The organism is Streptomyces sp. NPDC029674 (assembly GCF_044903205.1).
Classification (GTDB): Bacteria; Actinomycetota; Actinomycetes; order Streptomycetales; family Streptomycetaceae; genus Streptomyces.
Genome location: NZ_JBJDPY010000003.1, coordinates 345,685 through 403,052, shown reverse-complemented (window position 1 = coordinate 403,052; position 57,368 = coordinate 345,685). Strand labels below are relative to the sequence as shown.

Sequence of the window (57,368 nt, the reverse complement as noted above, 5' to 3'; positions counted from 1 at the left end):
TGCGGTCGAGCAGCACCTCCAGAGCACCTTGCTGGTCCCTGCCGTGCAGCGCGCGCCGCACGCCGCGTACGGCCGCCAACTCCTCGCCGGACAGCAGCAGTTCCTCGCGGCGCGTGCCGGACGGGGTGACGTCGACGGCCGGGAAGACGCGGCGTTCGGCGATGCCGCGGTCGAGCCGCAGCTCCATGTTGCCGGTGCCCTTCAGCTCCTCGAAGTAGTAGTCGTCGGCGCGCGATCCGGTCTCCACGAGCGCGGTCGCGAGCATCGTCAGGGAGCCGCCCTCCTCGGCGAGCCGCGCCGCCCCGAAGAGCCGCTTCGGCCCCTGCACGGAGGCGGCGTCGACACCGCCGCTGAGGGTGCGGCCGCTGCCGGTGGCCGCGTTGTTGTACGCCCGGCACAGCCGCGTCAGCGAGTCGAAGAGCATGACGACGTCCCGTCCGTCCTCGACCATGCGCTTGGCGCGCTCGACGGCGAGTTCGGCGAGGGCGATGTGCTCCTTGGCGGGGCGGTCGAAGGTCGAGGCGAGCACCTCGCCGCGGACCGAACGCCGCATGTCGGTGACTTCCTCGGGCCGTTCGTCGACGAGTACGACCATGAGGTGGCACTCGGGATGGTTCCGGGCGACCGCGGCGGCGATCTGCTGGAGCAGCACGGTCTTGCCGGTCCGCGGCGGCGCGACGATCAGCCCGCGCTGCCCCTTCCCGACGGGTGCGACGAGGTCGACGAGCCGCCCGGCGAGGGGCCCGCCCTCGGTCTCCAGGCGGAGCCGTTCCCGGGGGTGCAGCGGTGTGAGATCGCCGAACCGCGGCCGGCCGCGCAGAGCGGTGACGGTGCGCCCGTTGACCCGCTCGGCACCGGCGAGCACGCGGGGCCGGCCGCAGACGCCCTCGACGAAGTCGCCCGCGCGCAGCCCGAGTTGGCGTACGACGGCGGCGGGCACCTGCACGTCGCCGGGCGACGGCAGCAACGAGGGCCCGCGGAGGAACCCGCGCCCGTCGCGTCCGATGTCGAGAACGCCCGTACAGGCGGCGGCAGTTGAGACGCGGCCGGCGTCCCGGGCAATGGTTGAGGTTTCGATGGCTGTGACAGTCACAGTGAGGTTCCTTTCGCGGACGAGCGCGGGAGAGGGCCCGGCGGGGCGGCGATGACCACACCCCGTACGTCGGGCGGAAAAGAGAACTGCCGCCGGGGCGAGCAGTGCGGAGAAGGCCGAACGGCCTGACAGAACCCGGAGAACCGGGGAGAAGGGAATGTCAGCACGGGCGCCCACGAGAGGGGGGCGTACACACGTACTGCTTTGCAAGGTAACACACGAGCGGCCGGGCGGCCCAGGGCGGCGACCAGCAGGTGATCGCATACGTTAGGTTAGGCTTACCTAACACCTTGGGGAGGTCACTCACGCCATGCCAGCCGCCACACCACCCGCCACGCCCGCTGTCACGCCAGAGGGCATACCGAACGAGTCGTACGCCGCAGGTGAGTTCGCCGGGCGCACGGCTCTGGTGACCGGTGCGGGCCAGGGCATCGGCGCCGCGGTGGCCACCGCGCTCGCCGCCCGTGGCGCGCACGTCGTCGCCACGGACCGCGACGCGCACGGCGTCGACGAGGTGGCCGCCGCGTCCCGCGGAGCCACCGGCACGGTCGTGCCCCGCGTCATGGACGTCACGGACGCCGACGCGGTCGGCTCCGTCATCGCGGGCATCGTCCGGGACCACGGCGGCCTCGACCTCCTCGTGAACGTCGCGGGCATCCTGCGCACCTCCGCCGTCACCGAACTGACCGACGCCGACTGGGCGGACACCTTCGCCGTCAACACGACCGGCGTCTTCCACACCTCCCGCGCCGCCGCCTCGCACATGACCGCGCGCGGCTCCGGCTGCATCGTCACCGTCGGCTCCAACGCCGCCGGCATCCCGAGGACCGGCATGGCCGCGTACGCCGCGTCCAAGGCGGCCGCCGCGGCGTTCACCAAGTGCCTCGGCCTGGAGGTCGCGCGCAGCGGCGTCCGCTGCAACGTCGTGGCCCCCGGCACCACGGACACGGCCATGCAGCGCTCCCTCTGGCCCGACGGCACGGCGGCGCAGGCCCCGGCCGGGGTGCTCGACGGCGACCTGGAGACGTACCGCACCGGTATCCCCCTCGGCCGCATCGCCACCCCCGAGGACATCGCGGACGCGGTCGTCTTCCTCGCCTCGGACCGCGCGCGCCACATCACCTTGCAGGAGCTGTACGTGGACGGCGGCGCGACGCTGCGGTGACGGGCGGGGCGCGGGGGTGTCGCGTACGCGCCCGTGCACACCCCGCCGCACCACGGCACCACGCCCTCACTCCGCTTCAGCCACATCAGCTCAGCCACATCAGCTACATCAGCCCGCAGCGCATCGCACCGCACCTCACTCCACCTCACCGCTCTCCACCCCGTAAGAGAATTGGAGCCACTGTGTCGACGGCACCCGAGGTCGCCACGCAAGCCACGCCCGCCCCGCCCACTCCGCCCGACCCGTGCGCCACCGCACAGGTCACGACGGCCGAGCGTGCCAACCCGGTGGTGGGCGCCGCCACTTCGCTCCTGGCCGCCTACACCCCGGCCGGACGGTTCCTGGCGACCCCGACCCGCACCCTGCTCGCCACCGGCGTCCACGCGGAAGTCCCGCACGACGAGAGACCGTTGCCGCACCGCGTCACCGCCACGCTCGACGAGGCGCGCCGCGCCGGGATCGCCGGGCCGTACGTCGTCGGCGCGGTCCCCTTCGACCACACCGCGCCCGCCGCGCTCGCGGTCCCCGAAACCCTGCGCACCGCGCCCCCGCTGGCCGCGGACCCGCTGATCGCGCTGCCCACCGAGACCGCGGACGCCACCGGCTGGCGGATACGCCCGGTGCCAAGCCCCGAGGAGTACGGCGCGGGCGTGGCCGCCGCCGTGGACCGCATGTGGCGCGGCGACTTCAGCAAGGTCGTCCTCGCCCGCACCCTCGAACTGACCGCGCCCGCCCCGCTGGACCTCCCCGCGATGCTCCAGCGCCTGGCCCGCCGCGACCCCTCCGGCTACACCTTCGCGCTGCCGACGGCCCCCGGCCGCACCCTCATCGGCGCGAGCCCGGAGCTCCTCGTCTCGCGCCACGGCGACCAGATCGTCGCGAACCCCCTCGCGGGCTCGACGCCCCGCAGCGACGACCTCGCCGAGGACGTGCGCCGCGCGGCCGCGCTCCTGGAATCGGCGAAGGACCTGCACGAACACTCCGTCGTGGTGGACGGCGTGCACCAGGCGCTCGCCTCCTTCTGCACGGACCTGACCGTCCCGCCCCGCCCCACCCTCGTCCGCACGGCGACCATGTGGCACCTGTCCACGACGGTGACCGGCACCCTCACCTCGCCCGACACGTCCGCCCTCGAACTGGCCTGCGCCCTGCACCCCACCCCCGCGGTCTGCGGCACGCCGACGGCGACCGCGCGCGACGTGATTCGCGAGACGGAACCGTTCGACCGCGGCTTCTTCACCGGCGTGGTCGGCTGGGGCGACGCGAACGGCGACGGCGAGTGGGTCGTCACCATCCGCTGCGCGGAGGCCGAGGAACGCAGCCTGCGGCTGTACGCGGGGGCGGGCGTGGTCGCCGCGTCGGACCCCGCGGCGGAGACGGCGGAGACGGGCGCGAAGTTCCGTACGTTCCTGAACGCGGTGGGGGCGGAGCTGTGAGCGCCGACCCGAACTGCCCCACCTGGCCGCAGGAGTTCGCGGACCGCTACCGCGCCGCGGGCTGGTGGCGCGGCGAGACCTTCGGCGGGATGCTGCGCGACCGCGCCACCGCGCACCCGGACCGCGTGGCGATCGTGGACCCCGGCCGTCAGCCGTCGCGCCGCTGGACGTACGGCGAACTGGACCGCCGCGCCGACCGCCTGGCCGCGGGCCTGCTCGCCCGGGGCATCGCCAAGGGCGACAAGGTGGTCGTCCAGCTCCCCAACATCGCCGAGTTCTTCGAAACGATTTTCGCGCTGTTCCGCATCGGCGCCCTCCCGGTCTTCGCGCTGCCCGCGCACCGCGAGACGGAGGTCCGCTACTTCTGCGAGTTCACCGAGGCGGTCGCGTACGTCATCCCGCAGGAGCTCGGCGGCTTCGACTACCGCGGCCTGGCGGCGAAACTCGTCGACGACATCCCGACGCTGCGGCACGTGTTCGTGGCGCAGGGCGACCCGGGCCCGTTCGAAGCACTGTCGGACGTACCCGAGGACCCGACCGGCCCTGTCCCTTCTCCACCCGCCCCGTCCGACCTGGCGTTCCTCCAACTCTCCGGCGGCAGCACAGGCGTCCCCAAGCTGATCCCGCGCACGCACGACGACTACATCTACTCGCTGCGCGGCTCGAACGAGATCTGCGCGGTGGACGAGGACAGCGTCTACCTGGTGGCGCTCCCCGCGGCCCACAACTTCCCGCTCTCCTCCCCCGGTTCGCTCGGCGCGCTCCACGCGGGCGCCCGCGTCGTACTCTGCCCGCAGCCCAGCCCCGAGACGGCCTTCCCTCTCATCGAGTCCGAGGGCGTCACCATCACGGGCCTGGTCCCGCCGCTCGCCCTGCTCTGGACGGAGGCGGCGCCGACCACGGCGTACGACTTGAGCAGCCTGGACGTACTCCTGGTCGGCGGCGCGAAGTTCAGCGAGGAGGCGGCGCGCCGGGTGAAGCCGGCCCTGAACTGCACGTTGCAGCAGGTCTTCGGCATGGCGGAGGGCCTGGTCAACTACACGCGCCTGGACGACGACCCGGGGACGATCGTCACCACGCAGGGCCGCCCGATCTCGCCGGACGACGAGATCCGGGTGGTCGACGACGAGGACAACGACCTGCCGACAGGCGAGACGGGCCACCTCCTCACCCGCGGCCCGTACACGATCCGCGGCTACTGGAAGGCTCCCGAGCACAACGCCCGTTCCTTCACGCCCGACGGCTTCTACCGCACGGGCGACGTCGTACGCCTCACCGAGACCGGCCACCTCGTCGTCGAGGGCCGCGCCAAGGACCAGATCAACCGGGGCGGCGAGAAGATCGCGGCCGAGGAGGTCGAGAACCACATCCTCGCCCACCCGTCCGTGCACGACGCGAACGTGGTCGCGGAGCCGGACGCGTACCTGGGCGAGCGGACGTGCGCGTACGTCATCCTGCGCGCGGGCGCCGAGCCGCTGCGGCCGGCGGCCATCAGGAAGTTCGTACGGGAGCGGGGCCTTGCGGCGTACAAGGTGCCGGACCGGGTGGAGTTCGTGGAGGCGTTCCCGCAGACGGGAGTAGGCAAGGTCTCCAAGAAAGCACTACGGGCAGCTTCGCTGAAGTAGAAGCCCCCTCCCCATCCTCCATCTCCCTTCTGAACGGAACTGCTGACCACCATGGCCCTCCCCGCCATCACCCCCTATCCGATGCCGTCGGCGGACGAGCTGCCGACGAACCGCGTCGACTGGAAGGTCGACCCGTCCCGCGCCGTCCTCCTCGTGCACGACCTGCAGAACTACTTCCTCTCGGCGTACGACCGCACGGCCTCCCCCGTACCGGAACTCCTCTCCAACGTGGCCGAGTTGAAGAAGACCGCGAACCGAGTCGACATCCCGGTCATCCACACCGCGCAGCCCGGCGGCCAGAGCCCAGCCGAACGCGGCCTCCAGCAGGACTTCTGGGGCCCCGGCCTGCCCGACGACGCACACGCGGCGGCGATCGCCCCCGAGATCGGCCCGGCCCCCGCCGACACGGTCCTCACCAAGTGGAAGTACAGCGGTTTCGTCCGCACGGACCTCCTGGAACGCCTCCGCGAACAGGGCCGCGACCAGCTGGTCATCACCGGCGTCTACGCCCACATCGGCGTCCTGATGACAGCGTGCGACGCGTGGATGCAGGACATCCAGGCGTTCGTGGTGGCCGACGCGGTCGCGGACTTCTCGGCGGACGACCACGCGATGGCGCTGCGCTGGGCGGCGGGGAAGTGCGCGGTGGTGACGACGACGGAAAAGGTGTTCAGCGAGCCGAACGGATCGTGACGTCCCCGTCGAGGGAGGCGGTGAGCCGATCGAGCCGGTCCCGAAGATCCCGCACCTCGCCGAGCGAGAGCCCGGTGGACTCGGCGATGGCGCGGGGCACGCCGAGGGCGCGCTCCCGCAGCGCGCGCCCCTCCTCGGTGAGCCGCACGGCGACGGACCGCTCGTCCTCGACACTGCGCCGCCGCTCCACGTGCCCGGCGGCCTCCAGCCGCTTGAGCAGCGGCGAAAGGGTGCCGGAGTCGAGCCGCAGCCGCTCGCCGATCTTCTTGACGGCCAGCTCGTCGTGCTCCCAGAGGACGAGCATCACGAGGTACTGGGGGTAGGTGAGCCCCAGATCCTTCAGGGCGGTCCGATAGACACCGTTGAAGGCGCGGGCGGCGGCGTGCAGCGAGAAGCAGATCTGGTGATCGAGCCGGAGAAAGTCCTCGTCCCGCACGCCGTCCAGACCCGTGTTCGTGCGTGTGCCTGTGTCTGTGCCCGTGCCGTCAACAGCTGCGCTCTCCATACCTCCAGCCTACAACAGCCCCCAATTAAGTTGCGCACAACTAAATAGCGTGCAATGCTCGTCGCCATACCAGGCAGAACAACGACGAGGACGGGACACTCATGGACGCGCTGTACACGGCAGTAGCCACCGCCAACGGCCGCGAAGGCCGCGCCGTCAGCTCCGACGGCCAGATCGACCTGCCGCTCGGCTTCCCCAAGGCGCTCGGAGGCAACGACAAGGGCACGAACCCGGAGCAGCTCTTCGCCGCGGGCTACGCGGCCTGCTTCGCGAGCGCGATGGGCAGCATCGCGCGCCAGGAGAAGATCGACGTCTCGGACGTCTCGGTGACCGCCGAGGTAAGCATCGGCAAGGACACGGACGGCGGCTTCGGCCTCTCCGTGGTCATGCGCGCCGAACTCCCGGACCACCTCCAGGGCCCCGCCGGCGAGGACCTCCTGAAGAAGACCCACGCGTACTGCCCCTACTCGAAGGCGACCCGGGGCAACATCCCGGTGGAACTGGTCATCGAGTAACCCGCGACGCCCCACCACTCGAGCACCCCTGCCCAACCCCCCACCATCGAATTGACCACCCGCTACACTGACGGCGGTGCCGCAGTACACGCGACTGCCACCACCCCGCCTTCGTAGCTCAGGGGATAGAGCACCGCTCTCCTAAAGCGGGTGTCGCAGGTTCGAATCCTGCCGGGGGCACAGAAAAACGCCAGGTCAGAGGCCCTTCCGCCCATTGGACGGGAGGGCCTTCGCACTCGGTGCGACTCGTCGAGCGTGTCCAGTTCCTCGGACACAGCAGCCCAGTAGGGGCTGCGGCCGTAGTACTGGCGGACGAGAAGCTGGACGCGAGACGGGCGCGGTGCTGGTAGTCGCGCCGGGCGAACTGCACGTCGTCCAGGACGATCCGCAGGTCGGCGGAGAACAGCTTCGCCAGCGTGGACAGCCGGGGAAACGGGTTCGATTGGTGGATCGCGCACAGCCCGTTCGACGCACCGGCGCTGGGCCGCTCAGTTGCTGATGAGGCGGCTGTCGAAGCCGGCGCCCAGGAGGCGCCCGTAAGCGTCATACACATCCCCCGGTACGTCCTGCTCGACGGCGAAGCCGAGCTTCGGGTACTCGATCACCCGTTGCAGGTCACCGACGAGCATGTCGACGACGAGCTTCTCGTCGCCGATGGACTTGATGTAGTCGTCCAACTCCAGTGGCTCGGAGGCACACACGACCTCAGCCTCGGGCCACAGCTTGCGGCAGGTCGCATACGAGCGGCGCTCCATGTACGGCTTGGAGATCAGCAGCAGCGACTGCACTTCCACCCCGGCCTCGGCCAGCAGCTCGCGGGAGAAGGTGATGTTCTGGCCGGTGTTTGCGGCCATCGCCTCCACGATGATCGCCTCGTCCGGCACCCCCAGGCTCAGCGCGTGCTCGCGGTAGTGGACGGCCTCGCCGCGCGGGAAGCGAGCGCGGGTGGTGGGGCTGTTGCCGCCGCTGAAGACCACGACTGGGAAAAGGCCAGCGCGATAAAGGTCGACCGCAGTAGTCGCGACCCCGAGGTCGTGGCTGCCCAGGCCGATGGCCGCCGAGCAGGGCCGCAGCTCGTGGCCCATCTGGTGGTAATTCCAGATCAGCGTTGCGTCGTGGAACTGCTCGTCGGTGATCTGGCGCTGCTGGTGCTCCGGCACTGGCACTCCCTGGCTCATCCTTGCTGGCCCTTTCGGATGCCCTCAATACTGCGCAGCTGGTGGCTCAGCCCGTACTGCCGTGCCACCTGTGCCGCCTGATCGAGGACGGACAGCCCATCATTCCGGGTCGCCGCATCCGACAGAAGGATGTGCCCGTACGCGGTGTCCAGCCTCACCCGCTGCATCGGGGAGTCGACCGTGCCGGTGGTGCGCGCGATGTCGATGTAGTGCAGTGCCTGCTTCAGGTCGCCGGCACCGCGACAGGCGAGGGCCAGCTTCTGGTGGGCGACCGACCAGTCCTCCGGCTCGCCCAGGTCCTCGAAGGCACGAGTGGCGGCCGTCATCGCGTTGGTGGCGTACTCGTTGTCGCCCTCCTTGCTCAGCGCCGTACCCACCCACAACCGCGCCCTGGCACGGTCACGCGGGCTCAGGCGCTGGTCGCCGGCGAGGAGTTCGTAGTGGCGAGCGGAGGATTCCAACTCGCCCGACATCTCCTGAACGACGGCCAGGGACAGCTCGATCTGAGCCACCCGGCGTGGGATGTCGAGCTCGGTGAACATGCCGCGTGCGGTCAGGTAGGAGTGGCGGGCAGAGAGTGGGCCGAGGATCGCTCCCTGATCGCGCTGGAGATCGCCCAGGAGCACGAGGGAACGGCCGTACAAATAGAGACCCTTGTCGTCTAGTTGCTGGGATGCACGGCTGCCCAACCAGCGGTTCAACAGGCTTGAGGCGAACGGGAAGTCCTGACGGCTGATGCAGACAACAGCGCGCTCGATGTCTTCGGTCCAGGTCTCGTAGTCCGCCGGCCGCGCGCTCTTCCGCTCAGGGAACAGCATTGCCTCGAAGCGGGCTTGGGCGGCGGAATCCGCCCGTGCGAGTGCGGTGTCGAGGATGGCCTGGGTGTCCGGACGGGGCTGTGTCTCCGCGCCGAGGCTCTCCCACTTCGCAACCGTGCGCAGCGCGACACCAAGGTGCTCGGCGAAAGCGCGCGTGCTCATACGCAACGCGGCGCGAAGGGCGCTCGCCTCCCGACCTGTCCATTGCTGCACGCTGACCACGGATGACCTCCTTCCGTCACGTATGGAAGCACTGTCGGTGATGACGTGAGGTGGGAAGTGCAACGGAAGTACAACAGCAGGTCATTTCGCGGCCGTTCACGACGGCCGACGCTATGGGCATGGACGACGACCCCATCACCGAACGCCGCCCCGTCGCCTTCCCCCAGGTCTTCGGCTACCTACGCCACGTCACCGGCGGGCTGCCCCGCCACGCGGCGCTCGTCGACTGCCTTACCGAGTACTGCGAACGGCACGAACTGACGCTGTGCGGTGTCTTCACCGAGCGCGACTCCACGGTGATCATCCGGTCCCCGGCCTTCGTCGGTCTGCTCGACGCGCTCGAACTCCCCGATGCCTACGGTGCCGTGGTTCCGGCTCTCAGCCACCTCGGCCCGAAGGGCCTCGGCGCCGAGCGCAAGCAGCAGATAACAAAAGCAGGCGCTCGTCTGATCGTGGTCCGCCACGTCAAGCCGACCGTGGAATCCACTTCCTCGCTCGGCGTGCGCCACAGCTTCTGGCCGCAGGGGGATGCGTGATGTCCGTGCGCGATGCGTTGCGAAGAGCTCCCATGGTGAACGACGTGCCGGGGCTGCGGCTCCTGAAGGTCGGCGACGGCTGGGACGTCGTGCGCACCTCCGCCGAGATCGGCCTCCTAGCCCTGGCCTACCTGCGCTGCATCGGTACTTCCGTCGGCCCCGTGCTCTACGACAGGCCCAACGGGCGTCTCTACTACGCCGTCCCGACCGGCACCGCAACCAACTGGGACGATCTGCCGGTACGGCACCTCTCCACCAACTCCTGGCTCGTCGCACCCGGCCTGGAGCTGCTCGACGACTGGTTCGGCGGGTGGTGCGAGCTGCCTGACGACGACACCCTCACCGACACGGAGGCCCTCCGCGCTGCTCTCCAGCACCCCTATGTCGCCAAAGCTCTGGAGGCGGCTCGATGACCAGCCGCACGATCATGCGCCACCAGGAGTGGACCCTCCAGCCAGACCGGGAACCCGACGCAGAGCCCACCACGTACGCGATGCAGTGCGCGGTCTGTGGCGAGACCTCGCCTCCCGGCACCGACTTCGCCGACCCGCAGAGCTGGGTGTTTACGCACGGTGGTCGCAATCCCTCGCACCATACGTACCGAGAGATCGTCACCCGCCCGTGGAGGGCCTGGTGGAAGCCGTAAACGGCCGTCTCGCCGCCCAGGTCACGCAGGCTGCCCGCTACGCCGGACCACTGCTGATCGTGCTCGTTGGCGGACCCGACATCCCCTACTCGCTGCTGCACGAGCTGGGACGCTACCCCAGTACCGAAGTGATGGTGACCTTCGAGCCCAGCTTCCTCACTCGGTTCGCCGAGAACCACGATGGCCACCGTCAGCTCGGCGACGAAGCCCTCGGCAGCCGGGAGTGGCAAGCCGTCTTGCAGCAGCCTTCCTCGCACAAGTTTGCGTTCCTACGCGAGCAATACCGCGACACGCTGCGCCAGGCCGGCTTCACGCACACGCTGTACTTCGAGATGGTCGACGGGGGCGGCAGGAAGCTCTACTTGATCTTCGGCACCCAGCACCAACGAGGACTGGAGAAGATGAAGGACGCAATGTGGAAGGTGGACCCTTCCTACGGCGTCCGCTACCGCGACCCCAGGGACACTCAACAGCAGATGCTGAATCTCGAATTCGAACCGGATACGGCTCCGCTGCGTCGGATCCTGCGCGGCTTCATCTCCGAAGCCCCCGACGGGCTCACCATCCCCGAGCTCAAGCAATACGCCCCCTTGGAGACCGTCTACCGGCCCGCCCAAGTGATCAGTACCGTCCGCCAACTACGTGAGGCCGGCGTCGTGACGACAGAACCTCGTGCCATCAACGTCAAGACACGAGTGACCCTGGCGGCGGCGCCTGCCACCACCAACCCGTCGGCCGAGCAGGGCGCCCTTTGGTGAGAGCCCGAGGGCACCTCCAGGGCACATGAGCCCGGGAAACGGCGTAGACCAGTGAGAACTACCGAGAGACGTTTCCCCTGGTCAGCGCACACATCGCCAAGAAAACCCAGGTCAGCGCACTCCCACCCTCAATCGCTGGACGAGTGACAGGACGTCTGGTATCTGCCGTGCAGAGTGGGCTGGGTGTCGCAGGTTCGAATCCTGCCGGGGGCACAACACTTCAAGCTGCCGACCTGGGGTTTCTTCTCCAGAGGGGCGCTCCATCCGGCCTCGGACTCCTCGTCCGGGGCCGTTTGCATGGCGTACGCGCGACGGACGGCAGTCAGTACGCTGAATCCAGCGGGATGGTGGGATCGGGCCCGCGGCTCAGTGTCCGGGAGGTGCTTCGTGACGGCCGAGATGGTGGCCCCGGCGTGGATGCATGAGCAGATCACGGCGGAGGAGTACGAGTCCTGGTCAGAGGAGCAGTGCGCCGGCATCGAGATCGTGGACGGCATGGTCGTCGTGGGTCCGAGTGCCTCAAAGCGGCACAACCGGCTGGCCCGGATTCTGGCGAATGCCCTGGATGCCGCCGCGGGTTCGGAGTGGAACGCCGACACTGACTTCGATGTCCGGCTGCAGGACGTCCCGCTCACCAATCGCCGCCCGGACGTCGTCGTGTATCGCGCGGACACGATCGACGTCACCCCCACCCGACCTGAACACGTGCTGCTGGTCGCGGAGGTGGTGTCGCCGGGCTCGGAGACCACCGACCGGATCGTGAAGGCCGACCAGTACGCCAAGGCGGGCATCGGCTTCTACTGGCGGATCGAGCAGGCAGCGACAGGCGTTCCTCTCGTGTACATCTACGTCCTCGACCCCGCGACCAGGACCTACCGGGACGGAGACGTGTTCACCGGCGTCCTCAAGGTGGCGGCCCCGTTCCCCGTGGAGATCGACCTCGGTCAGATCTGACCCACGCGCTGCTCAGCAGCACCCCCCTTCACTGTCGCCCCGTCACCACCTCCTCCGCACCACCCCCCTCTCCCCCGTCACCAACGCCGCCGCCGGTACGTCCTCCGTGACCACCGTGCCCGCGGCGATCACCGCGTCGCGGCCGATGGTGACGCCGGGGAGGATCGTCGCGCCGGCGCCGATCCAGGCGTTTTCGGCGATGTGGATGGGGCCGCCGGTGAGCCAGCCGCGGCGTTCTGCGGGGTCGACCGGGTGGCTGACGGTGATGAAGGTGGCTTTGGGGCCGATCATGACGCGTTCGGCGAGGTGGATGCCGGCGTAGTCGAGGAACGTGCAGTTCTGGTTGATGAAGACGCGTTCCGCGAGGTGCAGGTTGAGGCCGTGGTCCGTGTAGAAGGGCGGGTAGATCGTCGTTCTCGGGGGGAGCGGTCTGCCGAGGAGGCGGGTGAAGAGGGCCGCCTTGCCGGGCTCGTCGTCGAAAGGGAGGACGTTCAGGCGGGAGGTGAGTTCGGTGGCTCGCAGGACCCTCTCCGCCATGGCCTGGAATTCGGGGCTGTGGATGCGCATGAGGCGGTCATTGGGCATGCCGCGGTCGTTCCTTCTCGTGGGGGCGCGCCCACGTCGGGCGCCAGGTCGGTTCGGGATGTCCCGGCAGCGTTTCGAGGTGGGTGATGAGTCCTCGGAGCCCTGGGTGCGGGTTCGTTGCGGGGAGGAGGAGAGAGAGGGGGTACGCCAGGGTCGGGTTCGTGATGGGGATGCGGCGGAGGTCGTGGGTCGGCGGCCAGGTGTAGCGGTCGCGGGCGCCGACCAGCGTGGCGACGTCCGCGGAGGCCTCGAGTTCGTCCAGGAGTACGTCGTCTCCGAAGTGCGGGCCCGCCGCGTCGATGCGCAGGTCGAACTCGGTGGCGAGCTGGTCGTAGAAGTCGGACCATTCGCTGCCGGGCGCGATACCCGGCACCCATATCCGGTGTCCGCGCAGCTGCGGGGGCGTCAGGGTGCGGGCGGCGGCGAGCGGGTGGGCCGGGCCCACGAGGAGTTCCAGCGGGGAGTCGAACGCGTGGATCATCCGTACGCCGGGCGGCAGGCCGGCCGGGTCGGTGACCGTACGGAACGAGGCGTCGATGTCGCCCGCCGCGATGGCGGCCACCGCCGCGCGAGGGTCGCTGGTGCGCAGGGTCAGCACGTCGAGGTCGGTCTCGGGGTGCGTCCGCCAGTAGTCGTGCAGGACGACGGACTGGGCGCTCCGCAGGCCGAGGACATCGATCCGGAGGGAGCGTGAGCCCGGTCCGACCGAGGCGATGGCGCGCTCGACGGCCGTGATGACGCCTCGCGCGTGAGGGAGGAACGTCCGGCCGTCCGGCGTCGGTTCGACTCCTCGGGCGGTACGGGTGAACAGGCGCACGCCGCCCAGCTCGCGTTCGAGGGTGGCGATCCGTTTGGAGACGGCCTGCTGCGTCACGCCGAGCTCGTCGGCCGCGTGCTGCAGCCGTCCGAGCTCGGCGGCCCGTACGAAGGTTCTCAGTGCCTCGGTGTCCACGCGGTTCACGTGGACACAGTAGGTGCGTACAACCGAGCGTTGTGGCTCGGCGAGTGCCGGTTGTCCGCCCTCCGTCAGACGTCAGACGTCAGACGGCGGGGTCGGCCGCCGGCGGAGCCGTGCTCCGTCGGGCCAGGCACGTGTCGAGCACGGTGCGGATGTCCGCCGGCAGGTGTCCCGTCCGGCCCCAGGTGACGACGAGGTCGGCGACGTGGCGCAGCTTCACGTTCGTCTGCTGGGAGACCTCGCGCAGGACGTCCCACGCCTCGTCCGGCGTCAGCCGGCCCAGGGCGACGACTATGCCGATCGCCTGGTCGACCGTGGCGTGCGACTCCACGGCATGCCTGAGCTGCTCGACCCCTTCTTTGAGCCGGGCGACCGTGTCAGCCGGGCGCTCCGCCTCTTCTGGCGTATTCACTTGCGTCTCTCCGGTACGGGGTCTGGGTTCCGGTAGAAAACAACCCCCAATCTCGCTACCTCCCGGCACGGCCGTCAAGGCGCCATGGCGGGACAGTCAGAGCAGGGGAGTGGTGCTCACTTTTCCCGGTGCGAGCCCCGGGACCGTCGGCGTTCCGAGTGGCCGTCACCCGGGGGGTCGGTCGTGGTGGTTCCCGCCTTCAGCTGGGTCCGGAGTTCGTCTATCTCGCGCTGCATGGATTTCAGCTGGCCGTACGTCTCGAAGAGGTAGCGGACCTTGGTGCGCAGGGTCAGGGGGTCGATGGGTTTGAGGGCCACGTCCGCCACGCCCAGGTGGAACGCCGCGGCGGCCGTCTCGCGGCTGACGTCGAAGCCGGTCAGCAGGATGATGGGGATGGACCGCGTCTGTTCCAGACGGCGTACGTAGCGCGCGACGTCGAGGCCGCTCACACCCGGCATGCGCACGTCGAGCAGGATGAGTCCGACGTTGCCGCGCAGGATCACCCGGAGCGCGTCGTCGCCGTTGGAGACGCTCACCAGCGGATAGCCGAGCGGCCCCAGTGCGCTCTCCAACGCGAACAGGGTGTCCTTGTGGTCGTCGACGACCAGGATCACGGAGTTGGTCAGCATGGACTGAGGCCCCCCTCTGTCAGTAACCACGCTATGCCGACGCCGAGTTGTGTATCCCGTGTGTCTGCACACGGGCAATACCTAAGTTCATAGCCGCAGTATCAGCAGCAACGGAGAAAAAAGCGCCCCCTTCTGTCACACAGGTGCGGAGCGCTGTGCGGAGCGCTGTGCGGAGCTCCGTGCGGGAGCTTCCGGAGCGGCGGCCGTTCGGATGATTTAAGGCTCGGAACGATTGCTTCCCGCCGGAAAGCGGGGAAGCCCGTAATGTCCCCCTTCACACCTCTAAGAGAGGCCACACATGCGTATCCGCACTGCCTTCGCTGCCACTGCTCTCGCCGCCTGCACCATCCTGGGCGGCGCGGGAGCCGCCGTCGCCAACGACGACGACGGCCACTACGGCATCGGCAACGGCGAAGACGTCATCACCACCCACGTCGAGAGCTCCGAGATCGAGCAGGGCGACATGGTGATGGACTAGGGCTTGCCCCTCGTCCATCACCACGTCAGCTCGGTGACAGACGGCTGAGGTGACGTGACCCAAGGCCCCCTCCGGCGTGCAGGCCGGGAGGGGGCCTTGTCGCGTCGTCACGCCCCTGTGCGGACGCGTACGCCGTAGCGGGTCCGCATCCGGTGGAGCTCCCACAGCGCCACCGCCGTCACGGTCACCGGGCCGCCCAGGACCGCGCACCACTGCGCGGCGGGCGGACCGTGCGGCATTCCGCCCTCCAGCGCGAGGCTGCAGAGCGTCAGCTCCCATACGAGTACGACGGTGAGCGCGGCCGGCAGCGCGGCGTGCACGTTCGACGTGTTGAAGGCGTAGCGGGCGGCGTACGCGGAGGCGAAGAGCAGGAACGGGAGCAGCCAGACGAGGCCGATGAGCAGGGCCAGGGCCAGCAGGCCGTCCGGGAGTGTGCCGTAGTCCTGCCGCAACAGCACGGTGCTGCCCGCCAGTACGACGCCGACGCCGGCCAGGATTCCGACGTACCAGGCCACCGCCTTGAGCGGCGTCCGCAGCCGGGAACGGAGCAGGGGGCGCCGCGCGGCCGGCGCGTAACGGATGAAGCCGAGGACGACCAGCGGGCCCGTGAGGATGAGCAGCAGCGGGGCCAGGATCAGCTTCGTCACGCCGTCGTTGGCCACGCCGCTCCAGCCGTCGTCCGCCCCGTACGTGTAGATCAGCAGGAAGCTCGCGGCCGCGCCGAGGGCCGCGCGCCACAGCTGGACCCGCGACACGAGCCGGTCGTCGACGCGGCCCGCGCCCGGCTGGTTGAAGATCGCCTCGGCGCGACGGCGGGCGGAGCGGACCACCGGGATCAGCGGTGAGACGAAGAAGAGGCCACAGCCCAGGCTCCGCCGCCGGGCCCGCTGCGGAGGGTGGGGGTAGGGGGTCGCCGGTGGAGGTGGGCCGTACGGGTATGGGTTCGGGGCGTCGGGGCCCTGTGGCTGTCCGTTCGGCGGGCCCCAGCCCTGGTATCCCCCGTGCGTCACCGTTCCCCCTCGCTTGAGCATGACTTGCGGTGGCCTTCCGCGGCCGTCCGCGGAGCCTCCGAGCGCGGGAAGTTTAGAGCCTGTGTCATAACCCCGGCCGGATCAGTGGGCGTCGTCTGGTGCGTGCGATCGCAAGGCGCCGGGGCGTCCTCGATGGGGGTCCCCCCGGGCCGTTCAGGCCTGGGGGAGGAGCTACTAGGGCGTTTCGGCAACCCGGCATGGGGGTCCCCCCTGGCCATTCAGGCCTTGGGGGAGTGCGTGCCAGGCGGCGGCCACCCGGCCGGGGTTATGACACAGGCTCTTACTGGCCGAAAACGTGCGGGCTTCGTGCGTGGCCCGTTCGTTGGCCTGAGGGCATCCGTTGGGCTGAGGGCATCAGCGTCGAGGAGGTACTGCCATGCGCGTTCCTGGGCCGGAGTTGTGCGATGACGGTGGGGTCGGGGCCATCGCGGCCGCCGGAGGGCTTCACCTCTACCAGTTGCGGCTGCACGCCGAGTACGGGCCCGTGGTGCGGTTTCAGCTGCCGGGGGTGGGGGTGGCCGTGTCCGTCGCCGATCCGGTGCTGCTGGAGGCCACCGCCCGGATCGACGAACGGCCCGCCCCGCTGTTCGAGTTCCTGGCGCCCCTGTGCGAGGCCGGGAACCTACAGGTCCTCGGCGCCGAGGAGCACGGGCCCTGGCGGCGCCTGCTGTTGGAGGTGTTCGCCGGCCGGCCTTCGCACGAACGGCACTTCGGGGAGTTCGTGGCGCTGGTGGAGGCCCTCGCGGAGCGGTGGGGGGCGGATGCGGGGGCGGCGCCGGGTGGTGGGGTGGCCGTCGCGCTGCAGAAGGATCTGACCGCGCTGTCGCTGCGGATGATTTGTGCGTATGCGTTGGGGGTGGGGGTGGGGGGTGGTGGTCGGGGCAGCGGGGACAGTGGGGCTGGCGGGGCCGGTGGAGAGATCGTTGAGCCCGACAAGGTCGTAGAGGCGTTCGAGGACGTGCTCACCGAGTACCTCGGGCGCGTCTACCGCGTCGCCGGGTCCGAGGAGGAGCGGGAGGAGGAGAGCGCGGGGCAGGCGCGGGCCGAGCGGGCGCTGACGTATCTGCGGGACACCGTCGATCGCGTCGTCGCCGCGCACCGGGCCAGTGGCCGGCACGGCCCGGACGACCGTACCGACCGGAGTGACCGGGCCGACCGGAGCGACCGGAGCGACCGGAACGACCAGGCCGACCGGACCAACCAGGCCGACCAGGCCGACCAGGCCGACCAGGCCGACCGAGCCGACCGAGCCGACCGAGCCGACCAGGCCGACCGGAACGCCCAGGCCAACCAAGCCGACCGGAACGCCCGGGCCGACCGGGCCGACCGGGCCGACCAGGCCGACCGGAACGCCCAGCCCGACCGAGTCGACCGGAGCGACCTCATAGGCGCCCTCCTCCACGCCGGTACCCACCCCGCCCGTATCCGCGACACCGTCATGGTGACCATGCTCGCCGCGCACCACACCACCGGCGTCGCCGTCTCCTGGACGCTCTACCTGCTGGGGCGGCACCCCGAGATCGCCGAGCGCGTCGCCGAGGAGCTGGACCGTGTCCTCGGCGACCGGACGGCGCCCGGCTACGCCGATCTGCGGCGGCTCACGTATCTCGACATGGTGCTGAAGGAGTCGATGCGGCTGTATCCGCCGGGGCCGTACGGGGCGCGGGAGACGACGGAGGCGCTGCGTCTCGGCGCGTACGAGATTCCGGCCGGCACCACCCTCTTCTACCCCTTCTGGGCCGTGCACATGAACCCCGACCACTGGCCGGAGCCCGAGAGGTTCCGGCCGGAGCGGTTCACCCCGGAGGCGGTGGCGGAGCGGGCGCGGCTGGCCTACATCCCGTTCGGGATCGGGCCGCGCGGCTGTGAGGGCGCCGGGCTCGCCATGGTCGAGGCCGAGCTCGTCCTCGCCGTCCTCCTCAAGCGGTTCCGGTTCCGGCTCGCGCCGGGGCACGAGGTGACGCCCGTCGAACGGTTCGTGCTGTGGGCCGCCGACGACATCCGCATGGTCGTGACCCCGCGCGACCGCTGACGGCACGGGCCCTCAGCCGAGCCGCGCCCCGTACACGTGGTCGACCGTCATCGTCATGAGCACCCGGCGGTCGGCCACCATCACCCTCCGGTACTCGTCCCAGTCCGGGTGCTCCCCTGCCGCGACCCGGTAGTAGCGCACCAGCGCCTCCACCTCGGGCCCTTCGGGGTCGGTGCCCGGGCCCGTGAGGGTCGCCGTGCCCTCGGCGGTGGCCCAGGAACGGCCGTCGGGACTGGTCACCTCCAGCGTGGCCCGCGGGTCCCGGCGCAGGTTCACCGTCTTGGCCCGGCCCTCGGTCATCGATACGTGGAGGACGCCCGCCTCCCGGTCGTAGAAGGGCATCACGGGCGAGAGCTGCGGGCGGCCGTCCGCCTTGATCGTGGCGAGTACGCCGAGCCGGGACTCGGCGAGCAGCGCGCGCGGCTCGAAGTCGGGGGCGGGGGCGGGGGTCTCGGACATGGGGGGCCTCTCAGGGGGAGCGTGGTGACGCTGACAGGACGACGTACGCGTACGAGGCGCCGCAGCACCGCACGGCGGCGCCGCGGCGTCATCCTCAGCAATTCATCGCCGCCCGAGCTAATTCCCGCCTCCGGCATACGCGCACCACATCCGGTCACCACACGCCAAGAACCGGACACCAACGGTCGGTTGATGCCTTCGCGTTATCGCCGAATGGCATCGGTCCGAACACGCCCCGCGCTCCCGATACTCGTCCCGACCGGAGGCCGCACCCGCAGGCCTCCATCCCGGAAGGGACACACCCCCATGAACAGATCCAGAACCGGTCTCCTCGCCACCCTCGGCGCCGCCGCCCTCGTGGCCTCGCTGGCCGCCGCCCCGAGCGCGCTCGCGGCCCCCGCCCCCGAGACGGCCAAGTCCACCTCCGCGTACACCGTCTCCACGTACGCGGGCTCGGCCGAGGAGCGGGCCGCCAACCGTCAGTTCTTCGAGGCCGTCATGAAGTCGGCGCTGAAGAAGCAGGCGGCGCAGCCCGGCATCCAGGCGGTCACCGTCCGGTACAGCACGAGCCGGGCGCCCAGCTTCCGCAGCCAGATAGCGGCGAGCACCCGGATATGGAACTCCTCGGTCAGCAACGTGCAGCTGCAGGAGACCACGTCCGGCGGCGACTTCGAGTACCGCGAGGGCAATGACTCGCGCGGCTCGTACGCCTACACCGACGGGCGCGGGCACGGCTACATCTTCCTGGACTACCGGCAGAACCAGCAGTACAACTCCACGCGCGTGACGTCCCACGAGACGGGCCACGTGCTCGGTCTGCCCGACAACTACCGGGGGCCGTGCAGCGAGCTGATGTCCGGCGGCGGACCCGGCACGTCCTGCACCAACGCGACCCCGAACGCCACGGAGCGCCAGCGGGTCAACTCCCTCTGGGCGCGCGGGATCGCGACCCTCCAGGACAAGGGGAACCTGACGAAGGTCCGCTGACCTCGGCCGCCTCCCCGGCCGCCTCCCCGCGGCCGACTGTTACGTACCGCAAACAGCCTCCGGGCCAACCCGGCCGTGTGCGGCGCACTCTCCCCCGGCATGGGGACACATGCTCAGGGGAAGAAGTCGCGCCGCCGCGGCCGGCGCCGGCTCGTGGACTACCCGCGCAACGGCCGGAGAGGCGTCCGCCGCTGGCTGCCCTCGTGGCGCCAACTCCTCGCCATGGCAGCGCTGTTCGTCACGTCCGTCGCCGTGCTCTTCATCTGCGTGTACGTCAGCGTGGACATCCCCGACGAGAACGAGGCGGCCCGCCGCGAGGCCAACGTCTACTACTGGTCCGACGGCACCCAGATGGTCAGCACGGGCGAGGTCAACCGGCAGAACGTGGAGCTGGACCAGATCGCCCCGGCCGCCGTCGACGCGGTCATCGCCGCCGAGAACGAGACCTTCTACGAGGACTCCGGCGTCTCCCCCAAGGGCCTGGCCCGCGCCGTCGTCAACATGGCGCGCGGCAAGGAGACGCAGGGCGGTTCCACCATCACGCAGCAGTACGTGAAGAACACCTATCTCTCGCAGGACCAGACGGTCACGCGGAAGGTGAAGGAGTTCGTGATCGCGCTGAAGGTGGACCGGGTGAAGAGCAAGGAGGAGATCCTCAAGGGGTACCTCAACACGAGCTGGTTCGGGCGGGGGGCCAACGGGATCGAGGCCGCCGCCCACGCGTACTACGGCATCCCCGCCAAGAAGCTGGACCCCAGCCAGGGCGCCATGCTGGCCGCCCTGCTGAAGGGCGCCGAGCTGTACGACCCTTCGGTCGGCGCCGCGAACCACGAGCGGGCGCGGCAGCGCTGGGCGTGGATCCTCGACCGGCAGGTCGACGTCGGGCTGATGAGCGAGAAGGAGCGGGCGAAGTACCGCACCTTCCCCGAACCGCGCCGCCAGTCCCGCTCCACGAGTCTCGGCGGCCAGACCGGCTACCTCGTCGACGTCGCGAACCGGTACGTCAAGCTGCACACCGGCCTCACCGACGAGGAGCTGGCCCGCGGCGGCCACGAGATCCACACGACCTTCGACAAGGACGCGGTGGGCCGCCTGGAGCGGGCCGTGCGGCGCGTCACCGACCGCGATCTCGACCCGAAGAGGCGCGCGGCCGACCGGCACGTGCAGGTCGGCGCCGCGTCCGTGCGGCCGTCCGACGGGGCGGTCGTCGCGCTGTACGGCGGGCCCGACGCGACCGAGCACTTCACCAACAACGCCGACACGTCGGGGGTGCCCGTGGGCTCGGCGTTCAAGCCGTTCGTGCTGGCCGCGGCGTTGCAGCACGGGGTTGTGGGGCGCGGGCGGCCGGTCGCCGAGGCGCACTTCGACGGCCGGGTGTCCGGCGCGCGGCAGAACGTCCTGGCCGGCAGCCGGTACGCCGCCGACGGCACCCTGACCCCGGCCGGAGGCATCTCCGACCCCGACCGCCCCACGCTCTCCGAGGCCCTGGTGTCGGGCGGCAACGCCACGTACGTACGCCTCGGCAAGGACGTCGGCGCGGGCACGGTACGCCGGACGGCCGTCGCGGCCGGGCTGCTGCGGCAGAGCATGGCCCGCCTGGAGCCGACCTTCTCCATCGGCACGTCGACGCCGAGCGCCATCCGCATGGCGGGCGCGTACGGGACGTTCGCCAACGACGGCGTGCAGCGCGACCCGTACTCGGTGACGAAGGTCGTGAAGGACGGCGAGACCCTGCCGGGGCTGGCCCCGCCGGCGTCCCGGCGCGCGCTGGACCCGCAGGTGGCCCAGGAGGTCACCGGCGCGCTGCGGGCGGGCGGCAAGCGCCTCGGCCTGACTGTCGCGGCGGGCCGCACGGGCGACCAGGACCGCCTCAGGTCGGCCTGGTTCACCGGCTTCACCAAGGACCTGTCGACGGCGGTGACGGTGTTCCGGGTGCGGCCGGGCGCGCCGCGGCTGATGCCGATGTCGGGCGTCGGCGGCGAGAAGTCGCAGCGCGGCAACGTCCTGCCGCCGCGGATCTGGCAGGAGTACGCGGGCGGATCCGGGCCGGTCCGTTGACCTCGAGCGGGGCCCGGACCGTAGTGCGGTCCCGCGCGCGCTCCGTTCGCGCTCCGTGCGTGCGCGGTCGGCCCACTGCCTCCCCCTGCAGCCCAGGAGTCATTGGCCTCCTCCGCCCCTATCCTGAGGAAGCATGGAGGGGGATGCGGTGTCCGCCGATGACGGGGGCAACTCTCCGACCGGCCATTTCAGTTGGCGTGTCCGGCTGCGGCGGTGGGCGGCCTCGGGGAGCGGTGACGTCCTGGGCGCCGGGGTGCTGTTCGGCACCGACCGGGTGCTCACCTGCGCCCATGTGATCCGCGACCCGGCGACGGGGCTGCGGCCCGACCGCGTGCAGGTCGAGTTCCCGCTGCTCCAGGGCCTGACCCGGACCCCGCACCGCACCGCGACCGTGGAGGCCGGGCACTGGGTGCCCTCCTTCGGCAAGGCGCAGGGCGACCTCGCGGTGCTCGTCCTGGACACGCCGGCGCCCGTGCCGTCGCCGGTCACCCTGCACCGCACGCTCGACTACCGGGGCGCCACGGTCCTCATCGACGGGTTTCCCGAGTACCAGTCGGGCGGGCAGTGGCTCACCGGTGCCTGCCGGGGGCCCGGCGGGCAGGGCGACGAGCGGGTGCAGATCGACCTCACGGGCGGCGGGGCCGGGTCCGGGCAGCGGCTGCGGGGCGGGTTCAGCGGGGCCGGGGTGCGGGAGGAGGGCACGGACCGGCTGCTCGGCATCCTGGCGCAGGCCGACGAGCGGGGCGAGCACGGGTACATGATCCCGGCGGCCACGGTCGCCAAGTACTTCCGGCGGTTCGCCGAGCGGTACGTGACCGGGCCGCACGCCATCCCCGGCCACCGCGTCGTCTCGGCGGACGCCGCCCGCACGGCCCGCCCGCACGGCCTGCAGCGCACCGTCACGCGCTGGCTGAACGGCGACGCGGACGCCTGGGACACCGAGGTCCTCTTCATCGCCGAGGACGACGACCGGGCGCGGCAGGCCCTCTACGTCGTACTGAACATGGCCGACCGCGAGCAGTCCCCGCAACTCGCCGTGCGGCCCGTCGAGTACGGCGCCGGAGGTGACTCGCTCCTGTCGCGGGCCGGTATCGCGCCGCAGGTCGGCAGCATCGGGCTCGTCCTCGACCTGGAGGGCGCCGCCCTGGAGGAGCCGGCACAGCCGGAGCTGCGCGAGGCCCTCGCCGTGCTCCGGCACGAGCTGCGGCACGCGGCACGCCGGCAGCCGGCCCCGCGGCGGCGCCCCGCCGTCGCCGTGCTCTACGCCGACCGGTCCGCCACCGAACCGGCCGCGGCCGCCCGGATACTGGGCGAACTCGCCGACTCTGGTGCCAGGTTGCTGCTCGTGGTGCGCTCCAGCACGCACGGCTTCACCTACGCCCTGGCGGAGAAGCTGCTGCCCGCCGAGCGGGCCGCGCAGTGGCTGCAGCGGATCGGCACCCGCGTCGACGCCCTCGCCGACACCGAGCGCAGCGCCCGCCGCCTCTTCCACCGCGTCGAACCGCACGTCGTCGACCCGCCGGTCGCCACCGGGTACGCCGCCCGGGCCGCCCTGTGGACGGTGCAGCTCAGCAACGAACTGCGGCCACTGACCGGGCGCGGCGGCCCACGCTTCCTGGAGAAACTGTCGTATGCCGAACAGGCCGTGGACACCTACCTGTTGCGGGCCGAGCGGGCCGAGAGCGCGCTGCGCGAGGTGCTCGACGAGCATCTGCGGCTGCGCGGGCTGCTCCGGGACCACCTGGCGCGGCTCGCCCGGCGCGGCCTCGCCGAGCACCCCGACGCCGTCGGGCCCTACCGCGAGGCGCAGCAGCTCCTGATGGCGGGGCCGTGCCCGCTGGCCGACGCCGAGCGGGCGGTGACGGCGTTCGCACGGGTGGTGCGGCGCCTCGCCGAGACGGACGGTGACGCGTGACGCCGGTCAAGTCCTGCCCGCACCCCGGCTGCACGGGCACCGTCACGCCGACCGGCTACTGCCTGGCCAGCGGCGAGCGCGTCGACCCGGACACCGGGCTGCACTCGTCTCCCCTGCCGCAGCCGCGCCCGGCGCCGCACTCGTCCTCGCACCCGGCGCCGCGCCCGGCCGCGGAGCGGGAGCCGTCCGGGACCGACGAGTCCTCCTCCCAGCAGTGGATCGTCGACCCGGGCCTGGCCGCGCCCGCGCCGCGCCCCGCCCGCGTCGCCCTGCCGCCGGAGAACCCCGACCCGACCGTCCTGCCCGAGATCACCCTCCTGGACCGCGCGGACAGCACGGACGACGCGGACGGTGACGACACGGCGGCGGCGGTCGCGCTGAGCGGGCTGCCGTTGCCGCCCGGCACGCTGCTCGCCGGGCAGTACCGCCTCGTGCGCTCGCTCGGCTACGGCGGCATGGGCGAGGTCTGCCTGGCCCACGACACCAAGGTCGACGACCGCGCCGTCGCCGTGAAGATGCTGCACGCCGAGCTCGCCACGGACTCGTACAGCCTGCTCCGGGGCGAACGCAAGGAGCTGGTCGAGCTCAACCACGACGGGTTCATCCGGGTGTTCAACTACGGGCACCACGCCGGAGTGGGCGACTTCCTCGTCCTCCAGTACGTCGACGGGCTCAACCTCGAAGAGGTGCGGGCCCGCGCGCACGAGCACCCCGAGGAGTTCGGGCGCGAACGCTTCCTGGAGTTCGTGCTCGCGTACGGCGTACGCATCCTGGCCGCGCTCGCCCATCTGCACGCCCCCGAGCGCGGCAAGGTGTACGGCGACCTGAAACCGCCCAACGTCATGCACGACGGCTCCACCACCAAACTCGTCGACGTCGGCAGCGTGCGCCGCGCGGGCGCCCCCGGCCTCACCACCGCCCTCTACCGCGCGCCCAGCGTCGGCCCGCACGGCGAATCCCTGCCGCAGGACGACCTGTTCAGCCTCGGCGAGACGCTGCGCACCCTGTGCGGCATCGGCGCGACCCGCCACGACCTGGCGGACCTGGCGGCGCTCGACCCGCTGAACGACACCCCCGGCGACGACGCCATCGGCAACCACCGCGGCCTCGGCCTGGTCTCCCTCGCCCGCGCCCTGCGCCGCGCCACCCGCACCGCACGCGCCGGACGCTTCGCCACGGCCCGCGAGATGGACGAGCAACTGCGCGGCGTCTTCCGCGAGTTGCGCTCCCTGCGCACCGGAGCGGAGACCTTCGAGCCGTCGCCGCTCTTCCTGCAGTCCCCGTACGCGCTCGACGGCGGGCTCGGCGCCGCCCCCGACGTGTCGCGCTGGGCCGCCCCGCCGTCCGCGCCGCGCCACCCCGCGCCCGCACCGGCCGAGGTCGCCCGGCGCCTTCCGGTGCCCCGCCCCGACCCGGACGACGACCACCACGGCGAGCTCAGCAGGCTCAGCGACGACGACCCCGAGGCGCTGCTCCAGCACACCGGCGACTGGCGGGACTCACCCGAGGTGCACCTGCTGCGGTGCAGGCTGCGGCTGCGGGTGGCGCCGCGCACGGACGGGGCGCTCACCGCCGCCGAGACCGCCCTCGCCCTGGCCGAGGACGCCATAGGGGCCGCGCACGCCCCGCACGACTGGCGGCTCGACTGGCACCGCGGGCTGCTCGCCCTCGCCCGCTCCCGGGTGCCGGAGGCCCGCGGCCACTTCGACCGCGTCTACGCCGCGATCCCCGGCGAGTACGCGCCCAAGCTTGCCCTCGGCCACTGCGCCGAACGCCTCGGCCGCCTGCACGAGGCCCTGACCTTCTACGAGGCCGTGCGGCTGCGCAACCCCTCCCTGGGCAGCGCCGCCTTCGGCGCGGTCCGGGCGCGGCTCGCCCTCGGCGGCCCCGACGCCCTCACGGACGCCATCGCCGCGCTCGACGCGGTGCCCCAGCACTCCCGGCACCGCACCGCAGCCCGCACGGCCGCCGTGCGCATCCGCGTCGACCACGCGCGGGACGCCGACGGCCTGGCCGCGGCGGTGCGGGCGCTGGCCCAGCTCTTCTCCGCGCACGGGCTGACCGACGAACAGTCCCGCGTACGGATGAAGGCGGAGGTGTGGGGCGCGGCGCACCGGCTGCTCGGCGGGCCGGGCATGACCGCCGCCGAGCTGCGCGCCGTCGCCGCGCGCGCCGATCCGCTGCTCGGGTTCCCCGCGGACGAACGGGCCCTGCGCACCGACCTTTCCCGCTTCTACCGGGGCCTCGCCCACCAGGCCGCCCGTGACGCGCCGGCCGCGGACGACGGCACCGGCATACCGCTCGCCGAGATCCTCCTGGACCGCGCCTACGCGGTACGCCCCTTCGGCTTCCGGCACTCCCGATTCGGCAAGGACACCCCATGGCTGGGCAAGAAGATCAGGAACTGGCCGCCGCGGTCGGCCTGGAGGTGAGCCAGGTCGTCGAGCTGCCCCGCCCCCGCACACCGGACGCGGAGGAGGCGGCGCGGATGTACGCCGTCCTCACGGTGACGGTGCGCAGGCCGGGGACGGCGAAGGCGCCGGGGGCCGCGACGGTGCGGGATCCGGCAGCCGGTGCGGACGACGCGGTGGGGGTGGCCGGTGCGGGCGGGCCCCGGCTCGCCGAGGTGCTGCTCATCGACCACTCCTCCTCGATGGTGATGCCGCCGAGCCGCCTCGCCGCCGCCCGCGCCGCCGCCGTCAGCGCGCTGGCCCGCATCCCCGACGGGTCGCTGTTCGCCCTGGTCGCGGGCGGCGACAGAACCGCGATGATCTACCCGAGACGGCCCGGCCTCGCCGTCGCGCACCCCGAGTCGCGGGCCGCCGCGGAGGCCGCCCTGCACGACTGCACCCCCGGCGGCGGCACCGCGATGGGCACCTGGCTGGAGCGCGCCCGCCAGCTCTTCCGCGAGCTGCCCGCCCCGGACGCCGGCGGCTACGTACGCCACGCGCTGCTGCTCACCGACGGCAAGAACGAACCGGGCTACGAGACCCGCGCGGAGCTGCACGAGCGCGTCGAGCGGTGCGCGCGGGCCTTCGCGTGCGACGTCGTGGGCATCGGCGACGCCTGGGAGACCGACGAACTCCTCCTCATCGCGCGCACGCTGGGCGGCCGCACGCGCGCCGTGGCGGACCTGACGCGGCTTCCGGACGAACTGGCCTCGCTCACCGGGAGCGCCGCCGACCGCGACGTCACAGGCCTCCGGCTGCGCCTCTACCACCGCGCCGGAGCCCGCCCGCACTCCTTCGAGCAGGTCCATCCGACGCGGGTCGCGCTCGGCCCCGACCGCGTCGACCTGTCCGGCGTCGGGACGGGCGCGGGCGGGCCCGTCCACGAGTACGACCTCGGCCCGTGCGGCGAGGAGACCCGCGCCTATCTGCTCTGCGTCGGCGTGCCCTACGACCCCGCCCAGCTGGGCAAGGAGCTCCTCCTGACGGAGGTGGAGCTCGACACGGACGGCCCACCGCCCGACAGCCTGCGACTGCCGCCGCCGCAGCCCGTGCTGATGCGCTGGACCGACGACGCCGACCTGTACAGCCGCCTCGACCCGCAGGTCGCCCACTACCGGCACGAGGAGGAGCTGCACCGCACCTTCGAGGAGGCCTGCGCCGAGCTGAAGCACGGCAGGCACGCGGCGGCCGAGACGCTGCTCGGCACGGCCTGGCGGCTCGCCGTCGAGACCGGCGACACCGCCATGCAGGACCACCTGCGCCGCCTCGTCCGCGTCCGCGACACGGCCCGGGGCACGGTCGAACTCCGCGACCGGATCACGAAGTTCGACGTGGAGGCGGCCCGCATCCAGTCGAGCACGACGGTCCTCCCCGGCGGCCTCAGGTGACCGCCCCCTCACCGGTCCGGGCACACGCCGCCCTGCCGCTCGCCGGCTGGCTGCTGCGTGCGCTGCGCCGCCACCTGTGGCCCCCGCCGCTCGCCGAACGGCCGCGCAACCGCGGCTACTTGCGGGACCGGCTCGTCGCGCTGCCGCTGCTCACCCTCGTCGTGGCCGTCGCGTTCGGCTGGGCGTACGGGGACGTGCGGGAGGACTCGGCGGCGCTGCGGGACAGCTTCGCGCCCGCGCTCGTGGGTCTCGCCGAGGCCGAGACGTCGCTGCGGATCGCCGACCGCGAGGCGGCGGAGAGTCTGCGGGCCGGGGAGGCGGTGCGGCTCAGCGGGCTGAGCAAGCGGTACAGCACGCGCACCACCCGGGCCGTGCAGCGCCTCAACCAGGTGGCCCGCAGCGGCGCCCTGACCACCGCCGAACGCCAGGAGCTCGACGTCGTCTCCGGGCTCGTCGTCGACTACGGCAACTGGATCACCTTCGCGCAGAACAACGTCGGCGACCCCGCGCTGCGCGACGCCGGACTCTCCTACGCCCGCAGCATGCTCTGCTCCGCCCCCGCGCCCGCCGGGCCGACGGACGACACGGACGGCTATCCGCCGTGCCGGCCCGTCACCGGCTCCGACTCCGACGCGACCGCCGTCGTGGACCGCATCTCCACCCTGGAGGACCGGCTGCGGGGCCGGCTCGCGGACCGGGCCGCGCTCGGCGGCCGCGTGATCGCCGCGGGCGCCGTCGCCGCGCTCGCCCTCGTCCTGCTCGCCGTCGGCCTGTGGCGCACCCAGCTCTTCCTGCGCCGCCGGCTGCGCCTGCACGTCAGCGTCCCGCTCCTGGTCGCGGCCCTGCCGCTGCTCGCGCTGCCGTTCCTGACGGCCGACGCCGCGCTCGCCCACCGGGCGCAGCAGCGCGTGGTGTCCACGGCGGAGGCGCTGTCCGGCCGTACGTCGCCCGAGATCGAGTCGACCATCGACGAGAAGCCCTTCGGCGAGCGGCACCCCCTGCTGATCGAGCTCCTCGACGAACGCGTCCGGGAGGACCTGTCCGAGGGGCGCCTCTCCTCGCTGGACGGGGCCGCGCCGTGGGTGACGCCCGTCGGCCTGCTCTGCGCGGCCCTGACGGGCGTCACCCTGCACGCCTACCGCCGCGAATACGTCCTCATCTCCCGTGCAGGAGCCGTCACATGAGCCGCCGTACGAGCCGCCGCACGCACCGGCCGCACACCGTCCTCCGCGCCTTCCTCGCCGCGTGCCTGCTGGCCGTCACCGCCGGGGCCTGCGGCGGCCCGCGGCCCGAGACGCTCGTCGTGCTCGGCCCCTGGACGGGTCCCGAGGGCGACGCGTTCGAGGCGATGCTGCACCGCCTCGACGACGGCACCGGCCAGTCGTACACGTACCAGGGCACCCGTTCCCTGCGGGAGACCCTCGTCGCGCAGCTGGAGGCGGGCGACCCGCCGGACGTGGCGATCCTCAACAGCGTCGGCGAACTCACCGAGTACGCCCGCGCCAACCTCCTCACCCCCCTCGACCGCGCCGCCACCGCCCGCGCCTATCCGCCGTGGTCCCCGCGGATCGACGTGGACGGCCTGCGCCGCACCTACTGGGTGCCGCTGAAGGTCGACCTCAAGAGCCTGGTGTGGAGCAGAGAGGACCGGTCGGCCGCGGCCCCCGAATGGTGCGTGGGCCTCGCCTCGCAGGCCACCTCCGGCTGGCCGGGCACCGACTGGGTGGAGGACATCCTGCTCCACCAGGCGGGTCCCGAGACCTACACGGAGTGGGCCGTGGGGCGGCTCAGCTGGCGGGACCCGCGGGTCCGCAGGGCGTGGACGACGTGGGCAGAGCTGCTTGGCGACCGCTCCAAGGCGTCGATCGACCAGTCGCTGACGACGTCGTACGTGGGGACGGCCGACCCGGCGAAGAAGGGCGGCCCGCGCGGCCTCCTCGGCTCCCTGGAGCCCCGCTGCACGCACGAGCACCAGAGCGCGTTCATCCGCTACGTGTACGCGGGCGAACGGGTCCGCGTCGACCCGGCGGCGGGCTTCCTCGGCGGCAGGCCCGCGTACGACGGGGCCTACGAGGTGGCGGGCGACATGGCCGCCGTGTTCACCGGCGACCCGGCGGCCCGCGCCCTCGTCGACCGCCTGTCGAGCAAGCGGGCCCGCACGCTCTGGCGGGCCGGGGCCGCGGACGAACTGCGGCCGTTCTTCCCCGACGCGACCGATCCTCAGCCGACCGACCCGACGGGCCGGCGCATCGCGGAGATCCTCACCGGCAAGGCGCGCACGCTCTGCTTCGACGCCTCGGACGTGATGCCGCCCGGCGTGCGCGACGCGTTCCACCGGGCCGTCCTGCAGTACTTCAGGCAGCCGTCCGACGGCCGTCTCGACGAACTGCTGCGCCACCTGGACACCGTGCGCACGGAAGCCGCGGCGGACGCGGGCCCGGGGCGCCTGCCCGAGTCCGGGATCTGCGCGCCGCCGGGCGGCTGAGATCCCGTCTCAGCGGGCCAGTTCCTCCGGGCAGGGCGTGCCGCGCGGCAGCTGGTAGGGCGAGCCGAGGCGGTAGGTGCCGGCCTTGGGGGCGAGCAGCTCGACCCACTTGTCGCCGGCCTGGTCCTCCCTGGCCTCCATCAGACAGCCGTGGACGTTCTCGTACTTCTTCGGGCGCTTCTCGTTCAGCTCCCGCTGCCGCTTGGACGCGTCGGTCTCCTGGGGCCGCTCGACACCCTTGCCCTCGGCGTCGACGACGCTGAGCCACGGCGAGTACGGGATGCGGATCAGGACGCGGCCCGGCTTGTCCACGCGGATCGTCATCTCGCCCTGCTCGGCGCGCTCCACGACCGCGTTCGGCTCGGCGAGCGGCCGCGGGTCGGTGACCTCGTACAGCTGCCAGTTGGTGTCGACCCACACCTTCTTCAGATACGGCAGCCCGTCCGTGATGAGCTGCGCCTCGCGCTTGCCGCCGTCGCCGTCGGGCTCGCCCTTGGGGAGCGCCACGTAATGCACGGACCAGCGCTGCAGCCACTCGTGGTAGTTCGCGGAGTTGAGGGTGTCGTCGTAGAAGAGCGGGTTGCGCTCCATGTCGGCCTGCCGGTTCCAGCCCCGCGCGAGCTGTACGTACGCGGGGAGCGCGGACGCCTCGCGGTGGCTGCGGGCCGGCACCACCTCGACGCGGCCCTTGGCGGCGCCCCGCTCCTTCAACTCGTTGACCAGCGGCGCGACCTCACGCGTCCACGAGGCGTCGGAGCGGGTGTGCACGATGTCGTCGACGGCCTTGAACCCGATCCAGCCGGTGAAGCCGACGAACGCCATGATGATCACGTACCACTTGCGGGACTTCGGCACGGTGTACGGCAGCGCGGCGAGCAGCGCGACGCCCGTGAAGCACATCGCGAGGCGCGAGATGTTGGAGCCGATCTGCGAGCTGATCAGCCAGACGCCGAGCACGAACGCCGCGTACACGGCGGTGGTGATCCGCACCGTCTTCCACTGCTTGGGCACGAGGAAGTACACGAGGACGGCGCTGATCAGCGGCAGCGACGCCGAGCCGAACGACATCGGCTGCGTGCCGGAGAACGGGAAGAGCCACGCGGAGAGGCCCACCACGATGGACGGCGCGATGCCCAGCGCGTACGCGCCCGGGTAGCGCTTGCTGAGGAACAGCGCGACGGCGACGAGGCCGACGAAGAGCCCGGCGACCGGGCTGCCCATCGTCGCGAGCGCCGCGAACGGCGCGGCGACCAGCGCCTTCGCCCACCGCTTGTACCGCCAGCGGTGCGGCCAGCAGAAGACGGCGGCGACCGCCATCAGCGCGAACATCTGGCCGAGGCCGTAGGTCACGCGGCCCGACACGGCGTTGCACAGCAGCGCGAAGAGACCCGCGACGACGGGCCACCACAGCTGCTTCACGGCCCGGCTGCGCATGAGGATCATCGTGAGCAGCGCCGCGGAGACGGTGCCGGCGATCATCATCGTCGTCCGCACGCCGAGCACCGACATCAGATACGGCGAGACGACGCTGTACGACACCGGGTGCATGCCGCCGTACCAGGCGAGGTTGTACGCCGAGTCGGGGTGCCTGCCGACGAACTCGGCCCAGGCGTCCTGCGCCGCGAGGTCGCCGCCGCTGTTGGCGAAGGTGAAGAACCAGACGATGTGCAGCACGCCGGCGACCACGGTCGTGATCGTCACCGGGTGGCGCAGGAAGCGCTTCTGCCACGGGGCGGCCGGCTCGTCCTCCGGTGTGCGGCGCTGGGCCGGCAGCTTCACCGGCAGCTTTATTCGCGCACCGGTGCGGCGGCCGCCGCCCGTCTCAGGCGCGGCGGCGGCGTCGTCGGCGCGCGTCGGCTCCGCTGTGGCCACTGGAGGCTCTCCCCGTGTCGTCCCTGTATCCGGAGTACCCGGGGTTTCGTGCCGACGAGAGTTCGTCCCGGAACACTCGTCCTCCGCCCCGGCGTACCACCCCCGAGCTTGTGACGCTAGCACGCGCGCGCGAGGGGAGGCCCGGGGGCGGGCCTCCCCTCACTCCCCTCGCGGGGCCCTGCGAGCGGCTCAGCCGACGCGGGTCAGCTTGGCGCCGAAGCCCGGTTCGCTGAGGTCCTTCCCGAGCGCGACCGGCACCTCCACGGCGTCACCCTTGCCGTCACCGACGTGCAGCACGCCGACCTTGGTGCCCGCCTTCGCCGTGTGCGGGACGGTCTTGCCCTTGACGTCGTCGAGCTGCAGCTTCACGGTCAGCCCCGACCAGCCGACGGCGGAGACGTCCTTGGTGGCGACGACGGGTGTCGTACCGCCCAGACCGTCGTCCACCTGTCCGACGACGTCGCCCTTCTTCACGATCGTCTTGGCGGTCAGCGCCTCCTGACCGGCCACGATGAGCTTCTTGGTGACGTCGGTGACCTGGTCGATGTTGGCGACGCCGTTGCTGCCGTACTGGCCGAGGGCGGCACCGATGATCGTCTGGGTCTCCCCGCCGACCTTCTTCTCCGCGGCGAAGAGGATGTTGCCGCCGGCCGCGGTGGTGGTGCCCGTCTTGATGCCGATGGCGACGGTCGGGACGAGGCCGAAGAAGTTCTTCTGCTTGTCGCCGTTGAGGTCCGTGTAGGACGGCTGGCGGGAGATCTCGTTGAAGACGGGGTTCTCCATGGCCGCCCGGCCCAGCTTCACCAGGTCCTCGGCGGTCGAGACGGTCGTCTTGTCGAGGCCGCTGGGGTCCGTGTAGTGGGTGTTCTTCATCCCCAGCTCCTTGGCGGTCTTGTTCATCTTGGCGACGAACGCGTCCTCGGAGCCGCTCTTGGTGTCCCAGCGGGCGAGCAGCTTGGCGATGTTGTTCGCGGACGGCAGCATGACCGCCTGCAGCGCCTCGTACTCGCTGATCTTCTGGCCCTCGGTGACCTTGACGACGGACTCGTTGGCCGGCTTGCCCGTCTCGTAGTGCTTCTGCGCGGCGGCGTCGACCGGGATCTTCGGGCCGTCCTCACCCTTCTTCAGCGGGTGGTCGCGCAGCACGAGGTAGACCGTCATGACCTTGGCGATGCTCGCGATCGGCACGGGCTTCTGGTCGCCCGACGTGCCGAACGAGCCGATGCCGTTGACGTCCATCGCGGCCTGCCCGTCGGCCGGCCACGGCAGGCTCGGCTTGCCGCCCTCGAACGACACGGACTCCTGCGCGGTGAGCTGCAGGGTGGGCGTCGGCAGCGGACGTACGGCCTGTACGACTGCAAAGACGACGATCAGGAGGAGTACCAGCGGCGTCCAGATCTTGACCCGCCGCACGGCGGTCCTGACCGGCGTCTCCGGCGGCGGCGGAGTGTTGGTCAGCTCCGCGAGCAGGTCGATGGGCGGCTTGGGCGGCAGGGGCTGCTGGGTGGTCCGCTCCACCGGCGGAGGCACGGGGACGGCCGCCTTGGGCTCCGCCTTGGGGCCGGGCTTCGGCTCAGCCTTGGGCTCGGCCTTGGGTGCTGCCTTCGCGGCGGGCGCGGGCTTGGGCGCGGGCTTGGGCGCGGTGCGCGAGGACGGCTCGTCGAGCGGCTTCAGCGCGACGAACTTGCTGGTCCGCTCGGCGTCGCTCTCGGGCTTTGCGGGCTTCGCGGGCTTTGCAGTTTCCTTTGCGCCCTTGCTCTCGCCCTTGCTCTCGGGGGCCTTGTGGTCCCCGAGCTTGAGCATGGTGGTGGGCTGGTCGACGGCCTTGCCGGTCGCCTTGCCGGTCGCCTTGCCCGTGGCCTGCGGGGGCAGTGCCTTGAAGACGGCCGTGGCCTGGTCGACCCCGGTGGACGGGGGTTCGTCACCCTTGTCGTCCTCGTCGTCCTTATCGGGCTCGACGGCCTTGTCGGCCTTGGCTTCCTTGTCGGGCTCGACGGCCTTGTCGGCCTTGGCTTCCTTGTCGGGCTCGACGGCCTTTACGGGCTCATCGCCCTTGCCACCCTTGTCGCTCTTGTCGCCCTTGACGCCCTTGACGCCCTCGTCGGGCTCATCGGCCTTCTCAGCCTCAGCCTCAGCCTCGGGCTCGGGCTCGGGCTCGGGCTCAGAGTCGGGCTGAGGGTCGTCGCCCTCCGCTTCCGGCTCGTCCGAGGTCGCGACCCACGCCGCCACCGCGTCCCGCAGCCGCGCGTCGCCGCCCGGCTCGCCCTTCGGGGCTTCCCCCGCCCCGGCCTCCGCCCCGCTCTCCTCCTCGGTCTCCTCGTCCTCGGGACCGTCGGAACCGGCCGCCGCCTCGGCGACGTCCTTCGTCGAGAAGACGGCGGTCGCCCGGTCCTCCCGCACCTGGGGCGTCTCGCGAGTCATCGCGAGACGCGGGTCGCGTTCCTCCGGCGCCGAATCAGAAGACTCCGCCCCAGTCGGGTTCCCCGACGACTTCCGCTGCTTCGATCTGTCGGGGGTCTCGCCCGCCACCGATGCCTCCTCGTACGCCATGCCGATTGCCGATGCTGATGCTTGCCGTGTGACGGCCGTGCGCCAAATCCGGCCGGACCCCACTGTCCGAACCGTGTACCAGTGTCCTGTGTGAGGGCTTAACCCCCGTGGTAGACGAGAACGACATACCTACTGGTTCCCGTACATCCCGCCCACGCGCTCTCGACAGACCAATGTGAGAGGGGTCACCCTGTCATTCATCCACGCGGGGAGGCATGGATGGGCAGGAGCCGCAGAACAATTCCGGAGGAGCTTCTGCTGCTCGCTTTGGACCCGGCCACGGGAACCACAGCGCAGCCGCAGTCGCTCGACCTCGGTCTGGCCGGAGCACAGCTAGTGGAGCTGGCGCTGGCCGGACGGATAGCCCCAGACGGGGATCGTATCGCCGTGGTGATGCCACGGCCGACCGGAGATCCGACATTGGACTCCGCACTGGAACTGCTGCGCAGGCGCGGCAGCCCGGTCCGGGCGGTCCACTGGATCGGCGGGCCCCGACTGGGGCTCCGCCAGACGTATCTCTCGCACCTGGAGCGGTGCGGCATGGTTCATGCCGTGGCGGGCCAGATGTGCGGGGTACTGCCGACGACTCGCTACCAAGCGACGGAGACGGCCATCAGCCGGGAAATCAGGTCCCGGCTCGACTCGGCGATCCGCACCGGTGTACCGCCGGACCCGCGGACCGCCGCGCTCGCCGCCCTGGCCCACGCGGTCGGACTCGGCAAGCATCTCTACCCCGGGAACGAGGGGCGTTCATCGCGCTCCAGGCTCCGGGATCTGATCAGGCACGACCCCATGGGCGGCCTCGTGGCGCACGCCGTGATGGACGTCCAGAACGGCGTCGCGGCCCAGCCGCGTCGCAGCGCCGCACCGGCGGGTCCCGCGGGACCGGGCGGTGGCCGGCAACCGGCCAGGGCGACAGCGGACCCCGGCGGGGTGCCACTGCAGCCGCGCCGCGGATCCATGGCACGCGCCGTCGCTCACTGAGCGCGGCCCAGCACCATCTCGTAACCACGTAACCCGCACCATCGCGCAACCGCTCGGCACGACCCACACATCAGCGCCGCACCGCAGTCCCCAGACCCGGTTCGGGAGCCGCTGGGCCGCGCGGGGAGTGGCACCGGACCGTCCGGACGACGACACCCCGGTACCACCACCCCGCGCGGCCGCACGTCTTCGGCGCCGCAGGCCGCACCCTTCGCACATCCGCCCGCACGTTCGCATCATCCGCTGTTTCCCAGCGGTGCCGGCCTCGTTGGTGGCACTCTGCTGAGCAGTAGATACGCAAAGTAGAGGCAGGCAAGCCGGAGGTGCACGTCCCGTGGCGTCCAATGTCAATCCCACTGTCAGGCGACGCCGGTTGGGCCAGGAGCTCCGTCGGCTCCGCGAGCTCAAGGGCATGACGGCCGAGGAGGTCGCCGAGCGCCTGCTCGTGTCACAGTCGAAGATCAGCCGCCTGGAGAACGGCCGCCGTTCGATCAGCCAGCGCGACGTCCGCGATCTCTGCGGTGTCTACGAGGTCGAGGACCACCGGGTCGTCGACTCCCTCATGCAGATGGCCAAGGACTCGCGCCAGCAGGGCTGGTGGCACTCCTTCGGCGACATCCCCTACAGCGTGTACATCGGTCTGGAGACGGACGCCGCGTCCCTGCGCGTGTACGACCCGCAGGTCGTGCCGGGCCTGCTGCAGACCCGCCCGTACGCGGAGGCGCTGATCACCGGCGCGCTCCCGGAGACCACGCCGACCGACATCGAGAAACGCGTCCAGGTGCGCATGCGCCGGCAGGAGCGCATCGCGGCGCCGGACAATCCGCTGCGCCTGTGGACCGTCCTCGACGAATCGGCGCTGCGCCGCGTCGTCGGATCCCGGCACCTCATGCGCGACCAGCTGGAGCATCTCGTCGAGCAGTCCCAGCTGCCGCACGTGACGGTGCAGGTGATCCCCTTCGAGATGGGTGCGCACCCGGGGCTCAACGGCCAGTACGCGATCCTGGAGTTCCCCGACGCGGCCGACTCCAGCGTCGTCTACATCGAGGGCGTCACCAGCGACCTGTACCTGGAGAAGGCGAACGACGTCCAGCAGTACAGCGTCATGTACGAGCACCTGCGTGCCCAGGCGCTCAACGTCGAGCAGTCCAGACAGCTCATCGCGGACATCGCGAAGGACTACGCCCGCTGAATCGCAGGCCTCGGGACGGAAGCGCCGCACGGTACACCCTTGCCGGGTCGGCGCGTAAGTCCCCCCTGGAATATGCCATCCGGTTGAGTGAACGATCCCTTCACGCCACGAAGTTGGCGAGTAGCGTCATTCACGCCATCGAGCAAGAGCGTTGGCGCCACCGCGGGGACGCGGTGACAGCTACTCATCGACTGGAAAAACCGGAGCGAACATGGCGATTCAGCAAGGTACTTCGCACACGTGGGTCAAGTCCTCGTACTCCACCGGCAACGGCGCGTGCGTCGAGGTCAAGTCCCCCGTGCGGCACGGGATCTCCGTGCGCGACTCCAAGGTCGTCGAGGGCCCGGTCCTGGCCTTCCCGGCCGAGTCGTGGAACGCGTTCGTCAGCGAGGTGAGCCGGGGGGCTGCCGACCTCGCGTGAGACGACAGCGCGCTTCAGCGAAGTACCAGAAGCACCAGAAGGTGCAAACGCAGGACAATCACATAGGCAGCATCATTGTGAGCCCTCTCGACTGGCCCGCCGTCCCGGCCGAGGGGGCTCGGCCCTGCCCCGGCCGCCCCGCCCGCCCCGCGTCAGCGCAGCGCGTCGACGTACGTGTCCGTCCCCGGCACCGTGGGAATGAACGGCGCCACCAGCTCCACCCGTCCGAGCCCCGACTCCGCCACCGCCTCCTCCCGCCCGGTGAAGTACGCCTCCCAGCAGTCCCGCGGGTCCTCCTGGAGGAACCACAGCAGCGTCAGCCGGGTGTCCACGCCCTCGACCTGTTTCACGTACGTCATCCGGTCCCCCGGCAGCGGCGTCGGCCGGAACAGCGTCACCATCGCGGCGGGCGAGCCGGCGAGGGCCCGCGGCAGGTGCCGGGACCGCAGCCACTCCAGCAGCGCGGCCCGCTCGTCCGGCCCTTCGGCGTCGATGACTTCGAGGACGAGTCCCGCGTACGGATGGTCGAGGGCGTGGAAGTCGCGCGGTCCCGCCGCGCCGTCCCGGTAGACGGTCGCCGCGTGGTCCTGGAACGCGGTGAAGACGTGCGTGCGGTCCTGGTAGACCCGGCCGTCGCGGTTGAGCCGCTTGTTGATGCCGACGGTCCACTTCATGTGGTCGTCGTAGCGGCCGTCCGTCACCCAGTACGTGGAGAGGTAGCACCCCGCGGTGACCGGCTCGGCCACCGCGGACTTGGCGGGGTAGCGCAGGAGCTGGAGCTCGCGGGTGGCCACCCAGCGGCGCCCGGCGTACATCCAGGGCATGGCCATCGCGCCCGCGTAGTAGTGGTCGTCCTCGTACCACCGGTTGTACGCGAACTCGTGCCCCGGGTGCGGCTCGACCATGGTGATCAGGGCGTGCCCCGGGTGCACGCCGTAGGGCCCGACGGCGGCCAGCTCGGCGTAGACGTCGCTCCGGGTGTCCTCGCTCATGGCTCTCCCCTGCTTCCCTCTTCCGTCCTCCGGTGGACGCCCATACTCTGACGGGCCGTCAGCGAAACTGCCAGAGCCGGGAGGCGCCCCATGCCGTCGTCGCTCCTCGAGGGAAAGACCGTCGTCGTCTCGGGCGTCGGCGCCGGGCTCGGCCACCAGGTCGCGGCGGCCGTCGTGCGCGACGGCGGGAACGCCGTGCTCGGGGCGCGCACGGAGGCGAACCTCGCCAAGTCGGCCGCGGAGATCGACCCCGAAGGGGCGCGCACCGCCTACCGGGCCACCGACATCACCGACGAGGAACAGTGCGAGGCCCTCGCCGGGCTGGCGCGTGAGCGGTTCGGAGGGATAGACGCCGTTGTCCACGTCGCCGCCTGGGACAGCTACTTCGGCGGCCTGGAGGACGCGGACTTCGCCACCTGGCAGCAGGTCCTCGACGTCAATCTGCTGGGCACCCTGCGCATGACGCGCGCATGCCTCGGCGCGCTCAGGGAGCGGCGGGGCGGTTCGGTCGTCATCATCGGCACGCAGTCGGCGATCGCGGCGCCCTCGCAGGTGCGGCAGGCCGCTTATGCGGCGTCCAAGGGGGCGTTGACCTCGGCGATGTACTCGCTGGCGCACGAGGTGGGCCCGGATCGGATCCGGGTCAATACCGTGTTGCCCGGGTGGATGTGGGGGCCGCCCGTCGAGGCGTACGTGCGGTTTGCCTCGCAGAGCGAGGGGGTCTCCGAGGCGGAGGTTCGGGGGCGGCTCGTCTCTCGGATGGCGCTTCCCGAGCTGGCGACGGATGGGGATGTCGCGGATGCGGTGGTCTTTCTTGCGTCCGATCGGGCTCGGGCCATTACGGGGCAGTCCCTGCTGGTCAATGCGGGGGAGATTATGCGGTAGCTGTCCGTCTGCGGGCCGCTGTGGCTGGTCGCGCAGTTCCCCGCGCCCCTTGAGAGGCGCCCCTTAAGGGGGCGCCTCTTTTTCATGCCTGCACCGCACCTGCGGGACACGTATGTGAACGGCAATCAGCAAACCGAACGATTTTGCCTGCTCTTGACCTTACCCCCCGTTGTCCGCGCCCACCCCCCGAACCCACCATGAGCGGGCACTTCCGTGGCACTGGCGAAGTGTGAGCCAGTTATGCGCAGTTCACCAGGCGGACCCCTGGAGGGCCATATGAACAGTCTCGACTGGGCCGTGCTCATCGGCTACTTCGGCGTGATGGTCGCGATCGGCGTGTGGTCCCACAAGCGGGTCGACAACGTCAGCGACTTCTTCACGGCCGGCGGGAAGATGCCCTGGTGGCTGTCGGGCATCTCGCACCACATGTCCGGCTACAGCGCGGTGATGTTCACCGGGTACGCCGGCATCGCGTACACCTACGGCGTGACGTCCTTCGTCACCTGGTCCTTTCCCATCGCGCTCGGCATCGCCATCGGCTCGCGGCTCTTCGCTCCGCGCATCAACCGGCTGCGTTCGCGGCTGCACGTCGCCTCCCCGCTGGAGTATCTGAAGAACCGCTACGACCTCAAGACCCAGCAGGCGCTGGCCTGGTCCGGCATGCTGCTGAAGATCGTGGACGTGGGCGCGAAGTGGGCCGCCATCGCGACGCTGCTCTCCGTCTTCACCGGTGTCTCCCTCAACCAGGGCATCCTCATCACCGGCGTCATCACGGCCATCTACTGCACCATCGGCGGGCTGTGGGCCGACGCACTCACCGAGCTGGGGCAGTTCGTGATCCAGCTGCTCGCCGGTATCGCGATGTTCGTCGCCGTGGTGATGGAGCTCAACGACATGGGCATCGGCTTCTTCGGCGCCTGGGACGAGCCGGCGCTGCAGGGCCACGAGAAGCCGCTCGTCGGTCCGTACGGCACGGTGTTCCTGCTGGCGTTCCTCTTCATCAAGCTCTTCGAGTACAACGGCGGCATGCTCAACCAGGCGCAGCGCTACATGGCGACCGCCAACGCCAAGGAGGCCGCGCGTTCCGCGAAGCTCTCCGCGATCCTCTGGCTGGTCTGGCCGGTGGTGCTGTTCTTCCCGATGTGGATGTCGCCGCTCCTGGTGGAGTCGGAGAAGGCCGACGGCTCGGACTCGTACGGGCTTATGACGGAACAGCTGCTGCCGCACGGACTGTTGGGGCTCGTCATCGTCGGCTTCTTCTCGCACACCATGGCCATGTGCTCGTCCGACGCCAACGCCATCGCCGCCGTCTTCACGCGGGACTGCGCGCCGGTGGTGTCGGCCAAGGCCCGCGCCTGGAACGAGCGTTCGGGCCTGATCGCGGCCCGGGTCACGACCGTGGTCTTCCTCGGCCTGTCCATGGCGGCGGCCACGCAGGTCAATTCCCCCGCGTTCGGGGACATCATCACCGTCGTGATCAAGTGGGTGGCCGGGCTGATGGGTCCGATGGCCATCCCGATGATGCTGGGGCTGCTGCGGCCGTTCCGCCGCTCCGGGCCGACGGCCGCGCTCACCAGCTGGGCCCTCGGCCTGCTCGCCTTCTGGCTGGTCAACTACCCCATCAGCTGGAACGTCGAGGGCGGCGTCCCGCTCCAGTACCAGGTGTCCATTCCGCTGGCGGTGTCGCTGGTCCTGTACATCGTGATCGGCTACATCAAGCCCGAGGACACGCCGGAGCGGGATGCGCTCATCGAGCGCATCAACACGGACGATGACGGCTCCGCGGGAGCGGTTGCCGTGCCCCTTCCTGCGGAGCCGCAGGACGGGGCGGTGACGCCCCGATAGGGGCGCCCCGCCAGGGGCGCGGGGAACTGCGCGAGCAACCACAGAAAAGCCGCGGGGGGGGGGGGGGGGGGGGCGCGGGCCGGCGGGGGCGGGGGGGGGGGGGGGGGGGGGCCGGGGCCCCCCGCCCCCCGCGGGGGGGCGCGCGCCGCCGCGGCGGGGGGGGGCGCCGCCCCGTGGGGCGCCCCCGCGGGGGGGGGGGGTGCGCGGCGCCCCCACCAACCTCACGCCGGCGGGGGGGGGGGGGGGCCCCCCCCCCCCCGCCACCGCGGCTTTTCGTGCGCTGAGCGCGCAGTTCCCCGCGCCCCTTAAGGGGCGCTCAGACCCCGGCGCGTTCCGGGGCGGCCACCGGGTCGGAACCCGCGACCTTCCGCAGGCGCGGCGTACGCGGGGCGTGGTGGGGCGTGAGGCCGACCAGGGCCACCGCGACGACCAGGACGAAGGCCGCGCCCGCGATGGCGAAGCTCAGCGTGAACTGGCTCTCCTGCGGCAGGGCGGGCATCCCGGCCGGGAGCGCGATGGTCTTCGACGCGAGCAGCGAGGTGATCATCGCGCTGGCGACGGCGCTGCCGACCGAGCGGGAGATGGAGTTGATGCCGTTGGCGATGCCCGTCTGGTGGGCCGGGACGCTGGCGACGATGAGCGCGGGCATCGAGGCATAGCCGAAGCTGATCGCCAGGCCGATGATCATGCCCGCGCCGATGACGGAAGCGCTGGTGCCGTGCGCCAGGGTCAGCCAGGCGAAGCCGGCGACACCGAAGGCGGCGCCGACGGCGAGGGTGACGCGGGCGCCGGCCCGGCGGACCAGGACGCCGCCGAACTGCGCGGCGACGAGCGAGACGATGGTGGTCGGCAGGAGGTAGACGACGGAGGCGCCGAGCACCGAGGCGCCGAAGCCGTACCCGGCGACGTCCTCGGGCATCTGCACGAGGTACGAGACGCCGATGAACTGGGCGAACATCGCGAAGCCGAGCAGCAGTCCGGCCAGGTTGGTGAAGAGGACCGGGCGGTGGGCGAACATCTTCATGTCGACCATCGGCTCCTTGACCTTCAGCTCGGTCAGGACCCAGACGGCCGCCATGACGACCGCGCCCGCGAAGGCGCCGAGGGTGCGGCCGGAGGACCAGCCCCACTCGTGGCCCTGCGAGATCGGCAGGAGCAGCAGGACGAGGAGCAGCGCCAGCGTGCCCGCGCCCAGCCAGTCGGTGCGGCCGCCGGTCTTCGAGCGGGAGGTGGGGACCACGGACACCACGCCGACGAGCGCCACCACGGCGAGGACGACCGCGAGCCAGAACACCCGGTGGTAGTCGGGGTCGGAGCCCTGGGTCAGCAGGCCCGCGCCGACGAGGGCGAGGCCGCTGCCGAACGCCAGGGTGCCGCTGACCAGCGCCATGGCGCCGGGCAGCCGGGCCGGCCTGATCTCCTCGCGGAGCACGGAGAGGGCGAGCGGGAAGATCGCCGTGGCGGCGCCCTGCATGATGCGGCCGACGATGAGCCAGGTCAGGGACGACGTGGTGGCGGCGAGCACGGAGCCCGCGATCATCACGAGCAGTACGCCGATGAGCGTGGGCTTCTTGCCGTGCTGGTCGCCGAAGCGGCCGAGCAGCGGGGTGAAGACGGCGGCCGAGAGAAGGGTGGCGGTGGTCACCCAGCTGACGCCGGACGTGGTGGCGTCCAGATCGTTCTGGATGATCGACAGGATCGGGACGACCAGCGTCTGCATCATCGAGACGACCATGGCGGCGAGGCCGAGGACCAGGACGAGGGCGGTCTGCCCGGTGGGTTTCGGCGGGGCCGCGTGCTGTGCGTGGGACACGGTGACTTCTTCTCTCCAGCTGCTCAACTACTTGAGTACCTCGATACTTGAGTGCTTCAAGTAACGTTGTCGAAGGTAAGGCTCAATAGTTGAGAACGTCAAGTTTCGTGGCGTAGGGTGACTCACATGCCAGGAATCCCACGTGCCACTCCACGCGTCGACACGGCCCAGCTCATGGAGCTGCTTGCGACGTCGCTCGGCGCCTACTACGGGGACTTCACGGAGGCCGCGGCGCGCGAGAACCTCACCGCGAGCCAGGGCAAGACGCTGAGCGTGCTGCGGCGTGGCCCCGCCGCGATGCGTGTCCTCGCCCAGACGCTGTCCTGCGACGCCTCGAACATGACCGGGCTCATCGACCGCCTGGAGAAGCGCGGCCTGGTCCGCCGGGAGCCGAGCCCCACCGACCGCCGCGTCAAGAACGTGCTGCTCACCGCCGAGGGCGAGCGGGCCGTCGACGCGCTGCGCGCCTCCATGCACACCACGACGGCCGCCCTGGACGCCCTGGACGACGACGAGCGGGCCACCCTGCACGACCTGCTGACCCGCACCTTCGCGGGCGCGAAGGACAAGTCCTAGCTGGTCACGCCCTCGGGTAGCGCGTCAGCCAGCCCGGGGACGAGAGGGCGGGGCCGTGCAGCGCGGGGCCCTGCGTCATCTCCATGGCGAAGTCGTCCGCCAGTTCCAGGATCGTGGGCCGGCCCTCCAGCTCCGTGAGCCATCCCGGCGGCAGCGCGGTCTCTCCGTGCAGCGCGCCGAGCAGCGCACCGCACAGCGCGCCGCAGGCCGCCGAGGGGCCGCCGTGGTTGACGGCGAGCCGCAGCCCGTGCCGGATGTCCTCGCCGACGAGCGCGCAGTACACGGCGCCGGCCAGCGCCCCCTCGGCCGTCCCGTCCGCCAGCAGCTCCGTCACGCGCGCGGGCGTGGGCATGCCCTGCCGTACGGCGCCCAGCGCGTGCCGGAGCGCGTCCGTGACGGCCTGGTGGCCGGGGCGGGTGGCGAGGAGCGCGAGGCACCGCTGGATCGCTCCGTCCAGGGACTCCCCGCGGGCGAGGCCGTGCACGATGACGGTGTGGGCGCCCGCCGCTAGGTACGCGGTGGGGTGGCCGTGCGTCTGGGCGGCGCCCTCGACGGCGAGCTGCAGCACGAGCTGCGGCTCCCAGCCGACGAGGAGGCCGATGGGCGCGGATCTGACGGCGGCCTCGGCGCCGCGCTCGCCGGGGTTCTTCGGGGCGTCGAGGGTGCCCATGGTCGCGTCGCCGAGTCCGACGAGGCAGGCGCGGGACGGGTCGCGCCGCGAGTACAGCCACTCCTCGCGGGCCAGCCAGCCGTCCTCCTTGCGCCGCTCGTCCGGGCCCCAGTCGCTCTGGGTGGCGGCCCAGCGGCGGTAGGCGCGGTGCAGGTCTGTGGGCGGGTGCCAGGCGCCGGTGTCGCGCCGCACCTGGGCGCGTATGAGTCCGTCGACGGTGAAGAGGGTGAGCTGGGTGGCGGCGGTGACGGCGCCGCGGCGGCCGTGCGCCGGGGCGATCTCGGTGAGCCCTTCGGCGCCGTGCGCCGCGCGGATCTCGTCGAGGGACAGCCGGTCGACGGGCGCACCCAGGGCGTCGCCGACGGCGGCACCGAGGAGCGTGCCGCGCACCCGGCTGCGGAAGTCCTGCTGCTCGGCGCGGCCCCAGACGCCGGTGGCTGCTGCGGTACCCACGCGGGCCTCCCTCCGTGCGGTGACGTGCGGTGACGTCCCTCGTCGCGCCTCGACCGTCGCGCCTCGACCGGTTGCGACTGCGCAGCACTGTAATCGAACAGGAAGGTTTGCTTCAGGCGGCAAGTGGTATGCGCGGAGTCGCCCTTGAGGTCGCTTTTGAACGACGTTCACGGGAGCTTCGCAGTCGCTACGAAATCACCGGTTCCCGGACATCGGCATGGCGTGCCCGGACGGCGTCCCGCGCCTCGGTGAGCCGGGCGAGGCGGGGCGCCAGGCGGGCGTGGTCGACGGCCGGGGACCGCGACAGACTCCTCAGGTAGGAGACCATCTCGGCCAGGTCGTCCCACTCCAGCTCCGGCAGGGCCGGGCCCAGGACGTGGGCGAGGTGGGTGTCGGCCGCGGCCCAGTCACCCCGGGCCGCCCCGGCCAGCGCATGCCCGAAGGCCCGCCACACCGGGTCCGCGGTCGGAGCCTCGGCCAGCTCGTCGACCCTGCGCCACAGGGGCGCGGCGGCGGCCGTGTCACCGGCGCAGGTCGCCACGAGGGCGAGCAGCACCTCGCCGAACTCGTCGTCCTCCGCCCGCACCCGCTGCGCCGCCGCGCGGGCGGCCGCCCACCGGCCCGCCCGGCAGTGCGCCTGGGCCAGCACCTCGGCGCCGGTGCCCCCGGTCGCCGCCTCGGGCGGCAGAGCGGCGAGCGCCCGGTCCGCGTCGCCCTGCCACAGGTGTACTTCGGCGGTCCGCGGCCGGGCCCAGTCCGCGTCCCCGCCGCTCTCCATGTAGGCGGCCAGGTCGGCCAGGGCCCGGTCCGTCCTGCCGGTGGCCAGCGCCAGAGCGGCCCGGGAGAAGAGGGCCCAGGTGAAACGCGGGTCCAGCTCGACGGCACGGTCCAGGTCGGCGAACGCGTCCTCGTAACGGCGCAGCCGGTGCAGGGTGATGCCCCGGCGGCAGAGCGCGGACGCGTACACGGGGTCCAGTTCGAGCGCCCGGTCCAGGTCCACGAGGGCTTCGTCGTACCGCTCCAGGGCGTAGAGCGTCTCGGCGCGGTGGTAGCGGATCCAGTCGGCGTCGGGTGAGAGCCGCACCGCCCGGTCGGCGTCCGCCAGGGCCCGTTCGTACTCCCCCATGTCGTGCAGCAGCATGGCGCGGCGGGCCCGCAGCCAGGCGTAGTCCGGGTCCTGCCGCACGGCCGTGTCCAGGTCGTCGAGGGCTTCCCGGAACTGCCCCAGGTGGTGCCGGGCCGCGCCACGGCTCCCGTACGCCGACCAGTTCCCCGCGTCGAGCTCGATCGCCCTGTCGTAGTCGGCGAGGGAGTCCTGCTCCCGGCCCGCCGAACACAGCATGTCGCCCCGGCTCCACAGGACCCAGCTGGAGTCGGGGGCCAGCTCCACCGCGCGGTCGCAGTCCTTGAGCGCCTGCTCGTACTCGCCGCGGTGGCCCCGCACCGCCGCCCGGTAGACGAGCGCCCACGCGTAGTCCGGCACGAGCCGCAGGGCGCCGTCGAGGTCGGCGAGGGCCGGTTCGTGCCGGCCGAGCGCGTAGTGGGCGGTGCCCCGGCTGCCCAGCGCCTCCACGTCCGAGGGGTCGAGTTCCAGCGCGCGGTCCAGGTCCTGGACCGCCTCTTCGAAGCGCCCGAGGACACGGCGGACCTCGCCCCGCATCGCGTAGTTCCTGGCGTCGTCCGGCGCGAGCTCCACCGCACGGTCGAGGGCGACGAGTGCGGTCGCCTCCTCGTCCATGTACCAGTACGTGACGCCTTTGCCGTAGTACGCCCGCTCCTGCCCGGGATCGAGCGCGATGGCCCGGTCGTACTCGGCGAGCGCCTCGGCATGAGCCCCGCTCTCCCGCAGGTCCCGCGCCCGGACCACCCGCGCGAACGCCTGCCCCCGCACGTCGAAACCCGCCCGGTCGAGGAGGAGTTGGAGCGCCGTGACGGGCCCGCCGTCCTCCAGTGCGCGCAGCAGGTCGCGGCCCCAGGCACCGGCCCGCGCCGACTCCGCGTCCTGGCCCGCGTCCACGAGCAGCTGTGCCCACCGCCGGGCCACCGCCGCGCCCGCGTCGCACGCGTCGACGACGTCCCGCAGGACGACCGGGAGCGCGTCACGGGGCGCCCCGCACAGCAGGTGGTACGACTCCGCGAGCCGCAGCTCCCGCCACTGCTCGTCGCCCCAGCACTCGCGCGGCGCGGGGCCCGGCGCGGCCTCCGCCCGCCATCCCGCGTACGCCTGCGCCAGCGAGCCGTGCAGCTCCGCCCAGCCGCGCGGCGAGCGGTGCCGCTGCAAGCGGAGCATGGGCGCGCGCACCACGTCGTGGTACTGGAGCCGGTCGCCGCGGTCGCTCACGAACGGCAGTCCGCGCAGCCAGGCGAAGATGCCCGGCACGTCCGCCGCCGCGCACACCCCGTCGACCGCCGCCGCGACCACGTCCGCGTCGAGCCGCCTGGGCAGCGCGCACGCCAGGGCGGAGGCGCGCCGCACCGGGTCCTGCTCCCACTTCAGGAAGCGCTCCACGGCCGTCGCGCTCGGGTCACCCACGTCGCACGGGTCGGCCGGGCGGTTCTCGGCGAGGGTGGAGACGAGGACGGGCAGGCCGCCGGAGAGGCGAAGCACCTCCTCGACGACCGGCTCCGCGACCACGCCCTTGCCCGCGAGGAGCCCACGGGACTCCTGCTCGGTGAAGGGTCCGAGCGGGACGTCCGTCACATAGTCCGCGTAGCCGCCCCAGCGGGCGGTGTCGAACGGCTGCTGGCCCGCGGTGACCACGACGACCTTGGCGGGCAGCGCGCCATGCCGGTCCGTGGTCATCACCTCGTGCAGCCAGCCGTCGAGGAACGGCGCCGTCCGCTCGTACGTGTCGAAGAACAGCACGATCCACGGCACCGCCTTCGCCGCCTGCGCCAGTTCCTTCAGGAGGACCGGGGTGAGGACGCGCTCCGGGGAGAGGACCAGCTGGACGTCCTCCTGGTTGCGGAAGCGCGCGCTGAGGCCGGCCCGGAGCCGGTCGGCGCCCTGCGCGAGCTGCGCCGGGTCGACCGCACCCGCGAGGGCGCCGACGCCGGGCACCATGCCGAGCCCGACGAGGCTCGCGCGGGCCGCCGTCATGCTCGCCGCGGAGGGAGCGGGCGAGGCCGGGGCGTCCGCGGCCGGCGGCGGGGGCGTGACCGGTATCGAGTCCGCTTCGTGGCGGCGCTCGCGGTGGGTGGTAAGCAGCTGGTCGAGGTCCTTCGACCGGCGTCCCTGGCGGGCGAACTCGGCGCTGATGGCGGCCATCGCCTCGGGGACACTGCTCACCCGCTCGTCGACGTACGCGGTCAGCGCGCCACGCTCGCGGGCGAGCTGCTCCAACTCGTGGACCAGGGACGTCTTGCCGACGCCCGCGTTGCCGTGGACGTGGAAGAGGAAGCGGTGGCGCAGGTCCGCGGGCGGCACGTCGAAGTTCTCCCGGAACGCCGCCAGTTCACCGCGCCGTCCGATAAAACCGGCCCGCCCCCTGCGGCGGATCAGCTCCTGCATGGACGGCTCGTCCGCGTCGGCCGACGCCATCGCAATCCCCCGTTCCGCACCGTCGCGCACCCTGCGTACACCCCTGACCAGTCTCCCCCGTCAGCCCGCGTCCGTCCCCAGAATCCGCTGCTTCTGCTCCCGCGCCCACCCGTACTCCGGGTCGATCCGCAGCGCCTCGTCGAGGGAGGCCAGCGCCTCATCCGTACGGTTCAGGGCTTCCAGGGACAGCGCCCTGCTGCCCCACGCCCACGCGTAGCCGGGGTCGAGGGCGACGGCCGTGTCGTACGCGGCGACGGCTTCCTCGTGGCGGCCCGCGAAGCGCAGGATGTCGCCGCGGTCGCCGTGGCTGCCGGGTGCGTCGGGGGCCAGTCCGAGGACGCGGTCCAGGTCGGCGAAGGCGCCCGGCAGGTCGCCGAGGGACTGCCGGACACGGGCCCTGCGCGCCAGCGCCCAGGGGTAGTCGGGCCACAGGTCGATCGCGCGGTCCAGGTCGTCCAGGGCCTCGCGGGGACGGCCGAGGACGAACTTGACCTGGCCACGGCTGGCCAGGGTCTGCGGCTCGCGCGGGTCGATGGCGTGCGCGCGGTCCAGCCAGGGCAGGGCCTCGTCCGGGCGGCCCATGCGGCGGTACGTCTCCCCGCGGTCCCGTGCCACCCACTCCGCGCCGGGCACCACCTCGTCGGCCGCGGCCAGGTGCCGCAGCGCCGTCTCGTACTCGCCGAGGGCGCGGTGGGTGACGGCGAGCCCGTGGTGGCCCCACTGGTCGCCGGGGTCCAGGGCGACGGCACGCTCGTGGTCGGCGAGGGCCTCGCGCAGCCTGCCGAGGAGGAAGAGCCGCAGACCGTGCGCGTTGTACGCGGCGACCCGGCCCGCGTCGTCGAGCCCGGCCCGCTCGAGGAAGAGCTCCAACACCCGCAGTGCGCCGAGCCGTTCGTCCGCGAGCGCCGTCCGGCAGTCGTCGGCCCACTCCCGCAGGTGGGCCGCGTCCGTGTCCTCGGCGGCGTCGGCCACCGCCCGCGCCCACTCGCGGGCCACCGCCGTGTCCACACGGCAGGCGTCGATGCCCTCGCGCAGCACCCCCGGCAGCGCGGCGCGCGGTGCCGCGCACAGCGAGTGGTAGAGCTCCTCGACGCGCAGAGCACGCCACTCCGGGCGCATCCACGGGCGGCCCGGCGCGCCCCGGAACTCCTCCTCCAACGCGGCACACCGTCGCGCGTACAGCCCGGCGAGGCGCGTGTGCCCCGAACTCCACAGCTCGGGAGCCGTGTTGCGGCGCAGGCGCAGCATCGGGGCGCGTACGACGTCGTGGTAGCGGGCGGTGCCCCTGCGGTCGGCCCGTACGAACGGCAGGGCGCGCAGCCACGCGTACAGCTCCGCGGGCTCGTCGCCGCCCCGGTGCGCCGCGGCCCGCACGATCTCCTCGTCGAGGCGCCGGGGCAGCGCGCAGTCCAGGGCCGCCGCGCGCCGCACCGGGTCCGGCTCACACTTCAGGAAGCGCTCCACGGCGGTGGCGCTCGGGTCGCCGACGTCGCCCGGTGCCGCGGGGCCCGTCCCGGCGAGGGTGGAGACGAGCACGGGCAGCCGCCCCGAGAGCCGCAGGACCTCGGCGACGACGGGTTCCTCGGTGACGCCCTTGGCGGCGAGCAGGCCGCGCGCCTCGGCCTCCGTGAAGGGCCGCAGCGGCAGTTCGGCGGCGAAGTCCGCGGCCCCGTCCCAGCGGTCGGGGTCGAGGGGGCGCTGGCCTGCGGTCACCACGACGACGTTGGCGGGGAGTTCGCCGTACCGGTCGGTCGTCATCACGTCGTACAGCCAGCGGTCGAGGTACGGCGCCGTCCGCTCGTACGTGTCGAAGAGCAGCACGAGCCACGGCACGGCGTCCGCCGCGCCGGCCAGCTCGTCCAGGAAGACCGGGGTCAGGACGCGCTCGGGCTCCAGGACCAGGCGTGCGTCCTCCTGGCTGCGGAAGCGGGCCCGCAGCCGGTCGGCGCCAAGGGCGATCCGGTCCGCGTCGACGACGCCGGCGAGGGCGCCCACCACCGGCACCATGCCGAGCCCGACGACACCGGCGCGGACCGCCGTCGCGCTGCCCGCCGACGGCGTCCCGGGCCCGGCCGGACCGGTCGGACCGGTCGGCCCTGCCGGTTCGCGGGCGGCGGCCAGGACGGCCTCGTGGGCGCGCTGCCGGTGCTGGGCGAGGGCGCGCTCCAGGGCTTTCATCGCCCGCCCCTGCTGTCCGAACTGCACGGCGATCTCGGCGAGGACCCCGGGGACGTCCGGCGCCCCGTCGTCCACATACCCGACGAACGCGCCCCGGTCAGCGGACAGTTGCCCGAGCTCGCGGACCAGCGACGTCTTGCCGACGCCCGCCGGGCCGTGCACGTGGAAGAGGAAGCGGTGCCGCTCGTCCTCCGGCGGCAGCTCGAAGTTCTCCCGGAACAGCCGGAGCTCCTCGCGCCGCCCCACGAAGCCCGCCCGCCGTCTGCGCCGGATGAGCTCCTGCATCGACACCCTCGCCCGCGCCATCCCGCCCCTCCCGTACACCCGGCCCGCGATCAGCGACCAGTCTCGCCCAGAACTCCGGCGGCGCGAGGTGAACAGCGGGCGTCATCCCCCGAACGTCCGGATCACGTAACGGAGTTCCTGTGCGTTACAACCTTCCCTTCCGAGCACCCGTCTCCCGTTACGTCACAGACGTTCCCGCACAGGAGGACCCGTGCCCCGCCGCACACTCATCAGTGCCATCGCCGTGGCCGCGCTGGCAGCCCCGCTCGCGATATCCGCCACCTCCGGTACGGCGGTGGCCGCACCGCAGCCGCCCCGCACGCCGGTGACCGACTTCAACCACGACGGGTACGCCGATCTCGCGGTCGCCGCGCCCGACGGCACCGTCGACGGCGTCGAGAAGGCGGGCTACGTCTCCGTCGTGTACGGCACGGCCACCGGCCCCGGTACGGCGAAGCACCAGCTCATCAGCCGGGCCACACCGGGCGTCCCTGGCGAGCTCGCCGGTACGTACGCCTTCGGCTACCAGATGGTCCCCGCCGACCTGGACGCCGACGGCTACACCGACCTGCTGGTGTCCGGCGGTGACGACAACGGCAACAAGGCGACCGTCCTGTGGGGCTCCAGGGACGGCCTGACCGGCAAGAACACCCTGCTGCCCCACCTCAACTCGGAGTTCGCGGCCGGCGACTTCAATGGTGACGGCAAGCGCGACCTCGTCGTCAACGACGTCCCGAACGACGACCCCGACGTCTCCGGGATGACCATCCAGTACGGCCCGTTCACCCGCGACGGCAAGCCCACCACGAAGGACAGCATCACCACGAGCGACGGCCCCTCCGGCCTCGCCTCCTTCATCACGGGCGACCTGACGGGCGACGGCGTCGACGACATCGTCACCACCCACGGCTTCGAGGAGATGACGCACGACGCCCGCTTCTGGAAGGGCGGCAGGAGCGGTGTCGCCCACACCTACAAGCCACTCGGCACGGCGTACAGCGGCACCGTCGGCGACGTCGACGGCGACGGGTACGGCGACCTGATCACCCGCGACATCGGCAGCGTCACCGAGGTGATCGACTCCGCGCCGGGCAGCATCACGATCCAGTACGGCAGCTCGACGGGCCCCACCGACGCCCGCAGGAAGGTCATCACCCAGGCCACCGCGGGTGTGCCCGGGGCGAGCGAGGAGAACGACGCGTTCGGCGCCTCCCTCAGCGCGGGCGACGTGAACGGCGACGGCAAGGCGGAGGTCGCCGTCGGCGTCCCCGGCGAGAGCCTCGACGCGAGCACCGGCACCGGCGCGGTCGTCCTGCTCAAGGGCGCCTCCAAGGCCGACGGCGGCATGACCGGCAAGGGCGCCGTCGCCTACAACCAGACCACCGCAGGAGTGCCCGGCGTCTCCGAGACCGGCGACGACTTCGGCCGCCGGGTCTCCCTCACCGACCTGAACAAGGACGGCAAGGCGGACCTGACCGCCACGGCTCCCGGCGAGGACGGCACGTACGCCGACTCGGGCTCCCTGTGGAACCTCTTCGGCTCCGCGGGCGGCCTGACCACGACGGGCGCGGGCACGCTCAGCCCGGTCAAGCTCGGCACCCCCGAGAAGGACGCGAAGTTCGGCCTGCGCCTCGTCGGCTGACCACCACCCCGGACCACCGCTCAGCAACGCAATAACCAGTAATCACAGTCACGATTTCCTCTGGAGGACCAGTGCGTCGCTCTCTCATCGCCGCCGTGGCCGTCGCCTCGCTCGCGGCCCCGCTCGCCCTCGCCACCGCCGGTACCGCGGCGGCCGCGCCCGTACCGTCCAAGGCCCCGGTCACCGACTTCAACCGCGACGGATACGCCGACCTCGCCATATCCGCGCCCGGCGGCTACGACGACGCCACCCCCGGCAGCGTCTCGATCGTCTACGGCTCCGCCTCGGGCCCGGACACCGCGCACGCCAAGACCATCAGCCGCGCCACGCCCGGCGTACCCGGCAACGCGGTGAACGGCGACCGGTTCGGCAACCAGACGGCCGCCGCCGACCTCGACGGCGACGGCTACACCGACCTCGTCGTCAACGGCGGCGGCAAGTCCGTCGTCCTGTGGGGCTCCGCCCAGGGCCTCACCGGCGAGGGCAGCGCCGAGCTGGCCTCGACCGGCGCGCAGGTCACCGCCGGTGACTTCAACGGCGACGGCAAGCGTGACCTGGTCACGGCCGAGTACCCGGAGCCCGAGGACCCGATGGACAACGACGACCAGGGCATGACCATCGCGTACGGCCCGTTCACGCGCGACGGGAAGGCCGCGAGCAGCCAGCAGGTCGTGACGAGCCAGACGTTCGGCCCCGGCGACTTCGTCACGGGTGACGTGACCGGCGACGGCGCCGACGACATCGTCACGAGCCACGGCTTCGAGGAGATGGCGCACAAGAGCCAGCTCTGGAAGGGCGGCAAGGACGGCGTGGCCACCACCTCGCAGAAGCTCGCGCCCTCCGTCGGCGGCGCGGTCGCGGACGTCGACGGCGACGGCTACGGCGACTTCGTCACCCGCGACATCGGCGACAACTTCGAGGACATGCCGTACCAGAAGGGCACGGTCCTGGTCCGCTATGGCTCGGCGTCCGGCCTCTCGGACCGCAGCGCGAAGATCACCCAGGACACCGCGGGCGTCCCCGGCGTCGGTGAGGACGGCGACGAGTTCGGCACGAACATCAGCGCGGGCGACGTGAACGGCGACGGCTTCGCGGACATCGCCGTCGGCGTCCCCGGCGAGGACATCGAGTCGGTCGCGGACGCCGGCAGCGTCGTCCTCCTCAAGGGCGCCCGCACCGGCCTCACCGGCACCGGCGCGCAGGCCTTCGACCAGTCCAAGGCCGATGTCCCGGGCGCCTCCGAGAAGAACGACAAGTTCGGCGGCCAGGTCCTGCTCTCCGACACGAACAAGGACGGCAAGGCCGACCTGACCGTCACCGCTCCCCTGGAGGACGGCACGTACGCCGACGCGGGCGCCGCCTGGCACCTGCGCGGCGCCACGGGCGGCCTGACCGTCACGGGCATCAAGTCCTTCGGCCCCGCGGCGCTCGGCGCGCCCGACAAGGGTGTCCGGTTCGGGGACTTCCTGGCTCGCTGAGCCCGATGACCTGAGCGACCACCGATGGACAGCGGGGACGGCCGGACAGACCCGGCCGTCCCCGTTCCCGTTGCCGTCTCAGCCCTCCACCACCGGCAGCAGCTCCGGCAAGTGGCCGTCCGAGGCCAGCGCCGCCCGCTGCCGCTCCTCCGGTACCTCCCCGTACAGGGTCGTGCGTGGCTTCGCGGGGCGGCCCGCCGCCTCCGCGATGGCGACGAGGTCCTCGATGGACCGGTAGGAACCGTAACTGGAGCCCGCCATGCGGGAGATGGTCTCCTCCATCAGGGTCCCTCCGAGGTCGTTCGCGCCGGAGCGGAGCATTTCGGCGGCGCCCTCCTGGCCCAGCTTCACCCAGCTGGTCTGGATGTTGGGGATGTGCGGGTGGAGCAGGATGCGCGCCATCGCCGTCACCGCGCGGTTGTCGCGGGTGGTCGGGCCGGGGCGGGCGATGCCCGCGAGGTAGACGGGCGCGTTCGTGTGGATGAAGGGCAGCGTCACGAACTCCGTGAACCCGCCCGTCTCCTGCTGGATGCCGGCCAGCGTGCGGAAGTGGCCGAGCCAGTGCCGGGGCTGGTCCACGTGGCCGTACATCATCGTGGACGAGGAGCGGATGCCCAGTTCGTGCGCGGTCTTGATGACCTCGATCCAGGTGGCCGTGGGCAGCTTGCCCTTGGTGAGGATCCACCGCACCTCGTCGTCGAGGATCTCCGCGGCCGTCCCGGGGATGGAGCCGAGGCCCGCCTCCTTCGCGGCGGTGAGCCACTCGCGGATGGAGAGGCCGGTGCGGGTGGCGCCGTTGACGACCTCCATCGGGGAGAACGCGTGCACATGCATGCCCGGCACGCGCTCCTTCACGGCCCGCGCGATGTCGAAGTAGGCGGTGCCCGGCAGGTCGGGGTGGATGCCGCCCTGCATGCACACCTCGACGGCGCCGACGTCCCAGGCCTGCGCGGCCCGGTCGGCGACCTGGTCGAGGGAGAGGGTGTAGGCGTCCGCGTCCGTCCTGCGCTGGGCGAAGGCGCAGAAGCGGCAGCCGGTGTAACAGACGTTGGTGAAGTTGATGTTGCGGGTGACGATGTACGTGACGTCGTCGCCGTTGACCGTCTTGCGGATGTCGTCCGCGACCGAGCAGAGCGCGTCGAGCGCGGGCCCGTCCGCGTGCAGCAGCGCCAGCGCCTCGTCGTCGGTCAGCTTCGTCGGGTCGTCGGCGGCCTGCTTCAGGGCCGCGCGTACGTCACCGTCGATGCGGGACGGCACCATGCCGGGCGCCGCCTGCTCGCGCAGGGCCTCCCAGTCGCCGTACACCTCGTCGAAGTCGTCGCGCCGGTCGGAGGTGCGGCCGTCGGTGTCGATGGTGCGGTGCAGGTCGGTGCGGCCGGAGGAGGCGACGTACCCCTCGTCGGGCTCCTGCCAGGGGTGGCCCTCGACCACCGCGTCGGGCCGCGCGAGACCGGTCTCCGGGTCGGCGAGCGCGCGCAGGTGCGGGAGGAGGCGCGGGTCGAGCCAGGGCTCGCCGCGCTGGACGAACTCCGGGTAGACGCAGAGCCGTTCGGCGAGCCGGAAGCCCGCGGCGGCGGACCGCTCGGCGAGCTCGTCGAGCTTCGGCCAGGGCTTCTCGGGGTTGACGTGGTCGATGGTGACGGGCGAGACGCCGCCCCAGTCGTCGATGCCGGCGCCGATCAGCCGCTCGTACTCCCCGGCGATGAGGTTCGGGGGAGCCTGGATGTTCCCGGCCGGACCCATGATGTGCCGGGCGACGGCGATCGTGGCGACCAGGTCGTCGATCTCCGCGTCGGGCATGCCGCGCATCGCCGTGTCCGGCTTGGCGCGGAAGTTCTGGATGATCAGCTCCTGGACGCCGTGGTACGAGCGGGCGACGCGGCGCAGCGCGAACAGCGAGTCGGCGCGCTCCTCGTACGTCTCGCCGATGCCGATGAGCAGCCCGCTGGTGAAGGGCACGGACGAGCGCCCCGCGTCCTCAAGGACCCGCAGCCGCACGGCCGGTTCCTTGTCCGGGGAGCCGTAGTGCGGCTGCCCCGGCTCGCTCCACAGCCGCTCGGACGTCGTCTCCAGCATCATGCCCATGCTGGGCGCGACGGGCTTGAGCCGCTGGAAGTCCGTCCACGTCATGACGCCCGGGTTGAGGTGCGGGAGCAGCCCCGTCTCCTCCAGGATGCGGATCGAGATGGCGCGGACGTACGCGATGGTGTCGTCGTACCCCTCGGCCTCCAGCCACTCGCGGGCCTCGGGCCAGCGGTCCTCGGGCTTGTCGCCGAGGGTGATCAGCGCTTCCTTGCAGCCGAGCTCGGCACCGCGCCGGGCGATGTCGAGCACCTCGTCCGGGGACATGAACATGCCGTGGCCGTCGCGGCGCAGCTTGCCGGGCACGGTCGCGAAGGTGCAGTAGTGGCACTTGTCGCGGCAGAGCCGGGTGAGCGGGATGAACACGCTCTTCGAGTACGTGATGACGCCCGGCCGCCCCGCCGCGTCGAGCCCCGCGTCCCGCACCCGGGCCGCGGACGCCGTGAGGTCGTCGAGGTCCGCGCCGCGCGCCTGCAGCAGGACGGCGGCCTCCGTGACGTCGAGCGCGACGCCGTCCCTGGCCCTTTTCAGCGCGCGGCGCATGGCGTTCGCGGTGGGTCGTCCGGCCTCGGGGGGCTGTGCGCTGTTGGTCATGTCTCCGAGCATACGAGCGAGAACACCCGTCTCCTCCAGATACTTCCGTCCCTTCTGCTCACGGGGCCACGTACCGTCCGAGCCCATCGAGCGCCGCGCACACCTCCGCCTCCCCGGCCGGCGGCAGCTGCACGATCACCTCGTCCACGCCCAGCTCCTCGTAGTACGCGAGCTTGCCCGGATCCGGCTCGACCGCCGTCACCGCCACATACAGGTCGTCGGCCCCGCGCCCCGCGTCCGCCCACGCCGACCTGAGCACGGGCAGCGCCTCGCGCAGGCCGCTGCCGCCGACGGGCATCCAGCCGTCCGCGTACTCCGCGACGTGCGCGAACAGGCCGGGCCCCGCGGCCCCGCCGATGAGCGTGCGCGGCCCGAACAGCGGCCCCTTCGCGAGCCGCTTCCTCGGCACCCGCCGCGGCTTCGGATGGACCTCGCTCGCCCGTACGCCGCCGAACTCGCTCTCGTACGCCTTCGGATGGTCCGCCCACAGCGCCCGCATGACCGCCATCCGGTCCCGCACGACCTTCCGGCGCCGCGGCCACGGGACGCCGTGGTCCTCGGCCTCCTCACGGTTCCAGCCGTAGCCGATGCCGAGGGTGACGCGGCCGCCGGAGAGGTGGTCGAGGGTCGCGATCTGCTTGGCGAGGTCGATGGGGTCGTGCTGGGCGACCAGCGCGATGTTCGTGCCGAGCACGATGCGGTCGGTGACGGCGGCGGCCTGCGCGAGGGCGACGAGGGGGCTGAGCATGCGGGCGCACTCGGGCGGCAGTTCACCGCCGGGGTAGGGCGTTTCGCGCGGGACCGGGATGTGGGTGTGCTCGGGGAGGTAGAGCCCGGCGAAGCCGCGCCGCTCCAGTTCCTGGGCCAGACGTGTCGGGGTGATCGTCCTGTCGGTCATGTGGAGCGTCGCGGAGATGCGCACGGAGCCCTCCGAGAGGTCGGGTCGGCGGGAGTGCCGGGGCGGGGGCCCTCTTCCTACCTCCGGAAAGTCGGTTGGTCCATGCCCGTGCGCTCATTAACCTGGCCCGCGTGAAGAGACGCCGCCAGAAGAAGCTGACCAGGGAGCTCGTGTACGCCGCGTCGCTCGGCGTGACGCGCGAGGTCCGCACCTTGCTGAACCGCGGCGCCGACCCCGAACTCCCCGACGCGGACGGCACGACGCCCCTGTACGCCGCCTCGGTGCACGGCGCCGCCGACACCGTGCGGGTCCTGCTGCGGGCGGGCGCCCGGCCCGACACCGAGAGCCGCGGCCTCACCGACGGCACGCCGCTCTGCGGGGCCGCCGCCTGGGGCCACGTCGACAC

The 57,368-nt window shown here is 72.1% G+C and carries 47 protein-coding genes, 1 tRNA gene and 1 pseudogene (2 of these 49 only partly in view); 29 read left to right on the top strand and 20 right to left on the bottom strand.

Annotated features, from left to right (window positions below):
• Positions 1–1,093, bottom strand: partial view of a transcription termination factor Rho gene (gene rho, locus ACI2L3_RS09245; protein ID WP_404751686.1) — the 5' portion only. The gene continues 71 nt to the left of window position 1, outside the view; only the first 1,093 of its 1,164 coding nucleotides appear in the window; it begins with the start codon at positions 1,091–1,093; its stop codon lies off the left edge, out of view.
• A 310-nt stretch (positions 1,094–1,403) separates the two neighbouring features.
• On the opposite strand from rho, the gene ACI2L3_RS09240 reads away from it, so the two are divergent.
• The 4 genes from ACI2L3_RS09240 to ACI2L3_RS09225 all read left to right on the top strand — a co-directional run bounded on the left by ACI2L3_RS09240 (position 1,404) and on the right by ACI2L3_RS09225 (position 6,012).
• Entirely contained in the window at positions 1,404–2,258 is an 855-nt protein-coding gene (locus ACI2L3_RS09240; protein WP_404751685.1) for a 2,3-dihydro-2,3-dihydroxybenzoate dehydrogenase, read from the top strand.
• A gap of 182 nt (positions 2,259–2,440) precedes the next feature.
• The gene (gene dhbC, locus ACI2L3_RS09235; protein ID WP_404751684.1) at positions 2,441–3,694 is read left to right on the top strand and encodes an isochorismate synthase DhbC; all 1,254 of its coding nucleotides are present in this window, start codon (positions 2,441–2,443) and stop codon (positions 3,692–3,694) included.
• Entirely contained in the window at positions 3,691–5,319 is a 1,629-nt protein-coding gene (locus ACI2L3_RS09230) for a (2,3-dihydroxybenzoyl)adenylate synthase (protein ID WP_404751683.1), read from the top strand. The genes dhbC and ACI2L3_RS09230 overlap by 4 nt, the downstream gene beginning before the upstream one ends.
• A gap of 51 nt (positions 5,320–5,370) precedes the next feature.
• Positions 5,371–6,012 (top strand): isochorismatase family protein, encoded by a 642-nt coding sequence (locus tag ACI2L3_RS09225; RefSeq protein ID WP_404751682.1) that lies wholly within the window; start codon positions 5,371–5,373, stop codon positions 6,010–6,012.
• Here the strand turns inward: ACI2L3_RS09225 and ACI2L3_RS09220 are convergent.
• Complete coding sequence (locus ACI2L3_RS09220; protein WP_404751681.1) at positions 5,990–6,517, bottom strand: MarR family winged helix-turn-helix transcriptional regulator; 528 nt, start codon at positions 6,515–6,517, stop codon at positions 5,990–5,992. The genes ACI2L3_RS09225 and ACI2L3_RS09220 overlap by 23 nt on opposite strands.
• A 101-nt stretch (positions 6,518–6,618) precedes the next feature.
• On the opposite strand from ACI2L3_RS09220, the gene ACI2L3_RS09215 reads away from it, so the two are divergent.
• Together ACI2L3_RS09215 and ACI2L3_RS09210 are read left to right on the top strand one after the other, a co-directional pair.
• Entirely contained in the window at positions 6,619–7,032 is a 414-nt protein-coding gene (locus ACI2L3_RS09215) for an organic hydroperoxide resistance protein (RefSeq protein ID WP_404751680.1), read from the top strand.
• A gap of 107 nt (positions 7,033–7,139) precedes the next feature.
• A tRNA-Arg gene (locus ACI2L3_RS09210) sits at positions 7,140–7,212 on the top strand.
• Positions 7,213–7,354: 142 nt separating this feature from the next.
• Here ACI2L3_RS09210 and ACI2L3_RS09205 read toward each other — a convergent pair.
• The 3 genes and pseudogenes from ACI2L3_RS09205 to ACI2L3_RS09195 all read right to left on the bottom strand — a co-directional run.
• Positions 7,355–7,492: pseudogene (locus tag ACI2L3_RS09205) on the bottom strand (WbqC family protein); the annotation flags it as partial.
• A gap of 28 nt (positions 7,493–7,520) precedes the next feature.
• Positions 7,521–8,210, bottom strand: coding sequence for a YdcF family protein (locus tag ACI2L3_RS09200; RefSeq protein WP_404751679.1), 690 nt, complete (start codon positions 8,208–8,210; stop codon positions 7,521–7,523).
• Positions 8,207–9,250, bottom strand: a complete 1,044-nt coding sequence (locus ACI2L3_RS09195) for a helix-turn-helix domain-containing protein (protein ID WP_404751678.1) — start codon at positions 9,248–9,250, stop codon at positions 8,207–8,209. Before ACI2L3_RS09195 ends, ACI2L3_RS09200 begins: the two co-directional genes overlap by 4 nt.
• A gap of 119 nt (positions 9,251–9,369) precedes the next feature.
• Between ACI2L3_RS09195 and ACI2L3_RS09190 the strand changes: the two genes are divergently transcribed.
• From ACI2L3_RS09190 to ACI2L3_RS09170, 5 genes are all read left to right on the top strand, one after another.
• Positions 9,370–9,786, top strand: a complete 417-nt coding sequence (locus tag ACI2L3_RS09190; protein ID WP_404751677.1) for a hypothetical protein — start codon at positions 9,370–9,372, stop codon at positions 9,784–9,786.
• Between the two features lie 32 nt (positions 9,787–9,818).
• On the top strand, positions 9,819–10,199 hold the full coding sequence (locus tag ACI2L3_RS09185; protein WP_404751676.1) for a hypothetical protein: 381 nt from the start codon (positions 9,819–9,821) through the stop codon (positions 10,197–10,199).
• Positions 10,196–10,432 carry a hypothetical protein gene (locus ACI2L3_RS09180; RefSeq protein WP_404751675.1) on the top strand — a complete coding sequence of 79 codons (237 nt, stop codon included), beginning with the start codon at positions 10,196–10,198 and terminating at the stop codon, positions 10,430–10,432. The genes ACI2L3_RS09185 and ACI2L3_RS09180 overlap by 4 nt, the downstream gene beginning before the upstream one ends.
• Positions 10,420–11,190, top strand: coding sequence for a three-Cys-motif partner protein TcmP (gene tcmP / locus ACI2L3_RS09175; protein ID WP_404751674.1), 771 nt, complete (start codon positions 10,420–10,422; stop codon positions 11,188–11,190). Before ACI2L3_RS09180 ends, tcmP begins: the two co-directional genes overlap by 13 nt.
• A gap of 387 nt (positions 11,191–11,577) precedes the next feature.
• A complete protein-coding gene (locus ACI2L3_RS09170) occupies positions 11,578–12,144 on the top strand; it encodes a Uma2 family endonuclease (protein WP_404751673.1) in 567 nt (188 codons plus the stop codon).
• 42 nt (positions 12,145–12,186) lie between these two features.
• Here ACI2L3_RS09170 and ACI2L3_RS09165 read toward each other — a convergent pair whose 3' ends face one another.
• The 4 genes from ACI2L3_RS09165 to ACI2L3_RS09150 all read right to left on the bottom strand — a co-directional run bounded on the left by ACI2L3_RS09165 (position 12,187) and on the right by ACI2L3_RS09150 (position 14,728).
• Positions 12,187–12,729 carry a sugar O-acetyltransferase gene (locus tag ACI2L3_RS09165; protein ID WP_404751672.1) on the bottom strand — a complete coding sequence of 181 codons (543 nt, stop codon included), beginning with the start codon at positions 12,727–12,729 and terminating at the stop codon, positions 12,187–12,189.
• Entirely contained in the window at positions 12,719–13,681 is a 963-nt protein-coding gene (locus tag ACI2L3_RS09160) for a LysR family transcriptional regulator (protein ID WP_404751925.1), read from the bottom strand. Before ACI2L3_RS09160 ends, ACI2L3_RS09165 begins: the two co-directional genes overlap by 11 nt.
• A gap of 88 nt (positions 13,682–13,769) precedes the next feature.
• On the bottom strand, positions 13,770–14,099 hold the full coding sequence (locus ACI2L3_RS09155) for an ANTAR domain-containing protein (protein WP_404751671.1): 330 nt from the start codon (positions 14,097–14,099) through the stop codon (positions 13,770–13,772).
• 116 nt (positions 14,100–14,215) lie between these two features.
• A complete protein-coding gene (locus tag ACI2L3_RS09150; protein WP_404751670.1) occupies positions 14,216–14,728 on the bottom strand; it encodes a two-component system response regulator in 513 nt (170 codons plus the stop codon).
• A gap of 298 nt (positions 14,729–15,026) precedes the next feature.
• On the opposite strand from ACI2L3_RS09150, the gene ACI2L3_RS09145 reads away from it, so the two are divergent.
• On the top strand, positions 15,027–15,206 hold the full coding sequence (locus ACI2L3_RS09145) for a hypothetical protein (RefSeq protein WP_404751669.1): 180 nt from the start codon (positions 15,027–15,029) through the stop codon (positions 15,204–15,206).
• A 107-nt stretch (positions 15,207–15,313) separates the two neighbouring features.
• Here ACI2L3_RS09145 and ACI2L3_RS09140 read toward each other — a convergent pair whose 3' ends face one another.
• Positions 15,314–16,216, bottom strand: a complete 903-nt coding sequence (locus ACI2L3_RS09140) for a hypothetical protein (protein ID WP_404751668.1) — start codon at positions 16,214–16,216, stop codon at positions 15,314–15,316.
• Between the two features lie 397 nt (positions 16,217–16,613).
• On the opposite strand from ACI2L3_RS09140, the gene ACI2L3_RS09135 reads away from it, so the two are divergent.
• Complete coding sequence (locus tag ACI2L3_RS09135) at positions 16,614–18,269, top strand: cytochrome P450 (RefSeq protein WP_404751667.1); 1,656 nt, start codon at positions 16,614–16,616, stop codon at positions 18,267–18,269.
• Positions 18,270–18,281: 12 nt separating this feature from the next.
• Here the strand turns inward: ACI2L3_RS09135 and ACI2L3_RS09130 are convergent, their stop codons facing one another.
• Entirely contained in the window at positions 18,282–18,728 is a 447-nt protein-coding gene (locus ACI2L3_RS09130) for a PPOX class F420-dependent oxidoreductase (RefSeq protein WP_404751666.1), read from the bottom strand.
• Between the two features lie 306 nt (positions 18,729–19,034).
• Between ACI2L3_RS09130 and snpA the strand changes: the two genes are divergently transcribed.
• The 7 genes from snpA to ACI2L3_RS09095 all read left to right on the top strand — a co-directional run bounded on the left by snpA (position 19,035) and on the right by ACI2L3_RS09095 (position 30,011).
• The gene (gene snpA / locus ACI2L3_RS09125; protein ID WP_404751665.1) at positions 19,035–19,715 is read left to right on the top strand and encodes a snapalysin; all 681 of its coding nucleotides are present in this window, start codon (positions 19,035–19,037) and stop codon (positions 19,713–19,715) included.
• A 99-nt stretch (positions 19,716–19,814) separates the two neighbouring features.
• A complete protein-coding gene (locus ACI2L3_RS09120) occupies positions 19,815–21,773 on the top strand; it encodes a transglycosylase domain-containing protein (RefSeq protein ID WP_404751664.1) in 1,959 nt (652 codons plus the stop codon).
• Between the two features lie 133 nt (positions 21,774–21,906).
• Positions 21,907–23,688: a trypsin-like peptidase domain-containing protein gene (locus ACI2L3_RS09115; protein ID WP_404751663.1), complete on the top strand. Its 1,782-nt coding sequence runs from the start codon at positions 21,907–21,909 to the stop codon at positions 23,686–23,688.
• The gene (locus ACI2L3_RS09110; protein ID WP_404751662.1) at positions 23,685–26,120 is read left to right on the top strand and encodes a tetratricopeptide repeat protein; all 2,436 of its coding nucleotides are present in this window, start codon (positions 23,685–23,687) and stop codon (positions 26,118–26,120) included. The genes ACI2L3_RS09115 and ACI2L3_RS09110 overlap by 4 nt, the downstream gene beginning before the upstream one ends.
• Entirely contained in the window at positions 26,069–27,526 is a 1,458-nt protein-coding gene (locus tag ACI2L3_RS09105; RefSeq protein ID WP_404751661.1) for a VWA domain-containing protein, read from the top strand. The genes ACI2L3_RS09110 and ACI2L3_RS09105 overlap by 52 nt, the downstream gene beginning before the upstream one ends.
• Positions 27,523–28,710 carry a hypothetical protein gene (locus tag ACI2L3_RS09100; protein WP_404751660.1) on the top strand — a complete coding sequence of 396 codons (1,188 nt, stop codon included), beginning with the start codon at positions 27,523–27,525 and terminating at the stop codon, positions 28,708–28,710. Before ACI2L3_RS09105 ends, ACI2L3_RS09100 begins: the two co-directional genes overlap by 4 nt.
• Positions 28,707–30,011, top strand: coding sequence for an extracellular solute-binding protein (locus ACI2L3_RS09095; RefSeq protein WP_404751659.1), 1,305 nt, complete (start codon positions 28,707–28,709; stop codon positions 30,009–30,011). The genes ACI2L3_RS09100 and ACI2L3_RS09095 overlap by 4 nt, the downstream gene beginning before the upstream one ends.
• Positions 30,012–30,020: 9 nt before the next feature.
• Here ACI2L3_RS09095 and ACI2L3_RS09090 read toward each other — a convergent pair whose 3' ends face one another.
• Both ACI2L3_RS09090 and ACI2L3_RS09085 read right to left on the bottom strand, forming a co-directional pair.
• A complete protein-coding gene (locus tag ACI2L3_RS09090; protein ID WP_404751658.1) occupies positions 30,021–31,883 on the bottom strand; it encodes an MFS transporter in 1,863 nt (620 codons plus the stop codon).
• A gap of 189 nt (positions 31,884–32,072) precedes the next feature.
• Positions 32,073–34,304, bottom strand: a complete 2,232-nt coding sequence (locus tag ACI2L3_RS09085) for a D-alanyl-D-alanine carboxypeptidase (RefSeq protein WP_404751657.1) — start codon at positions 34,302–34,304, stop codon at positions 32,073–32,075.
• 348 nt (positions 34,305–34,652) lie between these two features.
• Here ACI2L3_RS09085 and ACI2L3_RS09080 point away from each other — a divergent pair, with 348 nt between their 5' ends.
• The 3 genes from ACI2L3_RS09080 to ACI2L3_RS09070 all read left to right on the top strand — a co-directional run bounded on the left by ACI2L3_RS09080 (position 34,653) and on the right by ACI2L3_RS09070 (position 37,030).
• A complete protein-coding gene (locus ACI2L3_RS09080; protein ID WP_404751656.1) occupies positions 34,653–35,417 on the top strand; it encodes a GPP34 family phosphoprotein in 765 nt (254 codons plus the stop codon).
• A gap of 334 nt (positions 35,418–35,751) precedes the next feature.
• Entirely contained in the window at positions 35,752–36,609 is an 858-nt protein-coding gene (locus tag ACI2L3_RS09075) for a helix-turn-helix domain-containing protein (protein WP_404751655.1), read from the top strand.
• 211 nt (positions 36,610–36,820) lie between these two features.
• On the top strand, positions 36,821–37,030 hold the full coding sequence (locus ACI2L3_RS09070; protein ID WP_404751654.1) for a DUF397 domain-containing protein: 210 nt from the start codon (positions 36,821–36,823) through the stop codon (positions 37,028–37,030).
• A 152-nt stretch (positions 37,031–37,182) separates the two neighbouring features.
• Here ACI2L3_RS09070 and ACI2L3_RS09065 read toward each other — a convergent pair whose 3' ends face one another.
• Positions 37,183–38,022, bottom strand: coding sequence for a hypothetical protein (locus ACI2L3_RS09065; RefSeq protein WP_404751653.1), 840 nt, complete (start codon positions 38,020–38,022; stop codon positions 37,183–37,185).
• 90 nt (positions 38,023–38,112) lie between these two features.
• Between ACI2L3_RS09065 and ACI2L3_RS09060 the strand changes: the two genes are divergently transcribed.
• Positions 38,113–38,907: an SDR family oxidoreductase gene (locus ACI2L3_RS09060; RefSeq protein ID WP_404751652.1), complete on the top strand. Its 795-nt coding sequence runs from the start codon at positions 38,113–38,115 to the stop codon at positions 38,905–38,907.
• A gap of 276 nt (positions 38,908–39,183) precedes the next feature.
• Complete coding sequence (locus tag ACI2L3_RS09055; RefSeq protein ID WP_404751651.1) at positions 39,184–40,752, top strand: sodium:solute symporter family protein; 1,569 nt, start codon at positions 39,184–39,186, stop codon at positions 40,750–40,752.
• Between the two features lie 316 nt (positions 40,753–41,068).
• Here the strand turns inward: ACI2L3_RS09055 and ACI2L3_RS09050 are convergent, their stop codons facing one another.
• Positions 41,069–42,565: an MFS transporter gene (locus ACI2L3_RS09050; RefSeq protein ID WP_404751650.1), complete on the bottom strand. Its 1,497-nt coding sequence runs from the start codon at positions 42,563–42,565 to the stop codon at positions 41,069–41,071.
• A gap of 126 nt (positions 42,566–42,691) precedes the next feature.
• Here ACI2L3_RS09050 and ACI2L3_RS09045 point away from each other — a divergent pair, with 126 nt between their 5' ends.
• Complete coding sequence (locus ACI2L3_RS09045) at positions 42,692–43,141, top strand: MarR family winged helix-turn-helix transcriptional regulator (protein ID WP_404751649.1); 450 nt, start codon at positions 42,692–42,694, stop codon at positions 43,139–43,141.
• A 4-nt stretch (positions 43,142–43,145) separates the two neighbouring features.
• Here the strand turns inward: ACI2L3_RS09045 and ACI2L3_RS09040 are convergent, their stop codons facing one another.
• The 3 genes from ACI2L3_RS09040 to ACI2L3_RS09030 form a co-directional block, all read right to left on the bottom strand.
• Positions 43,146–44,264 carry an ADP-ribosylglycohydrolase family protein gene (locus ACI2L3_RS09040; protein WP_404751648.1) on the bottom strand — a complete coding sequence of 373 codons (1,119 nt, stop codon included), beginning with the start codon at positions 44,262–44,264 and terminating at the stop codon, positions 43,146–43,148.
• A 187-nt stretch (positions 44,265–44,451) separates the two neighbouring features.
• Entirely contained in the window at positions 44,452–47,805 is a 3,354-nt protein-coding gene (locus tag ACI2L3_RS09035; RefSeq protein WP_404751647.1) for a tetratricopeptide repeat protein, read from the bottom strand.
• Positions 47,806–47,865: 60 nt separating this feature from the next.
• Positions 47,866–50,268: a tetratricopeptide repeat protein gene (locus ACI2L3_RS09030; RefSeq protein WP_404751646.1), complete on the bottom strand. Its 2,403-nt coding sequence runs from the start codon at positions 50,266–50,268 to the stop codon at positions 47,866–47,868.
• A gap of 211 nt (positions 50,269–50,479) precedes the next feature.
• Between ACI2L3_RS09030 and ACI2L3_RS09025 the strand changes: the two genes are divergently transcribed.
• Positions 50,480–51,910, top strand: coding sequence for an FG-GAP-like repeat-containing protein (locus ACI2L3_RS09025; RefSeq protein ID WP_404751645.1), 1,431 nt, complete (start codon positions 50,480–50,482; stop codon positions 51,908–51,910).
• 71 nt (positions 51,911–51,981) lie between these two features.
• Positions 51,982–53,388 carry an FG-GAP-like repeat-containing protein gene (locus ACI2L3_RS09020; RefSeq protein WP_404751644.1) on the top strand — a complete coding sequence of 469 codons (1,407 nt, stop codon included), beginning with the start codon at positions 51,982–51,984 and terminating at the stop codon, positions 53,386–53,388.
• Positions 53,389–53,466: 78 nt separating this feature from the next.
• Here ACI2L3_RS09020 and ACI2L3_RS09015 read toward each other — a convergent pair whose 3' ends face one another.
• Positions 53,467–56,064 carry a bifunctional FO biosynthesis protein CofGH gene (locus ACI2L3_RS09015; protein WP_404751643.1) on the bottom strand — a complete coding sequence of 866 codons (2,598 nt, stop codon included), beginning with the start codon at positions 56,062–56,064 and terminating at the stop codon, positions 53,467–53,469.
• A gap of 58 nt (positions 56,065–56,122) precedes the next feature.
• On the bottom strand, positions 56,123–56,986 hold the full coding sequence (locus tag ACI2L3_RS09010) for a TIGR03619 family F420-dependent LLM class oxidoreductase (protein ID WP_404751642.1): 864 nt from the start codon (positions 56,984–56,986) through the stop codon (positions 56,123–56,125).
• A gap of 107 nt (positions 56,987–57,093) precedes the next feature.
• On the opposite strand from ACI2L3_RS09010, the gene ACI2L3_RS09005 reads away from it, so the two are divergent.
• Positions 57,094–57,368: the 5' portion of an ankyrin repeat domain-containing protein gene (locus ACI2L3_RS09005; RefSeq protein WP_404751641.1), read on the top strand. The gene runs 169 nt beyond the window's last position; the window shows 275 of its 444 coding nt (coding positions 1–275); its start codon is at positions 57,094–57,096; its stop codon lies off the right edge, out of view.

Bases quoted from the DNA above. Each gene is read 5' to 3' on its own strand.
- ACI2L3_RS09190 (WP_404751677.1), top strand. From the start codon at position 9,370: ATGGACGACGACCCCATCACCGAACGCCGCCCCGTCGCCTTCCCCCAG.
- ACI2L3_RS09145 (WP_404751669.1), top strand. From the start codon at position 15,027: ATGCGTATCCGCACTGCCTTCGCTGCCACTGCTCTCGCCGCCTGCACC.
- snpA (WP_404751665.1), top strand. From the start codon at position 19,035: ATGAACAGATCCAGAACCGGTCTCCTCGCCACCCTCGGCGCCGCCGCC.
- ACI2L3_RS09215 (WP_404751680.1), top strand. From the start codon at position 6,619: ATGGACGCGCTGTACACGGCAGTAGCCACCGCCAACGGCCGCGAAGGC.
- ACI2L3_RS09220 (WP_404751681.1), bottom strand. From the start codon at position 6,517: ATGGAGAGCGCAGCTGTTGACGGCACGGGCACAGACACAGGCACACGC.
- ACI2L3_RS09180 (WP_404751675.1), top strand. From the start codon at position 10,196: ATGACCAGCCGCACGATCATGCGCCACCAGGAGTGGACCCTCCAGCCA.
- ACI2L3_RS09130 (WP_404751666.1), bottom strand. From the start codon at position 18,728: ATGTCCGAGACCCCCGCCCCCGCCCCCGACTTCGAGCCGCGCGCGCTG.
- ACI2L3_RS09120 (WP_404751664.1), top strand. From the start codon at position 19,815: ATGGGGACACATGCTCAGGGGAAGAAGTCGCGCCGCCGCGGCCGGCGC.
- ACI2L3_RS09035 (WP_404751647.1), bottom strand. From the start codon at position 47,805: ATGGCGTCGGCCGACGCGGACGAGCCGTCCATGCAGGAGCTGATCCGC.
- ACI2L3_RS09085 (WP_404751657.1), bottom strand. From the start codon at position 34,304: ATGACTCGCGAGACGCCCCAGGTGCGGGAGGACCGGGCGACCGCCGTC.
- ACI2L3_RS09060 (WP_404751652.1), top strand. From the start codon at position 38,113: ATGCCGTCGTCGCTCCTCGAGGGAAAGACCGTCGTCGTCTCGGGCGTC.
- ACI2L3_RS09030 (WP_404751646.1), bottom strand. From the start codon at position 50,268: ATGCAGGAGCTCATCCGGCGCAGACGGCGGGCGGGCTTCGTGGGGCGG.
- ACI2L3_RS09055 (WP_404751651.1), top strand. From the start codon at position 39,184: ATGAACAGTCTCGACTGGGCCGTGCTCATCGGCTACTTCGGCGTGATG.
- ACI2L3_RS09065 (WP_404751653.1), bottom strand. From the start codon at position 38,022: ATGAGCGAGGACACCCGGAGCGACGTCTACGCCGAGCTGGCCGCCGTC.
- ACI2L3_RS09165 (WP_404751672.1), bottom strand. From the start codon at position 12,729: ATGCCCAATGACCGCCTCATGCGCATCCACAGCCCCGAATTCCAGGCC.
- ACI2L3_RS09045 (WP_404751649.1), top strand. From the start codon at position 42,692: ATGCCAGGAATCCCACGTGCCACTCCACGCGTCGACACGGCCCAGCTC.
- ACI2L3_RS09105 (WP_404751661.1), top strand. From the start codon at position 26,069: ATGGCTGGGCAAGAAGATCAGGAACTGGCCGCCGCGGTCGGCCTGGAG.
- ACI2L3_RS09135 (WP_404751667.1), top strand. From the start codon at position 16,614: ATGCGCGTTCCTGGGCCGGAGTTGTGCGATGACGGTGGGGTCGGGGCC.
- ACI2L3_RS09095 (WP_404751659.1), top strand. From the start codon at position 28,707: ATGAGCCGCCGTACGAGCCGCCGCACGCACCGGCCGCACACCGTCCTC.
- ACI2L3_RS09200 (WP_404751679.1), bottom strand. From the start codon at position 8,210: ATGAGCCAGGGAGTGCCAGTGCCGGAGCACCAGCAGCGCCAGATCACC.
- ACI2L3_RS09015 (WP_404751643.1), bottom strand. From the start codon at position 56,064: ATGACCAACAGCGCACAGCCCCCCGAGGCCGGACGACCCACCGCGAAC.
- ACI2L3_RS09240 (WP_404751685.1), top strand. From the start codon at position 1,404: ATGCCAGCCGCCACACCACCCGCCACGCCCGCTGTCACGCCAGAGGGC.
- ACI2L3_RS09115 (WP_404751663.1), top strand. From the start codon at position 21,907: ATGGAGGGGGATGCGGTGTCCGCCGATGACGGGGGCAACTCTCCGACC.
- ACI2L3_RS09080 (WP_404751656.1), top strand. From the start codon at position 34,653: ATGGGCAGGAGCCGCAGAACAATTCCGGAGGAGCTTCTGCTGCTCGCT.
- ACI2L3_RS09225 (WP_404751682.1), top strand. From the start codon at position 5,371: ATGGCCCTCCCCGCCATCACCCCCTATCCGATGCCGTCGGCGGACGAG.
- ACI2L3_RS09185 (WP_404751676.1), top strand. From the start codon at position 9,819: ATGGTGAACGACGTGCCGGGGCTGCGGCTCCTGAAGGTCGGCGACGGC.
- ACI2L3_RS09150 (WP_404751670.1), bottom strand. From the start codon at position 14,728: ATGCTGACCAACTCCGTGATCCTGGTCGTCGACGACCACAAGGACACC.
- ACI2L3_RS09070 (WP_404751654.1), top strand. From the start codon at position 36,821: ATGGCGATTCAGCAAGGTACTTCGCACACGTGGGTCAAGTCCTCGTAC.